Source organism: Streptomyces sp. NPDC107517 (assembly GCF_055582645.1).
Genome location: NZ_JBVJPM010000004.1, coordinates 277328 through 334998 on the forward strand (window position 1 = coordinate 277328; position 57671 = coordinate 334998).

46 protein-coding genes, 1 tRNA gene and 2 pseudogenes (2 of these 49 running past the window's edge) are annotated in these 57671 nt (G+C 69.8%); 21 read left to right on the top strand and 28 right to left on the bottom strand.

The features are described from left to right. From ACZ67T_RS12165 to ACZ67T_RS12185, 5 genes are all read left to right on the top strand, one after another. Positions 1 to 439, top strand: partial view of an SDR family NAD(P)-dependent oxidoreductase gene (locus ACZ67T_RS12165; RefSeq protein WP_469983461.1) — the 3' portion only. 341 nt of this gene lie to the left of the window's left edge; the window shows 439 of its 780 coding nt (coding positions 342-780); the start codon falls outside the window, past its left edge; its stop codon occupies positions 437 to 439. Between the two features lie 144 nt (positions 440 to 583). After that, positions 584 to 1702 carry an LLM class flavin-dependent oxidoreductase gene (locus ACZ67T_RS12170; RefSeq protein WP_356288150.1) on the top strand — a complete coding sequence of 373 codons (1119 nt, stop codon included), beginning with the start codon at positions 584 to 586 and terminating at the stop codon, positions 1700 to 1702. A gap of 262 nt (positions 1703 to 1964) precedes the next feature. Further along, complete coding sequence (locus ACZ67T_RS12175; protein ID WP_469983462.1) at positions 1965 to 3704, top strand: N-acyl-D-amino-acid deacylase family protein; 1740 nt, start codon at positions 1965 to 1967, stop codon at positions 3702 to 3704. Continuing rightward, positions 3701 to 5167, top strand: a complete 1467-nt coding sequence (locus tag ACZ67T_RS12180) for an aldehyde dehydrogenase family protein (protein ID WP_469983464.1) — start codon at positions 3701 to 3703, stop codon at positions 5165 to 5167. The genes ACZ67T_RS12175 and ACZ67T_RS12180 overlap by 4 nt, the downstream gene beginning before the upstream one ends. Before the next feature lie 222 nt (positions 5168 to 5389). Next, positions 5390 to 6955, top strand: a complete 1566-nt coding sequence (locus tag ACZ67T_RS12185) for an APC family permease (protein WP_469983465.1) — start codon at positions 5390 to 5392, stop codon at positions 6953 to 6955. Between the two features lie 17 nt (positions 6956 to 6972). Here the strand turns inward: ACZ67T_RS12185 and ACZ67T_RS12190 are convergent, their stop codons facing one another. Continuing rightward, positions 6973 to 8502 (bottom strand): CehA/McbA family metallohydrolase, encoded by a 1530-nt coding sequence (locus tag ACZ67T_RS12190; RefSeq protein WP_469983467.1) that lies wholly within the window; start codon positions 8500 to 8502, stop codon positions 6973 to 6975. A 168-nt stretch (positions 8503 to 8670) separates the two neighbouring features. Here ACZ67T_RS12190 and ACZ67T_RS12195 point away from each other — a divergent pair, with 168 nt between their 5' ends. Then, the gene (locus tag ACZ67T_RS12195) at positions 8671 to 9501 is read left to right on the top strand and encodes an LLM class F420-dependent oxidoreductase (RefSeq protein WP_469983469.1); all 831 of its coding nucleotides are present in this window, start codon (positions 8671 to 8673) and stop codon (positions 9499 to 9501) included. A 98-nt stretch (positions 9502 to 9599) separates the two neighbouring features. Further along, positions 9600 to 12182, top strand: a complete 2583-nt coding sequence (locus tag ACZ67T_RS12200) for a bifunctional FO biosynthesis protein CofGH (protein ID WP_469983470.1) — start codon at positions 9600 to 9602, stop codon at positions 12180 to 12182. Positions 12183 to 12255: 73 nt separating this feature from the next. On the opposite strand, the gene ACZ67T_RS12205 is transcribed toward ACZ67T_RS12200, so the two are convergent. Both ACZ67T_RS12205 and ACZ67T_RS12210 read right to left on the bottom strand, forming a co-directional pair. Further along, the gene (locus tag ACZ67T_RS12205; protein WP_469983472.1) at positions 12256 to 13695 is read right to left on the bottom strand and encodes an FG-GAP-like repeat-containing protein; all 1440 of its coding nucleotides are present in this window, start codon (positions 13693 to 13695) and stop codon (positions 12256 to 12258) included. A gap of 181 nt (positions 13696 to 13876) precedes the next feature. Further along, positions 13877 to 14959, bottom strand: a complete 1083-nt coding sequence (locus tag ACZ67T_RS12210; RefSeq protein WP_469983474.1) for a tyrosine-protein phosphatase — start codon at positions 14957 to 14959, stop codon at positions 13877 to 13879. Positions 14960 to 15220: 261 nt separating this feature from the next. On the opposite strand from ACZ67T_RS12210, the gene ACZ67T_RS12215 reads away from it, so the two are divergent. Beyond that, positions 15221 to 16360, top strand: coding sequence for an ADP-ribosylglycohydrolase family protein (locus ACZ67T_RS12215; protein WP_469983476.1), 1140 nt, complete (start codon positions 15221 to 15223; stop codon positions 16358 to 16360). 59 nt (positions 16361 to 16419) lie between these two features. Here ACZ67T_RS12215 and ACZ67T_RS12220 read toward each other — a convergent pair whose 3' ends face one another. Both ACZ67T_RS12220 and ACZ67T_RS12225 read right to left on the bottom strand, forming a co-directional pair. Then, complete coding sequence (locus tag ACZ67T_RS12220) at positions 16420 to 18006, bottom strand: sodium:solute symporter family protein (protein WP_469983477.1); 1587 nt, start codon at positions 18004 to 18006, stop codon at positions 16420 to 16422. A 234-nt stretch (positions 18007 to 18240) separates the two neighbouring features. Continuing rightward, on the bottom strand, positions 18241 to 19023 hold the full coding sequence (locus ACZ67T_RS12225) for an SDR family oxidoreductase (protein ID WP_469983478.1): 783 nt from the start codon (positions 19021 to 19023) through the stop codon (positions 18241 to 18243). Between the two features lie 81 nt (positions 19024 to 19104). Between ACZ67T_RS12225 and ACZ67T_RS12230 the strand changes: the two genes are divergently transcribed. Next, positions 19105 to 19947: a hypothetical protein gene (locus tag ACZ67T_RS12230; RefSeq protein ID WP_469983479.1), complete on the top strand. Its 843-nt coding sequence runs from the start codon at positions 19105 to 19107 to the stop codon at positions 19945 to 19947. Positions 19948 to 20113: 166 nt separating this feature from the next. Here ACZ67T_RS12230 and ACZ67T_RS12235 read toward each other — a convergent pair whose 3' ends face one another. The 3 genes from ACZ67T_RS12235 to ACZ67T_RS12245 all read right to left on the bottom strand — a co-directional run bounded on the left by ACZ67T_RS12235 (position 20114) and on the right by ACZ67T_RS12245 (position 22525). After that, entirely contained in the window at positions 20114 to 20323 is a 210-nt protein-coding gene (locus ACZ67T_RS12235) for a DUF397 domain-containing protein (protein WP_356288190.1), read from the bottom strand. A 245-nt stretch (positions 20324 to 20568) separates the two neighbouring features. Next, positions 20569 to 21438 carry a helix-turn-helix domain-containing protein gene (locus ACZ67T_RS12240; protein WP_469983480.1) on the bottom strand — a complete coding sequence of 290 codons (870 nt, stop codon included), beginning with the start codon at positions 21436 to 21438 and terminating at the stop codon, positions 20569 to 20571. 355 nt (positions 21439 to 21793) lie between these two features. After that, positions 21794 to 22525 carry a GOLPH3/VPS74 family protein gene (locus tag ACZ67T_RS12245; RefSeq protein WP_116512478.1) on the bottom strand — a complete coding sequence of 244 codons (732 nt, stop codon included), beginning with the start codon at positions 22523 to 22525 and terminating at the stop codon, positions 21794 to 21796. A 195-nt stretch (positions 22526 to 22720) separates the two neighbouring features. Between ACZ67T_RS12245 and ACZ67T_RS12250 the strand changes: the two genes are divergently transcribed. Beyond that, positions 22721 to 25324, top strand: a complete 2604-nt coding sequence (locus ACZ67T_RS12250; RefSeq protein WP_469983481.1) for a D-alanyl-D-alanine carboxypeptidase — start codon at positions 22721 to 22723, stop codon at positions 25322 to 25324. A gap of 105 nt (positions 25325 to 25429) precedes the next feature. Here the strand turns inward: ACZ67T_RS12250 and ACZ67T_RS12255 are convergent, their stop codons facing one another. Together ACZ67T_RS12255 and ACZ67T_RS12260 are read right to left on the bottom strand one after the other, a co-directional pair. Then, positions 25430 to 27136 carry a hypothetical protein gene (locus ACZ67T_RS12255; RefSeq protein ID WP_469983482.1) on the bottom strand — a complete coding sequence of 569 codons (1707 nt, stop codon included), beginning with the start codon at positions 27134 to 27136 and terminating at the stop codon, positions 25430 to 25432. 127 nt (positions 27137 to 27263) lie between these two features. Beyond that, positions 27264 to 28877, bottom strand: coding sequence for a protein kinase domain-containing protein (locus ACZ67T_RS12260; RefSeq protein WP_469983483.1), 1614 nt, complete (start codon positions 28875 to 28877; stop codon positions 27264 to 27266). Between the two features lie 127 nt (positions 28878 to 29004). Here ACZ67T_RS12260 and ACZ67T_RS12265 point away from each other — a divergent pair, with 127 nt between their 5' ends. After that, the gene (locus tag ACZ67T_RS12265; RefSeq protein ID WP_469983484.1) at positions 29005 to 30258 is read left to right on the top strand and encodes a globin domain-containing protein; all 1254 of its coding nucleotides are present in this window, start codon (positions 29005 to 29007) and stop codon (positions 30256 to 30258) included. A gap of 2 nt (positions 30259 to 30260) precedes the next feature. On the opposite strand, the gene ACZ67T_RS12270 is transcribed toward ACZ67T_RS12265, so the two are convergent. Continuing rightward, positions 30261 to 30449, bottom strand: a complete 189-nt coding sequence (locus tag ACZ67T_RS12270) for a DUF397 domain-containing protein (RefSeq protein ID WP_469983485.1) — start codon at positions 30447 to 30449, stop codon at positions 30261 to 30263. Beyond that, positions 30446 to 31273 (bottom strand): helix-turn-helix domain-containing protein, encoded by an 828-nt coding sequence (locus tag ACZ67T_RS12275; RefSeq protein ID WP_469983486.1) that lies wholly within the window; start codon positions 31271 to 31273, stop codon positions 30446 to 30448. The genes ACZ67T_RS12270 and ACZ67T_RS12275 overlap by 4 nt, the downstream gene beginning before the upstream one ends. Positions 31274 to 31385: 112 nt before the next feature. Between ACZ67T_RS12275 and ACZ67T_RS12280 the strand changes: the two genes are divergently transcribed. Continuing rightward, positions 31386 to 31787: an ATP-binding protein gene (locus ACZ67T_RS12280; protein WP_469983487.1), complete on the top strand. Its 402-nt coding sequence runs from the start codon at positions 31386 to 31388 to the stop codon at positions 31785 to 31787. 11 nt (positions 31788 to 31798) lie between these two features. On the opposite strand, the gene ACZ67T_RS12285 is transcribed toward ACZ67T_RS12280, so the two are convergent. After that, complete coding sequence (locus ACZ67T_RS12285; protein ID WP_469983488.1) at positions 31799 to 32932, bottom strand: sulfite oxidase; 1134 nt, start codon at positions 32930 to 32932, stop codon at positions 31799 to 31801. A gap of 303 nt (positions 32933 to 33235) precedes the next feature. Between ACZ67T_RS12285 and ACZ67T_RS12290 the strand changes: the two genes are divergently transcribed. Next, positions 33236 to 34603, top strand: a complete 1368-nt coding sequence (locus tag ACZ67T_RS12290; RefSeq protein WP_469983783.1) for an FAD-binding oxidoreductase — start codon at positions 33236 to 33238, stop codon at positions 34601 to 34603. Positions 34604 to 34637: 34 nt separating this feature from the next. Here the strand turns inward: ACZ67T_RS12290 and ACZ67T_RS12295 are convergent, their stop codons facing one another. Then, positions 34638 to 37556, bottom strand: a complete 2919-nt coding sequence (locus ACZ67T_RS12295) for an AfsR/SARP family transcriptional regulator (RefSeq protein ID WP_469983489.1) — start codon at positions 37554 to 37556, stop codon at positions 34638 to 34640. A 241-nt stretch (positions 37557 to 37797) separates the two neighbouring features. On the opposite strand from ACZ67T_RS12295, the gene ACZ67T_RS12300 reads away from it, so the two are divergent. After that, a complete protein-coding gene (locus ACZ67T_RS12300; RefSeq protein ID WP_469983490.1) occupies positions 37798 to 38103 on the top strand; it encodes a hypothetical protein in 306 nt (101 codons plus the stop codon). A 309-nt stretch (positions 38104 to 38412) separates the two neighbouring features. Here ACZ67T_RS12300 and ACZ67T_RS12305 read toward each other — a convergent pair whose 3' ends face one another. After that, positions 38413 to 39282, bottom strand: coding sequence for an alpha/beta fold hydrolase (locus ACZ67T_RS12305; protein WP_469983491.1), 870 nt, complete (start codon positions 39280 to 39282; stop codon positions 38413 to 38415). Between the two features lie 265 nt (positions 39283 to 39547). Between ACZ67T_RS12305 and ACZ67T_RS12310 the strand changes: the two genes are divergently transcribed. Continuing rightward, complete coding sequence (locus tag ACZ67T_RS12310) at positions 39548 to 39682, top strand: hypothetical protein (protein ID WP_469983492.1); 135 nt, start codon at positions 39548 to 39550, stop codon at positions 39680 to 39682. A 389-nt stretch (positions 39683 to 40071) separates the two neighbouring features. Continuing rightward, positions 40072 to 41055 (top strand): DUF1259 domain-containing protein, encoded by a 984-nt coding sequence (locus ACZ67T_RS12315; RefSeq protein ID WP_469983493.1) that lies wholly within the window; start codon positions 40072 to 40074, stop codon positions 41053 to 41055. A 119-nt stretch (positions 41056 to 41174) separates the two neighbouring features. Here the strand turns inward: ACZ67T_RS12315 and ACZ67T_RS12320 are convergent, their stop codons facing one another. After that, the gene (locus tag ACZ67T_RS12320; protein ID WP_469983494.1) at positions 41175 to 41747 is read right to left on the bottom strand and encodes a TetR/AcrR family transcriptional regulator; all 573 of its coding nucleotides are present in this window, start codon (positions 41745 to 41747) and stop codon (positions 41175 to 41177) included. 125 nt (positions 41748 to 41872) lie between these two features. Here ACZ67T_RS12320 and ACZ67T_RS12325 point away from each other — a divergent pair, with 125 nt between their 5' ends. After that, a complete protein-coding gene (locus ACZ67T_RS12325; RefSeq protein WP_469983495.1) occupies positions 41873 to 42937 on the top strand; it encodes a hypothetical protein in 1065 nt (354 codons plus the stop codon). 98 nt (positions 42938 to 43035) lie between these two features. On the opposite strand, the gene ACZ67T_RS12330 is transcribed toward ACZ67T_RS12325, so the two are convergent. Together ACZ67T_RS12330 and ACZ67T_RS12335 are read right to left on the bottom strand one after the other, a co-directional pair. Further along, on the bottom strand, positions 43036 to 43716 hold the full coding sequence (locus ACZ67T_RS12330; RefSeq protein ID WP_469983496.1) for a hypothetical protein: 681 nt from the start codon (positions 43714 to 43716) through the stop codon (positions 43036 to 43038). A 261-nt stretch (positions 43717 to 43977) separates the two neighbouring features. Then, complete coding sequence (locus tag ACZ67T_RS12335; protein WP_469983497.1) at positions 43978 to 44415, bottom strand: cupin domain-containing protein; 438 nt, start codon at positions 44413 to 44415, stop codon at positions 43978 to 43980. 946 nt (positions 44416 to 45361) lie between these two features. On the opposite strand from ACZ67T_RS12335, the gene ACZ67T_RS12340 reads away from it, so the two are divergent. Together ACZ67T_RS12340 and ACZ67T_RS12345 are read left to right on the top strand one after the other, a co-directional pair. Further along, complete coding sequence (locus ACZ67T_RS12340; RefSeq protein WP_469983498.1) at positions 45362 to 46126, top strand: hypothetical protein; 765 nt, start codon at positions 45362 to 45364, stop codon at positions 46124 to 46126. Between the two features lie 409 nt (positions 46127 to 46535). Beyond that, positions 46536 to 46616, top strand: a pseudogene (locus ACZ67T_RS12345) (phosphoribosyltransferase); the annotation flags it as partial. 121 nt (positions 46617 to 46737) lie between these two features. On the opposite strand, the gene ACZ67T_RS12350 reads toward ACZ67T_RS12345, so the two are convergent. The 4 genes from ACZ67T_RS12350 to ACZ67T_RS12365 form a co-directional block, all read right to left on the bottom strand. After that, positions 46738 to 47349: an SMI1/KNR4 family protein gene (locus tag ACZ67T_RS12350; RefSeq protein ID WP_469983499.1), complete on the bottom strand. Its 612-nt coding sequence runs from the start codon at positions 47347 to 47349 to the stop codon at positions 46738 to 46740. Between the two features lie 30 nt (positions 47350 to 47379). Beyond that, positions 47380 to 47805, bottom strand: a complete 426-nt coding sequence (locus ACZ67T_RS12355; RefSeq protein WP_469983500.1) for a DUF6221 family protein — start codon at positions 47803 to 47805, stop codon at positions 47380 to 47382. Between the two features lie 213 nt (positions 47806 to 48018). Beyond that, the gene (locus ACZ67T_RS12360; RefSeq protein ID WP_469983501.1) at positions 48019 to 48255 is read right to left on the bottom strand and encodes a hypothetical protein; all 237 of its coding nucleotides are present in this window, start codon (positions 48253 to 48255) and stop codon (positions 48019 to 48021) included. Positions 48256 to 48859: 604 nt separating this feature from the next. Continuing rightward, positions 48860 to 49048 (bottom strand): hypothetical protein, encoded by a 189-nt coding sequence (locus ACZ67T_RS12365; protein ID WP_469983502.1) that lies wholly within the window; start codon positions 49046 to 49048, stop codon positions 48860 to 48862. 570 nt (positions 49049 to 49618) lie between these two features. Here ACZ67T_RS12365 and ACZ67T_RS12370 point away from each other — a divergent pair. Beyond that, a pseudogene (locus tag ACZ67T_RS12370) lies at positions 49619 to 50323 on the top strand (tyrosine-type recombinase/integrase); the annotation flags it as partial. Between the two features lie 71 nt (positions 50324 to 50394). Here the strand turns inward: ACZ67T_RS12370 and ACZ67T_RS12375 are convergent. From ACZ67T_RS12375 to ACZ67T_RS12390, 4 genes are all read right to left on the bottom strand, one after another. Then, positions 50395 to 50467: transfer RNA gene (locus ACZ67T_RS12375), tRNA-Arg, on the bottom strand. A 160-nt stretch (positions 50468 to 50627) separates the two neighbouring features. Beyond that, a complete protein-coding gene (locus ACZ67T_RS12380; protein ID WP_469983503.1) occupies positions 50628 to 52115 on the bottom strand; it encodes a hypothetical protein in 1488 nt (495 codons plus the stop codon). Further along, on the bottom strand, positions 52112 to 53026 hold the full coding sequence (locus ACZ67T_RS12385; protein ID WP_469983504.1) for a hypothetical protein: 915 nt from the start codon (positions 53024 to 53026) through the stop codon (positions 52112 to 52114). The genes ACZ67T_RS12380 and ACZ67T_RS12385 overlap by 4 nt, the downstream gene beginning before the upstream one ends. A 212-nt stretch (positions 53027 to 53238) precedes the next feature. After that, positions 53239 to 54183, bottom strand: a complete 945-nt coding sequence (locus tag ACZ67T_RS12390) for a hypothetical protein (RefSeq protein WP_469983505.1) — start codon at positions 54181 to 54183, stop codon at positions 53239 to 53241. 148 nt (positions 54184 to 54331) lie between these two features. Here ACZ67T_RS12390 and ACZ67T_RS12395 point away from each other — a divergent pair, with 148 nt between their 5' ends. Further along, positions 54332 to 54679 carry a helix-turn-helix domain-containing protein gene (locus ACZ67T_RS12395; RefSeq protein WP_404225970.1) on the top strand — a complete coding sequence of 116 codons (348 nt, stop codon included), beginning with the start codon at positions 54332 to 54334 and terminating at the stop codon, positions 54677 to 54679. Positions 54680 to 54916: 237 nt separating this feature from the next. Here the strand turns inward: ACZ67T_RS12395 and ACZ67T_RS12400 are convergent, their stop codons facing one another. Next, the gene (locus ACZ67T_RS12400; protein WP_469983506.1) at positions 54917 to 55498 is read right to left on the bottom strand and encodes a hypothetical protein; all 582 of its coding nucleotides are present in this window, start codon (positions 55496 to 55498) and stop codon (positions 54917 to 54919) included. Between the two features lie 518 nt (positions 55499 to 56016). Further along, positions 56017 to 57671, bottom strand: partial view of a DUF4011 domain-containing protein gene (locus tag ACZ67T_RS12405; protein ID WP_469983507.1) — the final stretch only. 3841 nt of this gene lie beyond the right edge of the window; 1655 of the gene's 5496 nt are visible here — the last part of the coding sequence; the start codon falls outside the window, past its right edge; the stop codon is at positions 56017 to 56019.

The window sequence follows — 57671 nt, forward strand, 5'->3', positions numbered from 1 at the left end:
CCTCGGGATCAAGACCGTCGCGCCCGAGATCGAGGCCGCCGGCGGCGGTTCGATCGTGAACACGGCCTCCTACACGGGGGTGACGGGCATGGCGTACGTCGGCGCGTACACCGCCACCAAGCACGCCATCGTGGGGCTGACGAAGGTGGCCGCGCTGGAGCTGGCCGCGAAGAAGATCCGCGTGAACGCCGTCTGTCCTGGCGCGATCGACACCGCCATGAGCAATCCGTCCCAGCTGGACCCGGGTGCGGACACCGAGGAGGCCTCGCAGGCGCTCGACGAGCTGTACCGCAAGCTCGTGCCGCTGGGGCGGGTAGGGCAGCCCGAGGAGGTGGCGCGGCTCGCGCTGTTCCTCACCTCGCAGGAGGACTCCGCGTACATCACGGGCCAGCCGTTCGTGATCGACGGCGGGTGGCTGGCGGGCGTCAGCGTGCTGTGATCTTCCGGATGTGACGCTGCATCAGGTATTGACGCTGTACGGGCACGGTGGAACAGTCGGCACATCGAATCTGACGGTACGTCAGAAAGAGCGCAGGAGCTTCTGACGCAGCCGCCGGTCACAGACAGGGGACGGTGAACCTCCTTGGAATTCGGGCTCTTTGTACAGGGATATGTGGGCAAGCGGGCCGAGACCGACCCGCTCGCCGAGCACAAGGCGCTGATGGAGGAGACCGAGTACGTCATCCAGGCGGACAAGTCGGGCTTCAAGTACGCCTGGGCGTCCGAGCACCACTTCCTGGAGGAGTACTCGCACCTCTCCGCCAACGACGTCTTCCTCGGCTACCTCGCCCACGCCACCGAGCGCATCCACCTCGGCTCCGGCATCTTCAACCCGCTCGCCCAGGTCAACCACCCGGTGAAGGTCGCCGAGAAGGTGGCCATGCTCGACCACCTCAGCGAGGGGCGGCACGAGTTCGGCAGCGGGCGCGGCGCCGGCAGCCACGAGATCCTCGGCTTCATCCCCGGCGTCACCGACATGAACTACACGAAGGAGATCTGGGAAGAGACCATCGCCGAGTTCCCGAAGATGTGGCTCCAGGAGGAGTACGTCGGGTTCAAGGGCAAGCACTGGCAGCTGCCGCCGCGCAAGATCTTCCCCAAGCCGTACGGGAAGGCGCACCCCGCCATGTGGTACGCGGCCGGCTCCCCGCCCTCGTACGCGATGGCCGCCAGGAAGGGCCTCGGTGTCCTGGGCTTCAGCGTCCAGAAGGTCTCCGACATGGAGTGGGTGCTGGAGCAGTACAAGTCGAACATCGGCAAGGCGGAGCCCGTCGGGGCGTTCGTCAACGACAACGTCATGGTCACGTCGACCGCGATCTGCGCGCCGACCCACGCGGAGGCCGTACGGATCGCCGCGACCGGCGGCCTGCACTACCTCCAGTCGCTCGTCTTCCGCTACCACGACACGTTCCCGCGGCCCGAGGGCTTCCCCGTGTGGCCCGAGACGCTGCCCGAGTTCAACGAGGAGATCATCGAACTCCTCATCGCCGAGGAGCTGCTGATCTGCGGTGACCCGGACGAGGTGCTCACGCAGTGCAAGCGGTGGGAGCAGGCGGGCGCCGACCAGCTGTCGTTCGGCATGCCGATCGGCATCTCCAAGGAGGACACGCTCCAGTCGATCAGGCTCATCGGCGAGCATGTCATTCCGAAGATCGACACGGATCCGGTGCACCGGACCACGCGCTTCCGTGAGGCCGTCTGATCCGGCCGGTCACCCATGGACCGCCCCGGCCCCTCCCTTCCCGGACGGGGGCCGGGGCCCCTGGGGTCACGGGTGCATGGGGGGGCCTACGCGGGGCTGTGCCCCGGACCCCCTGTCGCCCTTCGGGCTCGTCCTCACACGCCGGACGGGCTGGAGGGGCGCCCGAATCCTCGGACGTGCGGACCGGGCTCAGACGTGTGGACCGGCCGGACCGGTGCCCGCGAATCCGCCACCACTCACCCTTCAGGAGGGGGACGACCTCGTGCTCGATCATCTGATCAAGGGAGCGACCGTAGTCGACGGGACGGGAGCCCCCGCCTACGTCGCCGACGTGGGGATACGCGACGGGCGTATCGCCGTCATCGCCGAGCCGGGGGCCGTGACCGAGCCCGCGGGCAGCAGTGAGGACGCGCGGGGACGGATGCTCGCGCCCGGCTTCGTCGACCCGCACACCCACTACGACGCCCAGCTGTTCTGGGACCCGTACGCGACGCCCTCCCTGAACCACGGCGTGACGACCGTCGCCGGAGGCAACTGCGGCTTCACGCTCGCGCCGCTGCACCCGGAGCGGCCCGAGGACGCCGACTACACACGGCGGATGATGTCCAAGGTCGAGGGCATGTCGCTGGTCGCGCTCGAGGAGGGCGCGCCCTGGAGCTGGAACTCGTTCGGTGAGTATCTCGACGCCCTCGAAGGGCGGATCGCCGTCAACGCCGGTTTCATGGTGGGGCACTGCGCGTTGCGCCGGTACGTGATGGGCGCGGACGCGGTCGGCGGACAGCCGACGCCCGAGCAGCTGGAGCAGATGCTCGCCCTGTTCCACGAGGCGATGGACGCGGGCGCGTGGGGCTTCTCGACCACCCAGTCCTCGACGCACTCGGACGGTGACGGGCAGCCGGTCGCTTCGCGGCACGCGCGGCCCGAGGAGCTGCTCGCGCTGAGCCGGGCCGTCGCCGAGCACGAGGGCACGCAGATCGAGGCGATCGTGGCCGGGTGCCTCGACCAGTTCAGCGACGACGAGATCGACCTGTTCGTGGAGATGAGCGCCGCCGCCGGGCGGCCCCTGAACTGGAACGTCCTCACCATCGACGCGGCCGTCCCCGAGCGGGTGCCGCGCCAGCTGATCCCCAGCGAGCGGGCCCGCAAGGCCGGTGGCCGGATCGTCGCGCTGACCATGCCGATCCTGACGCCCATGAACATGTCGCTCGGCACGTTCTGCGCCCTGAACCTCATCCCCGGCTGGGGCGAGGTCCTCTCCCTGCCCGTCGACGAGCGGATCGCGAAGCTGCGCGACCCGGACGTGCGGTCCGAGATGCTGCGGCGCGCGGACAGCAAGGAGGCCGGTGTCTTCCGGCGGCTCGCCCACTTCGGGCGGTACGTCATCGGGGACACGTACTCGGAGGCGAACGAGGGCCTGACCGGGCGCGTGGTGAACGACATCGCGGCCGAGCGCGGCCAGGAACCCTTCGAGTGCCTCGTCGAGATCTGCGCCAACGACCGGCTGCGGACGGTCCTTTGGCCCATGCCCAGCGACAACGACCCGGATTCGTGGGCGCTGCGCGCCGAGACCTGGAGCCACGAGGACGTGCTCCTCGGCGGGTCCGACGCGGGGGCGCACCTGGACCGGATGTGCGGGGCGCCGTACACGACGCGCTTCCTCGGGGACTGTCTGCGCGGGCGGAAGCTGGCCGGGATCGAGGAGGCGGTGAAGATGCTCACGGACGATCCGGCGCGGCTCTTCGGGCTGCGCGAGCGCGGCCGGATCGAGGAGGGCTGGCACGCGGACCTCGTCCTGTTCGACCCGGAGCGGATCGACGCGGGCAAGGCCACCCTCGTCCACGACCTGCCCGGCGACAGCCCGCGCCTCGACTCCAAGGCGATCGGTGTCAACGCCGTGTGGGTCAACGGCGTCGAGGTCATGCGCGAGGACGTCGTGACCGGGGCCGTGCCCGGGACGGTTCTGCGGTCCGGACGCGACACCAGGACGGTGAGCACCACATGACGGATGCGCAGCGGCTGTTCATCGGCGGCGAGTGGACCGAGCCGGACGGCGGGCACTACGAGGTCGTCGACCCGGCGTCGGAGGAGGTCGTGGGGCTCGCCCCCGAGGCGTCCCGCGCGCAGGTCCACGACGCGGCGTCGGCGGCCCGCGAGGCCTTCGACTCGTGGTCGCGCACGAAGCCGGAGGAGCGCGCCGCGATCCTGGACCGGGCCGCCGACGTGATGCAGCGCGACTTCGCGGCGAACGCGGAGCTCGCGCAGGCGGAGAGCGGGGCGACGAGCGGGACCGCGCGCGGCATGCAGGTCGCGGTGGGCGTGGCGCGGTTCCGCCGCTATGCGAAGGGCGCGCTCGAACCGGTCGAGCAGGGGCTGCCGCCGCAGATCAGCGAGGCCGGACCGATGGGGAAGGCGGGCGTCCTCGGGGCGCTCGCCGTACGGCAGCCCGTCGGTGTCGTCACCTGCATCACCTCGTACAACAACCCGTGGGCGAATCCGGCGGGCAAGGTCGCCCCGGCACTCGCCATGGGAAACACGGTCGTCGTGAAGCCGGCCCCCCAGGACCCGCTGTCGGTGTACCGGATGGCGGCCGCTCTGGAGGAGGCGGGGGTGCCGCCCGGTGTGGTGAACGTGGTCAGCGGGGCGGCTGTGGACGTGGGTGAGGCGGCCGTCGACTCGCCGGACGTCGACATGGTCAGCTTCACCGGCTCCACCGCGGTCGGCCGGCGCATCGGCGAGGTGTGCGGGCGCGGCATGAAGCGGCAGCTGATGGAGCTGGGCGGAAAGGGCGCGGCGCTCGTCTTCGACGACCTGGACGAGGCGGGCCTCGCCTCGGCGGTCGCGGGCATCGGCACGACGTACGCCTTCTACAGCGGGCAGATCTGCACGGCGCCGACGCGGGTGATCGCGCAGCGCGGGGTGTACGAGGCGCTCGTCTCGAAGCTCACCGAGTACATCGGCTTCATGAAGGTCGGGGATCCGAGGGCGCGGGGGACGGTCGTCGGGCCGGTGATCTCCGCGGCGCACCGCGACCGCGTCGAGTCGTACGTCGAGCTGGGCCGCAAGGAGGGGGCACGGGTCGTCGCGGGCGGCGAGCGGCCGGCTCTCGACACCGGCTTCTACGTCGCGCCGACGCTCCTCGCGGACTGCACGAACGACATGCGGGTCGTGCGGGAGGAGATCTTCGGCCCGGTCGTGGTGGTGGTGCCCTTCGACGACGAGGAGGAGGGGGTGGCCCTCGCCAACGACAGCGAGTACGGGCTCATCGACTACGTGTGGTCGGGGGGCGTGGCGCGGGCGTTCCGGGTGGCGCGGCGGCTGCGGGCCGGCGGGGTCGGTGTGAACACGGTCGGCCGGAACATGGAGGCCCCGTTCGGCGGGTTCAAGCAGAGCGGGGTGGGCCGGGACGTGGGCTCGTACGCGCTGCACGCCTACAGCGAGCTCCAGTCGATCGTCTGGCAGGGGTAACCGGTGGAAACATCACACGGAAAATTTTGAACCCGGCAAAACGGGCAGCGCTGCGATTACCGAATATCGGACACCGACGGTAATTCCTTCCGATGAATGGGGTTAACCTGAAGATGCCTTGAGGGCGTGGGATGGTTGCGTGAATCGGCCATCGATTCAAAGGTGGCCGGTTTCGGTTCTTGTCCCCCTTATGCGGAAACCGCAGCATTTAACGTCCTGTTCATGACTGAGCTGGACGCGCGGCCGACACGGGCTGCCCACGACACGGCAGGCGGCGCCCCCGACGGGGGCGTCCGCAGCAAGGGCCTCGGCGGGAACTCCGTCGGGCTGGTCGGCAGCGCGGTCATCGGCATCTCGACCGTGGCGCCCGTCTACTGCCTGACCTCGACGCTCGGTTCCACGGCCGGTGAGGTCGGCCTCCAGATGCCCGCCGTCTTCCTGGCCGGGTTCCTGCCGATGCTGCTCGTAGCCTTCGCGTACCGGGAGCTGAACAAGGCCGTGCCGGACTGCGGCACGTCCTTCACCTGGACCGTGAAGGCCTTCGGCCCGCGCGTGGGGTGGATGTGCGGCTGGGGCCTGGTCATCGCGACGATCATCGTCCTGTCCAACCTGGCGGGCGTCGCCACGTCGTACTTCTGGCTCCTCGCGGGCGAGATCAGCGGCAATGCGTCCATCAGCTCCCTGGACGACAACAAGGCCGTCCACATCGTCACCTGCCTCGCCCTCATCGCCGCCGCGACAGCGATCAGCTACCGCGGCATGACCGCGACGAAGGGCGTCCAGTTCACGCTGGTCGGCCTCCAGCTCGTCGTGCTCGCCGTGTTCGTCGTGATGGCCGTCGTGAAGGCGGGATCGGCGGACTTCCCCACGTCCGTGCCGTTCTCCTGGACGTGGCTCGACCCGTTCTCGGTGAAGTCGTTCGGCGCGTTCACCGCGGGCCTGTCCCTGTCGATCTTCATGTACTGGGGCTGGGACACCTGCCTCACCGCGAACGAGGAGACCATCGGCAGCGAGAAGACGCCCGGCCGCGCCGCCCTCATCGCGATGGTCGTCCTCGTCGGCTCCTACCTCGCCACCGGCGTCGCCGCCCAGATGGTCGTCGGTTCCGGCGGCAAGGGCCTCGGCCTCGCCAACCCCGCGACGTCCGACAACGTCTTCGCCGCCCTCGCGGGCCCCGTCATGGGCCCCACCCTCGGCATCCTGCTCTTCGTCGCCGTCCTCGCCTCGGCCGCGGCCAGCCTGCAGACCACGTTCATCCCGGTCGCCCGCACCGTCCTCGCCATGGCGACGTACGAGGCGCTGCCCGCCTCCTACGCCCGCGTCCACCCGCGCTTCAAGACCCCGGGCCGCGCCACGGTCACCGCGGGCGTCGCCACCGGCGTGTTCTACACCGTCATGACGCTGGTCTCCGAGCACGTACTCGTCGACACGATCTACGCGCTCGGCCTCATGATCTGCTTCTACTACGCGCTCACGGCCTTCGCCTGCGCCTGGTACTTCCGCTCCGAGCTGCTGCGCTCGCCCCGGGACTTCTTCTTCAAGGCCCTCTTCCCGGTCCTCGGCGGCGTCCTGCTGTCCGCCGTGTTCGTGAAGACCCTCGTCGACATGTGGAACCCGGCCTACGGCAGCGGCTCCTCCGTCCTCGGCGTCGGCTCCGTCTTCGTGATCGGCGTGGGCCTGCTGCTCGTCGGCTTCGTGATCATGCTGGTGATGGGACGGCGCAGCCCGGCGTTCTTCCGCGGCGAGGTGCTGACGCGGGAGACGCCGGTGCTGGTCGTCGAGGACTGACGGCCGCCCCTGCTCGCCTACGTGCCGAGGAACACCGGGTTCGTGAACGCGCTGAGCGCCCCGGGCAGGCCCGGGACCGTCGCCGGGTGCCGGACCTCGGCCCTTACGTAGGCCGCGTACGACGCCGTCGTGCGCCACTCGGCCGTGCCCGACCCGGACTCGGGGAGCGCCGGTGCGGTGAACAGGGTTCCCTGGTCCGTGACCAGGTGGAGCGTGCAGCCCGGGGCGCCCTTGACCGCCAGGCGGACGGTGACCGGGGAGTCCGGGTCCACGTCGAGGCGCTCGCCGATGCCCGCGTGCTCGCCGCGCGAGCCGGACGCCGTGAACGACAACTCCACGGACTTCGACTCGGCGACGTACGAGCGGCCCGCCTTGATGCCCGCCTGGATGGCCTCGCGGGTCAGGTCGTCGGCGAGGACCACCGTCTGCGGGCCGCCGATGCGGTCCGGGTCGCGGTGGGCGTCGCTGTTTCCCATCGCCGGGATCCACTGACGCGCACCCCGGACGGACGCCACCAGCGTGTTGTCCCAGTCGGCCAGGGAGATCTCGTCGTCCGCGGTGTACGGGCCGTTCCACACCTCGACGGCGTCCGCCTCACCGAAGCCGAACTTCCAGTTGCAGCCGATGCAGGTGGCGTGCGGATGCGCCGGCACGACCAGGCCGCCGGCCCGGCGGACCTCGCGCGCGTACGCGCCGAAGCGGTTGTCGCGGGCACGGTAGCGCCAGTCGACGAAGGTGCCCGGCTCGGTGCCGAGCGCCACCACGTGCCCGTTACGGGTCGTGATCTCCTCGCCGACCATGATGAGCAGGTCGTCGCCCGCCTGGTCGGCCCAGTGGGCGTGCGACGAGTGCGTGTTGTGGTCGGACGAGTTGATGAAGTCCAGGCCCGCCTCGCGCGCCAGCGCCGCGATCTCGGCGGGGGTGCGCCGTCCGTCCGAGAACCACGAGTGGATGTGGCAGTCCCCGCGGTACCAGGCGCGGCCCCGGCCCTTGGCGCGCGTGGGCGGGTACACCGGTCGCGGGGTCTCGCCCTGCTCGCCGTACGTGAGGGTGACGGTCAGCTCGTAGGGGAGGCCCTCGGGCGCCACCGTGTACGGGCCGAGCGCGATGTGCCAGGTGCCCGCGCGGACCGGCCCCGGGATGTAGCCCGGCGTCGCGTCGTCGGCCCGTACGAAGAACTCGGTGCGCGCGCCGCCCGACCAGCCGCGGAAGCCCTTCCCACCGAGCGCGGTGCCCCGCTCGTCGAACACCCCGATGTCCAGGGCGTTGTTCTGCGTGCCGGCCGGGACGGTCGCCTTCGTGTAGGTGTACGCGACGTGGATCTCGCGGACCCCGCGCGGCACCTCGACCGGCACGTACACGAAGTCGGGCGCGCCGGGCGGCAGCGTCCCCTTCAGGGTCTGTGTCGTTTTCGTACCGTCCGCCGGTGGGCGGCCGTCGGCCGCGCTCGCGAAGCTCACACTGCTCAACGTAAGCGCGGTGGCCGCTCCCGTCACGAACAGCGCGCGTCTGCCCATGCCGGTCGTGGTGTGGTCGTCCTCGCACATGCTGCGGCTCCCAGGGTCTCGTGACGTTCCGTCTGTGACGTGGGTGGTGCAGGCAACTCTGGTATTGAGCCGTGAACTCCCCTGTAAGGGAAGGGGATCGGAGTCTTACGACTGTCCCAGCCGGGGAGTCCATGGACTCCTGGGGGAGGGCCGGGTAGTAATGCCCCCATGCGGATCTCGACCACGATTTTCCTGACCGACGAGACCATCACGCCTGTGCGGCTCGCGCGTGAGCTGGAGCAACGCGGCTTCGCCGGGCTGTATCTGCCCGAGCACACCCATATCCCGGTGGAGCGGGCGACGCCGTATCCGGCCGGGGGCGACCTGCCCGCCGAGTACGGCCGCACCCTCGACCCGTTCGTGGCGCTCGGGCAGGCCGCGGCCGTCACCGAGCGGCTCGGGCTCGGCACCGGCATCACGCTGATCGCCCAGCACGACCCCATCGACCTGGCGAAGCAGATCGCCACCCTCGACCACCTCTCCGGCGGACGTTTCACGCTGGGCCTCGGCTTCGGCTGGAACGTCGAGGAGGCCGCCGACCACGGCGTCGCCTGGCGCACACGGCGCGAGCTCGGCCGGGAGCGCATGGGCCTCATGCGGGCCCTGTGGGCACAGGAACCGACCGCGTACGAGGGCGAGTTCGGGGTGTCGGTGCGGGCCAGCCACGCCTACCCGAAGCCGGCGGGCGGCGCGCCCCGCACCCTGATCGGGGGAGCGGCGGGCCCGAAGCTGTTCGCGCACATCACCGAGTACGCGGACGGCTGGCTGCCGATCGGCGGGCGCGGACTGACCGAGTCGATGCCCGTGCTGCGGGCCGGCTGGGAGGAGGCGGGCCGCGACCCCGCGGACCTGCACGTCGTGCCGTACGCGGTGCTGCCGAGCCCGGGCAAGCTCGCGCACTACGAGGAGCTCGGCATCGACGAGGTCGTCCTCCAACTCCCCCCGGCGGACGAGACTTCGGTCCTCAAGATCCTCGACGAGTACGAGCAGTACCTGTAGGGGCGGCGCGGTGCGCGGGTGAAACGTGTACGTCGCGTGATCCCGCGCACGTCAGCGCGGCGCAGACGTTGTCGGCGGGCGCTCGTATCCTCGGGAGCATGAGTGATCCGGAGGCTGTACGACCCACTGCCAACGCGATGCGCCGCGCGTTGAAGCGGTCCCGCGACGGCGTTGCCCTCGACATGGCCGAGGCGGCGGTCCTGCTCCAGGCCCGCGGCGACGACCTGCGGGACCTGACGGCGTCCGCCGCGCGCGTGCGCGACGCGGGCCTGAAGGCCGCGGGCCGTCCGGGCGTCATCACGTATTCGAAGAAGGTCTTCATCCCGCTGACCCGGCTGTGCCGGGACAAGTGCCACTACTGCACGTTCGTGACCGTCCCCGGGAAGCTGCGCCGGGACGGCCACGGGATGTACCTGTCGCCGGACGAGGTCCTCGACATCGCCCGCCGCGGCGCCGAGACGGGCTGCAAGGAAGCCCTGTTCACGCTCGGCGACCGGCCCGAGGACCGCTGGCCCGAGGCCCGCGAGTGGCTGGACGCGCACGGGTACGACGACACGCTCGCCTATGTGCGCGCCATGGCGATCCGCGTCCTTGAGGAGACGGGCCTGCTCCCGCACCTCAACCCCGGCGTGATGACGTGGACCGACCTCCAGCGCCTCAAGCCGGTCGCGCCGTCCATGGGAATGATGCTGGAGACGACGGCGACGCGCCTGTGGTCCGAGCCCGGCGGCCCGCACCACGGCTCGCCCGACAAGGAACCCGCCGTCCGGCTGCGGGTCCTGGAGGACGCGGGCCGGTCGAACGTCCCGTTCACCACCGGCGTCCTCATCGGCATCGGCGAGTCGTACGAGGAGCGGGCCGACTCTCTCTTCCAGCTGCGCCGTATCCAGCGCAGTTACCACGGCATCCAGGAAGTCATCGTCCAGAACTTCCGCGCCAAGCCGGACACGGCGATGCGCGGCATGCCGGACGCGGAGCTGGAGGAGCTGGCCGCGTGCATCGCGGTCGCCCGCCACATCCTCGGCCCCTCCGCCCGCATCCAGGCCCCGCCGAACCTGGTCGACGAGGAGTACGCGCTCCTGATCGGCGCCGGAATCGACGACTGGGGCGGGGTGTCCCCGCTGACCCCGGACCATGTGAACCCCGAGCGCCCCTGGCCGCACATCGACGAACTCGCCGCGAAGACCGGCGAGGCGGGCTTCGAGCTGCGCGAGCGTCTCACGATCTACCCGGAGTTCATCGAGCGCGGCGAACCGTGGCTCGACCCGCGCCTTCTTCCGCACGTGCGGGCCCTCGCCCTGGCCGACACGGGCCTCGCCGACGAGAGTGCGCGCCCCGAGGGCCTGCCCTGGCAGGAGCCCGACGAGGGCTTCACCGCCACCGGCCGCACGGACCTGCACCGCACCATCGACACGACGGGCCGCACGTCCGACCGGCGCGACGACTTCGACGACGTGTACGGCGACTGGGAGGCGCTGCGCGAGCAGGCCGCGCCCGGCATGGTCCCGCAGCGCATCGACAGCGATGTGCGCGCCGCGCTCGCGACGGCGGCCGACGACCCGACGAAGCTCACCGACGACGAGGCGCTCGCCCTGCTGCACGCGGACGGCCCCGCGCTCGACGCCCTCTGCGGCATCGCGGACGACATCCGCAAGACGGTGAACGGCGACGACGTCACGTACATCGTCACGAGGAACATCAACTTCACGAACGTCTGCTACACCGGCTGCCGTTTCTGCGCCTTCGCGCAGCGCCGCACCGACGCGGACGCGTACACGCTCTCCCTCTCCCAGGTCGCCGACCGGGCCGAGCAGGCGTGGGACGTGGGCGCGGTCGAGGTGTGCATGCAGGGCGGCATCCACCCCGACCTGCCGGGCACGGCCTACTTCGACATCGCCAAGGCGGTGAAGGAGCGGGTCCCCGGCATGCATGTGCACGCGTTCTCCCCGATGGAGGTGGTGAACGGCGCGACGCGCACGGGCATGTCGATCCGGGACTGGCTGACCGCGGCGAAGGAGGCCGGCCTCGACTCGATCCCCGGCACGGCCGCCGAGATCCTCGACGACGAGGTCCGCTGGGTCCTCACCAAGGGCAAGCTCCCCACGGCGACCTGGGTCGAGGTCATCAGGACGGCCCACGAGCTGGGCATCCGCTCGTCGTCGACGATGATGTACGGGCATGTGGACCAGCCCCGCCACTGGCTCGGACACTTCCGCACGCTCGCCGGTATCCAGCAGGAGACGGGCGGCTTCACGGAGTTCGTGACCCTGCCGTTCATCCACACCAACGCGCCGGTCTATCTGGCGGGCATCGCGCGCCCGGGCCCGACGACCCGGGACAACAGGGCCGTCACCGCCATGGCCCGTGTCCTCCTGCACCCCCACATCCCGAACATCCAGACGAGCTGGGTGAAGCTGGGCACGGAGGGCGCCGCGGAGATGCTGCGCTCGGGGGCGAACGACCTGGGCGGCACGCTGATGGAGGAGACCATCTCCCGGATGGCGGGCTCCAGTTACGGCTCGTACCGCTCCATCAAGGACCTCGTCACGATCGCGGAGGCAGCGGGCCGCCCGGCGAAGCCGCGCACGACGCTGTACGGGGAGGTCCCGCAGGAGCGGCAGCGCGCGGCGACGGCCTCGGACGGCCACCTGCCGGAACTGCTGCCGGTGCTGGGGGACTGAGCGGCGCTTCTTGTGCGGGTGGGGGTGGGGAACCCGCGGACCACCGGGTTCCCCACCCCCGCCTCGTCGTCGCTCACCGCCCGCCGAGGTCCTGCCCCAACTGGGCGTTCTTCTCCGGGACATGGACGGCGGCGGCGCCGAACGAGGTGATGCCGCTCGTGGTGAGCCCGCCGGTGGCCCCGCGCAGCACCCACGCGGCGCCGGAGTCCGTGTACGTGCCGTCCTCCAGGGGAGCGGCGGCGGTCAGGTCCGCCTTGCCGTCGCCGTTCAGGTCGGACAGGACGACCTGCTGGCCGAAGCCGTCGCCGGTCTCCGAGGCGCCGGGTACGGCGGTCGTGGACTGGTTGAAGGCCTGCGCGCCCGTGCCGGACAGGCCGGCGCGGCCGCCCTTGAGCAGGACGACGCTGCCGGCGTCCTTGATGGTGCCGATGGCCTCGCCGGGCACGCCGACGGCGATGTCCGCGAAGCCGTCGCCGTTCACGTCACCGGCGGAGATGTCGGAGCCGAACATGTCGCCGCTCTCGCCGACGCCGGGCACACCGGCCGTGTCCTGCGTGATGGTCTTGGTGCGGGTCGTCGAGGGTCCGTCCGCGGTCCCGTACATGACGAGGACGGTGCCCTTCTCGTACGGGATGTCCTCGTAGTTGTCGCCGATGTCGTGGACGACGAGGTCGCCGTACCCGTCGCCGTCGACGTCACCGACGGCGCCGCGGAACGACGACGTCAGCGACTTCGCGGTGTGGCTGACGCCGGACTTGCCGCCCTTCCAGAACTTGCTGGCGTACGCGGACTCCTCGAAGCCGTGGCTCGTCACGATGTCGTCGGCCCCGTCCCCGGTCATGTCGCCGACGACGATGTCGGCGGGGCCGAAGGTCTGGCTGGTGGCGAAGGTGTCCCGGCCGGCCGGCTTGCCGCTCGCGCGGTCGAAGGGTCCGTAGGAGACGGTCATCCCGGCGGCGTCGTCGTCCGGGTCGTCGCTGCGCGGGTAGTCGTCGGTGACGAGGTCGCGGTGCCCGTCGCCGTTGAAGTCGCCGACGGCGAACATCCCGGTCGACGTGGGCAGCGCGACACTGCCCTGCCCGCTGAGCCCGGCGGCCGAACCCCAGAGCACGACGCTCGGCGCGCCGCCGAGCCCGGCGACGACGAGGTCGGTGTACGAGTCCCCGTCGAGGTCGCCGCTGGTGACGCGCTCCCCGAAGTAGCCGCCCTCCTCGGCGGTCCCGGGTATCCCGGTGGTGGAGCGGGTGAAGACCTTGGCGTGCGCGGTGTCGGGCCCGTTCTTCCCGCCGTAGACCACGGAGACGGCCCCGGCGGTCTCCTTCCCGGACACGGTCGCGCCCGGCGCCCCGAGCACGAGGTCCCCGTACCCGTCGTGGTTGAAGTCCGTGGCGGGGACGCGAGGCGGAACGGGTGTGGCAGCGGCGGCGGTACCGGCGGCGGACGCGAGTCCGAACGGCACGGCGAGCGCGGTGACGGCAAGGGCTGTGACGAGAGTGCGGCGCACTGTTCCCATCCTTCTTGGTGTCCTGTGGGGGTGTTCCTGGTTACGTGAAGGAAGACGGGCCACCCACGGGAAACGTTGTACGCGCCCCGGAGCGCGTACGTCCCAAGCCTGTAACAGGGCTCAACAGGGCATGCGGAGGCCCTCGTTCGGCACGTGTGTCCCGAACGAGGGCCTGAACAGCGGGAGTCGGTCAGCCGACCAGCAGGTCCTTACGCAGGTCGCGTACGTCGTTGCGGCTGAGGCCGAGGGCCTTGTCCAGGTAGCTGTCGAACGTGCCGTAGCGGCTCGTCACCTCCTGGAAGCCCGAGTTCAGGTACTCGGGGCGGACGTCCAGGAGCGGCTTGTACACGGCGGCCTGTGCGGGCGGCATCGCGGCGAGCGTCGCCGCGTTCTCCTTCGCGCGGTACGTGTTGCTGGCCAGGTAGTCGTCCATCACCGTGTCGCGCGGCACGCCGAGCGCGGTCAGGAGCGTGGCGTTCGCCCAGCCCGTGCGGTCCTTGCCGGCGGTGCAGTGGAACAGCGCGTTCGCGCCGTCGGCGTCGGCGATGCCGTCGAAGACGGTGGAGTAGGCCTTCTGCGCGGCCGGGGTGGAGACCATGCTCTTCTCCGCGTCCACCATCAGCTGGGCGGCTGCCTCCGGCGTCGCGGGCAGGCCGGACAGGCCACCGAGGTCGCCGAGCACGTCCGCGACGACGTAGCGGGTGCCGGCGGGGACGCGGTCGGGCGCCGTGGTGCGCTCCTGCTGCGTACGCAGGTCGTAGTCCACGGAGATGCCGAGGCGCTTCAGCTTCGCCAGGTCCCGGTCGCTGAGCTTGTCCAGGGAAGCGGTGCGGTAGATCTCACCCATTCGCACCCAGTGCCCGTCGGTGGTGCGGTAGCCGCCCGCGTCACGGAAGTTGACACCGCCGTCGAGGCGTATCTCGCGGTCGGCGAGGTGCAGGCCCTGGCCACGGTCGGGCACCAGGTCGAACCACTGGCGGTCGGCGGCGGGCAGACCGCGCACGGTGACCTTGCCGGCCGAGCCGCCGGAGGCGACGGTGCGGCCGCCCGCGCGGACCGCGACGTGCCGGACACCGGGCGCCTTCCACTCGACGGTGAAGGAGGAGCCGTCCTCGGACGCCGTCACCGTCGCCGAAGTGAACGGGATGCGGTGGTTCGAGGTGTGCCCGTCGTGGGAGGCGGGGTGCGCGGCGGCGACGGGTGCGGAGAGGCCCACGAGGAGGGCGGCAGCCAGGGCGTACGAGGAGGCCCTGACACGAGTCATCTGCGTCATGCTGCGGATGTTCCGGGTGCCCGGCGATCGACACGCCAACGCACGGTGAACACCGCACGTCGGATGGCGGTCGAGCGGCGCCGTGCCGCGGGTGGCCCGGCCGCTCCCAGGGGCTTCGTCCGCTTTGCGGAAGAAAAGCAGGTGAATTGGGCTCAAGGGCGACTTCGCCTGTGCCGCTTCGGCTCTCAACCGGGTACGCCCCGTCGATTACAGTGCTGCGCAGTCGTCGCACGCGTAACGAGACCCGGAGGGGAGCTCCCCGTGGCAGCCCCACTGACCCCCAAGCAGGGGGGACCCTCATCGGCCGTATGGGGCCGCGCCGAGCAGCAGGATTTCCGCAGCCGGGTCCGCGGCACGCTCATCGGGGCCGCGCTCGGCGATGCGCTCGGGGCGCCGCTGGCCGGGCTCTCCCTCGAGGAGATCAGGGCCGCGCACGGTCCGCAGGGACTGACCGACCTGGCTCCCGCTCACGGGCGCCGCGGCGCCGTCACCGCCGCCACCCAGCAGACGCTCTTCACCGTGGACGGCTTGATAAGGGCGCAGGTGCGGCGCGACACGGGCGCCTGGCATCCGCCGACCGACGTGCACCGCGCCTACCTCCGCTGGGCCGCGACCCAGCGCGACTGGGGCCCGGACGAGCGCCGCAAGGAGGACGGCTGGCTGGCCCGCGAGGAGTGGCTGTACTCGCGCCGCGGCCCCTCCCGCGACTGTCTCCTCGGACTCGGCAACGACGTCATGGGGACCCTGGAGAAGCCGAAGAACGTCTCCGCCGCCGGATCCGCGCCGGCCGCCCGCTCGGCCCCGTTCGGCCTGCTCGTCGGCTGGGAGCCGCAGCTCGTCCTCCAGCTCGCCGCCGAGTGCGCGGTCCAGACGCACGGCGCGCCCGCCGCCTACCTCTCCGCGGGCGTGTACGCGGTCCTGGTGCACGGACTCGCGCGCGGCGAGAGCCTGGACGGCGCCGTGCAGCGCGCCCTCGTCCTGCTGGCCGCGCGGCCGGGGCACCAGCCGGTCACGGACGCGCTCAAGCACGCGCTCGGCGCGGTCCGCCAGGGCATGCCGTCGGCCGCCCGCGTCGACGAACTCGTGGGGGACGGGCTCGCGGAGGGCGTGCTCGCCGTGGCGGTGTACTGCACCCTGGTCGGCGAGGACATACGGCACGGCCTGTGTCTCGCGGTGAACCACGGCGGCCCGTCCGAGGCGACGGGCGCGCTGTGCGGGGGCCTGCTCGGCGCCCTGCACGGCGAGACCGCGCTGCCGCCGGGCTGGGTGACCGAGCTGGAGGGCCGCCCCACCGTCCTGGAGATCGCCGACGACTTCGCGATGGAGATGACGCAGGGGCCCGCCCTGCACAGCCCCGCGGCTTCCTCGCCGGGGTGGCTGGCCCGCTACCCGAGGGCGTGAACGCCGAAGCGCCGGACCGGCTGTGATCAGCCCGCCCGGCGCCCGGTGAGGAACAGCCGTTACGAGAGCCGGCCGGGCGGCTGCGAGCCCACCGCCCCGTCCTGCGGCTCCGCCGGCGCCGGTACGGCCGCCGCTGAGGCGGACCCGTCGTCGTCCGTGTTGACGCGCTCGATGAGCGCGTCCCGCTCCGGGGTGTCCTCCGGCTTCACGTAGCCGATGAGGATGTACAGCACGAGCGAGACGGCCAGTGGGATCGACACCTGGTACTCGAGCGGCACACCGCCCTCGACGTTCCAGCTGATCGGGTAGTTGACCAGCCAGAAGGCGAGCAGGCCCATGGCCCAGCTGGTGATCGCCGCCGTGGGACCGGACTTGCGGAAGGTGCGCAGCAGACCCAGCATCATCGGGATCGCGATCGGGCCCATCAGGCCCGCGACCCACTTGATGACGACGGTGATGATGTCCTTGAACGTGGGCGAGTTGACCTGTGTGGCCACCGCCATGGACAGGCCGAGGAAGACCACCGTGGTGAGGCGGGCGGCGAGCAGTCCCTTGTTCCCGACCCACTGCTCCTTCGCCTTCTTCGAGACCGCGGGCGCCACGTCACGGGTGAAGACGGCGGCGATGGCGTTCGCGTCGGAGGAGCACATGGCCATCGTGTGCGAGAAGAAGCCGACGATGACCAGGCCCAGCAGGCCGTGCGGCAGGAGCTGTTCGGTCATCAGGCCGTAGGAGTCCGAACCGTCCGGCTTCTGCGCGTGCACCAGGAGCGGCGACACCCACATGGGGAAGAAGAGGACGACGGGCCAGACCAGCCACAGGACCGCCGAGAGGCGGGCCGAGCGCGTGGCCTCGCGGGCGGAGCCGGTGGCCATGTAGCGCTGGGCCTGGTTGAGCATGCCGCCGTTGTACTCGAAGAGCTTGATGAAGAGGAACGCCAGCAGGAACACCGTGCCGTACGGGCCGACGAGCGGCTTGCCGTGGCCCGCGAGCTCCGGCTCGTCCCAGACGCCGAAGATGCCGCCGAACGGGCCGAGCTTGGAGACGACGGCGACGAACATGGCGACACCGGCGATGAGCTGGATGATGAACTGCCCCAGCTCGGTGAGCGCGTCGGCCCACAGTCCACCGATGGTGCAGTAGATCGCCGTGATGGCGCCGGTGATCAGGATGCCCTGGTTGATGGAGATGCCGGTGAAGACGGACAACAGGGTGGCGATGGCGGCCCACTTGGCGGCCACGTCCACGATCTTCAGGAGCATGCCGGACCAGGCCAGCGCCTGCTGGGTGCCCAGGTTGTAGCGGTTCTTGAGGTATTCGAGCGGCGACGCCACATGCAGGCGTGAGCGCAGCCGGTTGATGCGCGGCGCGAACAGCTTCGAACCGATCGCGATGCCGAGCGCGATGGGGAACGACCAGGTGACGAAGGACGTCACGCCGTAGGTGTACGCGATGCCGGCGTACCCGGTGAACATGACGGCGCTGTAGCCGGACATGTGGTGCGAGATGCCGGACAGCCACCAGGGCATCTTGCCGCCGGCGGTGAAGAAGTCGGAGACGTTGTCCACGCGTTTGTGGGACCAGACGCCGATCGCGATCATCACGCCGAAATAGCCGATGAGCACGGCCCAGTCGAGACTGTTCATTGAGCCCCCTCCAGGGGTCTGGTCCTACTTATGAACGCCGTTCATGGTGTGGGGAGCCGAAGGGCCAGGACAACGCACCGGAGGGTCAAGGGACGGTAAAATCGTTCTACTTATTGACCTGCGTTCATGTCCGTGAATAGAGATGGGGGCAAAAAGGACCGCACGGCAGTGGGTGCCGTGCGGTCGGGTCCTGGCTGCTCGTGCGGGGCGGCCTGTCGGGGTCGCCGAGCGGAACTACCGCATCAGCTCGCCCGCGTTGACCAGAAGCGACTGCCCGGTGATGGCCCGCGCCCGGTCGGACGCGAGGAACACGGCGGCGTCCGCCACGTCCCCGTCCGTGGCCAGTTCGGGCAGCGCCATCCGCTCGGTGAGCCGCGCGAGGACCTCGTCCTGCGGCACGCCCTCGGTGTGCGCGGTGAACTGGACGTACGCCTCGACCGGCGGCCCCCACATCCAGCCGGGCAGCACGGTGTTGACCCGGATGCGGTGCGGGCCGAGCTCGCGGGCCATGGAGTACATGGCCGAGGTCAGCGCGCCCTTCGAGGCCGCGTACGCCGCCTGCCACACCTGGGAGGGCGCGGCCACGGCCGACTGGGTGCCGATGACGACGACGGAGCCGCCCCGCTCTTTCAGTGCGGGCAGGCAGGCCCGCGTCATGCGCAGCGTGCCGAGCAGGTTCACGTCGATGACCTGCTGCCACGTCGAGAAGTCCGCGTCCTCGAGACCTCCGAAGTAGCTGTCCCAGGCGGCGACATGGACCACGGCGTCGACCGAGCCGAACCGCTCGCGCGCGAGCCCCGCCAGCGCCTCGCACTGGCCCTCGTCGGTGATGTCCGTCGCCGCGTACACGGTGTGCGTACCGCCCGGGTCGATCTCCGCGGCCGACTTGGCGAGGTTCGCCTCCGTGCGCGCGCCGAGCACGGCGTTGCCGCCGTCGCGCACCACGGCCGCGGCGACCTGGTGGCCGAGCCCGGCCCCGACCCCCGACACGACCACTGTCTTTCCGTTCAGGAGCATCCGGTCGCCTCCCGGCTATGGCAGTTCTTCTGACGGGGCGTCAGAGTAGGCCCGTCCGGTGGAGGAAGGAAGGGGAGCGTCGTGAGCGAGGACACGAGGAGTGAGGTGTACGCGGAGCTGGCATCGGTCGGCCCGTACGGGGTTCGCCCCGGGCACGCCCTGATCACCATGGTCGAGCCGCACCCGGGCCATGAGTACGCGTACAACCGCTGGTACGAGGACGACCACTACTACGCCGGCGCGATGGCCATGCCCTGGATGTACTCGGGGCGCCGCTGGGTGGCCCCGCGCGAACTCCAGCTGCTGCGCTACCCGGAGAAGTCGGCGGTCGCGCAGCCGGTCACCGCTGGCTGCTACATCTCCACGTACTGGATCACCGACGGCCGCTACGACGACCACATGAAGTGGACCGTGGGCATCAACAAGCGGCTCAACCGGGACGGGCGCGTCTACCAGGACCGCACGCACGTCTTCACGGCGTTCCAGGATCACGCGGCGACCGTGTACCGCGACGGGGCGGCCGGACCGCGCGACCATCACGCACTCGACCACCCTTACCGGGGTCTGGTCGTGGAGGTCATCGACGCCGAAGGGCCCGAGCAGCGCGACGAGTTGCTGGAGTGGCTGCGCTCGCGCCACCTGCCGAAGCGGATCGCGGGCTCACCGGCGGCGATGGTCACGGTCTTCCGCCCGACGCCGCTGCCGGGGGACCGGATGTCGTACGTGAAGCAGGTCGAGGGCGTCGACACCCGGCTGACGCTCCTGTGGTTCCTGGAAGCGGATCCGGCGGACTGCTGGGAGGACCACTTCACGGGGCTGGACGCGGCGGTTCACGAGTCGGGCCTCGGTCGCGTCGAACTGGTGGCTCCGTTCATCCCGACGATCCCCGGCACCGACACGTACGTGGACCGGCTGCGCGGGTGACCGGCTGAAAAAAGCCGAGCCCCCTCGGCCAGGACGGCGGGCCAGTCGAGAGGGCTCTTTCAGTACCGCAGTGGTGTTCTGTTGGTGCCGAAATGGTGCTGTGGTGCTGAGTTGATGTGGTGGTGCCGATTTGGCGCTGTGCTGCGATGGGGTGCTCTCCGATGCCTCAGGCGGCGTCGAAGGCGCCCCGGCCGACCTCGGTCACGAAGGAGTTCCATGAATCGGGGGCGAAGCCGATCGAGGGCCCCTCGGGGGCCTTCGAGTCCCGCACCGCGATCGCGTGCAGGAGGGGGGACTTGACCTCGACGCATGCGCCGTTCCCCGTCGAATAGGACGACTTGGTCCAGGAATTCGTGCCACCCTGCTGAATTGCCATTTTTTGCTCCGGTTTAGCCAGTGTCGAATTTGCTGTCACCGCTTCTGTGAAGCGGATTGCGCCAACGTGGTGCTTGATGGCGTGATCGACGCTACTCGCCAACATCGGTGCGCGAAGAGGCCATTCACTCGACCGGATGGCATATTCCATGGGGGTCTTCCGCCCCGCCGCGGCGAAGGTGTACCGTGCGGCACTTCTCTCGCGCGGGGCGGATTCTGTCCCTCTGGACCACCTTTGGATCTTCTCTAGACCGCTTCCTGGAGTGCGTAATCCTGGGCGATCTTCGCGATGAACTGTCGGGATTGTTCCACATTCAGTGCTTGTGCCCGCAGATGCTCGTACATCACGCTGTACTTCTGCACGTCGTTGGCCTTTTCCAGATAGAGATCACTGGTGACGCCCTCGATGTAGACGACGCTCGAATCCGCGGCGTCCGGGAACTCCAGAATCGCGTACTGGCCGTTCAGGCCCGGATGCGCACCCATGTCGAACGGGATGACCTGCACGGTCACGTGGGGCAGCTGCGACTGCTCGACCAGGTGCTCCAGCTGCTCGCGCATGACGGCCCGGCTGCCGACGACGCGGCGCAGCGCCGACTCGTCGAGGACGGTCCACAACCGCAGCGGGTTGTCCGGGGCCACGATGCGCTCCTGGCGGCGGACGCGGACCTGGACGCGCTTGTCGATGTCGCTCGGCGTGGTCTCCGGGAGCGCGCCGGTGATCAGCGTCTCCGCGTACGCCCGGGTCTGCAGCAGGCCGGGCACGACCTGCGGATCGTAGACGCGCAGGCTCGCCGCGTCCGTCTCCAGACCGATGTAGACGCTGTACGGGATGTCGCCGAAGGAGTGCCACCAGCCCTGCTGGCGGGAGTCCTTGGCCATTTGCATGAGCGAGTCGACGATGCGGTGGTCCTCGACCTCGTAGACCCCGCACAGGTCGCGGACGTCGCGCTGGCTGATGCTGCGCCGCCCGTTCTCGAGCCTGCTGATCTTCGACTGTGAGACCAGGAGCCGCTCGGCCACCTCTTCGGCGGTCATGCCTTTGAGCTCGCGGAGCCGGCGCAGCTCCTGGCCCAACCGGCGCCGCCTGACGGTGGGATTGACGTTGGACGCCACGGGACGTGCACCTCCGGCTGCGTGCCTCTGTGATTCTCTGCGTATCTTGCGAATCTGCTGCTCAGCAGATTGCCACCCTGGGCTTCATACCGCTGGGAAACGGCGGATATGCGCAGCGGACACGACAGTTGGGCACGTGGCCGGACATGCGGCCGTGGCGGGATGTGTGGCAGTGACCGGACACGCGGCCGCGCGGGGTGCCGGCCCGTGTCGTCGTCCCGACGTCCGGATCCGGTACCCCGCGCGGCTCAGCGGCTCCCGGACCGGTCTTTGGGGACTGCGGTGCGGCGCTGTTGCGGTGCGGGCTGTTCAGTTGGTGCGGTGCTGATACTCGCGGTCCTGCCCGTGTTCCTGCTCAGTGCGCCACGGCGCGGGCCATCGACCCGTGATGCGGCTGCATCGGAACCCTGCCGGGCTCCGGCGCTCCCCTTCCCGGCGGGGCCGGGCTGCGGCGCGGCTGAGCGGCCACACCGTTCTGGACGTCCATCACGGCGTGCGCCACGAGGCCGCCCATGGGGTCGTGCCTGATCAGGTCCCGCAGCCGGGAGCGGGACGATCGTCCCTCGTTCCCCGGGTACAGGTGCTTGCCGAGTCCGACCGCGTGGGCCAGTGCGGCGAGCGCCGCGGTCCGTGGGTCCGGCGGTACGCCGGTACGGATCGCGCTGTCCAGCCGGGACCTGATCTCCCGGCTGATGGCCGTGTCCGTCGCCTGGTAGCGAGTCGTCGGCAGCACTCCGCACATCTGGCCGGCCACGGCATGGACCATGCCGCACCTTTCCAGATGCGAGAGATACGTCTGGCGCAGCCCCAGTCGGGGCCCGCCGATCCAGTGCACCGCGCGTACCGGGGTGCCGCGCCTTCGCAGCAACTCCAGTGCGCAGTCCAATGTCGGATCTCCGGTCGGCCGTGGTGCCACCACGGCGATACGATCCCCGTCTGGGGCTATCCGTCCGGCCAGCGCCAGCTCTACTAGCTGTGCTCCGGCCAGACCTAGGTCGAGCGACTGCGGCTGCGCTGTGGTACCCGTGGCCGGGTCCAGAGCGAGCAGCAGAAGCTCCTCCGGAATTGTTCTGCGGCTCCTGCCCATCCATGCCTCCCCGCGTGGATGAATGACAGGGTGACCCCTCTCACATTGGTCTGTCGAGGGTGCGTGGGGGCTTTGTGCGGGAACCAGTAGGTATGTCGTTCTCGTCTATCACGTGGGTGAAGCCCCCACACAGGACACTGGTACATGGTTCGGACAGCAGCGGCGTAGCGCGTGGCGCGTAGCGAGGAGGCATCGGTGGCGGGGACCCCCGACAGGTCGAAGCAGCAGGAGTCGTCGGGAGGACCGACCCCGGAGGAACGGGACCCGAGGCTCGCGATGGCGCGGCAGTCGCCGGAGCGGGTCGATCAGGCGACGGCGGTGTTCTCCGTACGGGATGTTCCGGCGGCGGGGCCGGGATCCGGTTCGGCGGAGGACTCCGCGCCGGATGCGGACTCGGACTCGGACTCCGACTCGGGCTCGGGCTCGGGCTCGGGCTCGGACGCCTCCGGCGGGGAGGGCTCGGACGTATCGGATTCCGGGGACGGTACGGAGCGGGAGCCCGAGGCGGCTTCCGAAGACGGTACGGGGCCGGGTTCCGGCGACGAGCCGGGCGACGCACGCCTGCGTGCCGCCGTGGCGGCCTGGGTGGCGGGTCCGCGGGACGGCTCCGCCGATGAGCCCGAGGCGGCCGGTGCGGGTGCCGCTGACGCGGCGGAGGACGGCGGGGACACGGACGCCGCCGAGGCGGCGGACGTCGCCGCTGAGGCCGCTGAGGCCGATGGTGCCCATTCCGGTGCCAACTCCGGTGACGACGGGGCGGACGCCGCTGAGGACTCGGCCGACGCCGGGGCCACGGACGCGCCCGAGGAGTCCGGTGAGGACGCGGACGCCGAGCCGGCAGACGCTCCCGAGGCAACCGTCGACGACGCCGGGCCGATCGATGCTCCTGAGGCACCGGAAGCCGAGCCGTCCGACGCCGACGCGGAGCCGTCCGGCGCGGCGAAGGCTGATGCGGAGCCGTCCGACGACGCCGAGCTGTCCGATGAGGCGCAGGCTGACGCCGAGCCTGCCGATGCGCCCGACGGCGCCGAGCCGTCAGGTGACGCCGAGCCGTCCGATGGAGCGAAGCCGTCCCGCGAGGCGAAGGCTGACGCCGAGTCGGCCGACAAGGTGGCGCCCGCTGACGCCGAGCCCGCCGACAAGGCGAAGCCGTCCGACGCCGAGCCCGCTGACGCCGAGCCCGCCGACAAGGTGAAGCCCGCCGACAAGGTGAAGCCCGCCGTCGACGCCGAAGCCGAGCCCTCGGCCGTCGACCAGGCCACCGCCGTCTTCAAGGCCGTCAAGCCGCCCGTCGATCAGCCGACCCAGATGCTCAAGTCGCTCGGGTCCAAGCCCGCCGGTGCGGGCAAGGCCGAGTCCGATTCCGAGCGCACCAGCAAATTCGTACCGCTCAAGGGGTACGACTCCGGGGCCCCGGCCAAGCCCAAGGCACAGCCCGAGGCGGAGCCCACCGCGCCGCCGGCGAAGCCCTACGTGGGCCCCGAGCGCACCACCCAGCAGCCGCTCCCGCCGCTGCCCCCGCTCGACCTCCTGGCCGAGCTCACGAACACGCCGCCGCCCGCGGAGACCCGAGTCCGCACAACCGTGCGCAGGGTCAAGATCTGGACGCCGATCGTCCTGCTGCTCGCCGTCCTGTTTGCGGTCGTACAGACCGTACGGCCGCTGCCCGCGCCCACGCTGGCGCTGACCGCCAAGTCGACGTTCGCGTTCGACGGGGACAAGGTGTCGCTGCCGTGGCCCGCCGAGGGCCAGGGCTCGATGGATGTCAGCGGCATCGGCTCGATGGATCAGTTCGGCGAGCAGAAGCCCGTACCGATCGGGTCCGTGGCCAAGGCCATGACGGCGTACGTCGTGCTCAAGGACCACCCGCTGCAGCCGGGCAAGGACGGACCGTCCATCGACGTGGACGCGAGGGCGGAGAAGGAGGGCGGCTACGACTCCGAGGGCGAGTCGACGCTGAACACCGTCAAGGAGGGCGACAAGCTCAGCCAGAAGGACGCCCTGTCGGCCATCATGATTCCGTCCGCGAACAACATCGCGCGGCTCCTGGCCCGTTGGGACGCCGGTTCCGAGGAGGCGTTCGTCAAGAAGATGAACGCCGCCGCGAAGGACCTCGGCATGACCGGCACGACCTACACGGACCCGTCCGGGCTCAAGGAGACGACCGTCTCCACCGCTCGGGACCAGGTCAGGCTCGGCAACGAGCTGGTGAAGATCCAGGCCCTGATGGACATCACCAAGCTGCCGACGTGGAAGGACCCGTCGGGCAAGACGTGGCAGAACTACAACCGCCTCGTCCCGTACAACAACGCGGTCGGCGTGAAGACCGGTTCGACCACGAAGGCCGGCGGCAACCTGCTCTTCGCCGCGACGAAGGACGCCGGCGGCGAGACCGTGACGGTCGTCGGCGCGATCCTCGGCCAGCACCGGGCGCCGATCATCGACACCGTCAACGCGGTCAGCAAGACGGCGATGCTCGCGGCGCAGGACGCGGTGAAGGCGTCGACGATCCTGAAGAAGGGCGACGTCGTCGGGTACGTGGACGACGGGCTCGGCGGGCAGACCCCGGTCGTGGTGACGAAGGACGTCTCGGCGGTCGGCTGGGCGGGCCTGACGGTGAAGCTGGAGCTGGCGGACGGCGCCAAGGGCGCCGTCATCCCGCACACCGCGAAGGCCGGTACGCAGGTCGGCGAGCTGAAGGTCGGCGACGGTTCGGGTGGCGCGGTCACCGTCCCGGTCGCCCTCCAGAAGGACCTGACCGAACCCGGCTTCGGCGCGAAGCTCACCCGCGTCGGCTGACGACTCGGCAGGCCTCTCACGCAGAAGCGCCCCCACGGCACACAGCCGTGGGGGCGCTTCTCATTGCGGGCCCGCTCACCAGGCGCCCGCTCAAAAGGGACCCGCTCACTTCTCCTTCGGCGGCACGCACTTGGGTGCCGTCTTGCCGGACGGCCCCCCGTACTGGGAGCTGATCCGGACGTCGCCCGGCTCCTTCACCGTCAGGCGCGTGAACTCGCCCTCCTCGCGCAGGCACCCGTCGTCCGCCCACAGCCACGGCGAGTACGCGATCCGCACGATGACCGAGCCGGCCTTCGGCATCCGTACGACGAGGTTGGCGCCGTCGGAGCGGACCACCGAGGCGGGGTCGTCCACCAGCGGAACCGCGTTCTTCACGCGGTAGATGTGCCAGTTGGCGTCCTTCCACACCGACTCGAGGTAGTCGGGCTCGCTGGACACCAGCTTGTGCTCCAGCTCCGCGGGGCCGTCCGGCTCGCCGTTGTAGACGACGACGAAGCCGACCGCCCACTCGGAGAGCCAGGCGTGGTACGACGCGGAGGAGAAGGCGCCCTCGGGCACGTCGGTGCCGCCGTGCCCCTCGTAGAAGAGCCGTCCGCGCTCGACGTCGGCCTGCCGGTTCCAGCCGCGCGCCATGTTGATGTACGGCGCGAGGACGGCCGCCTCGCGGTGGTCGCGGGCGGGGACGACCTCGACGCGGGTGCGTTCGGCGCCGAGTTTCTTCAGCGTGGAGACGACGCCGTCCGTCTTGACGGCCCACTCGGGGATCTCGGTGTTGGCGACGACGTCGGCGATGGTCTTGCCGGACAGCCAGCCCAGGGACAGGACGATCGCGACGACGCACATGACGCGCTGGCGGTGGGGCGGGAAGTACCGCCCGCGCCGCCCGTCGTAGCGGGGCCCGCGGTCGCGGTTCATCACGGTGGCGAGGATCAGCGCGGGCGCCACGATCTCCGTGAGCCGCTCCACGTTCGTGCCGATCGGGGTGGCGATCACATAGGTGAGCACCACGCCGAGCGCGTACACGGCGGTGCCGAGGCGCACCACGCGCCAGGCGCGCGGCGCGCACACCAGGACGACCGCGCACAGGATGACGGGCGGGAAGATCCGCCCGAACGGCATGGGCTGTTCCCCCTTGAAGGGGAACAGCCAGGTCGTCACGCCGACGATGAGGACCGGCGGCAGGATCAGCGACAGGGCCTTGCCCCACTGCCGGTCCAGGAGCCACGCGGCGCCGGCCACGACGAGGAAGAGCCCGGCGACGGGGCTCGCCATCGTGGACAGAGCGGCGCACACCGTCGCGACGACGACGCGCCGGCCGTTCATGTGCGCGAGGACGGCGCCGAGCCCGAAGGCCACGCCCAGCATGAACGTCGAGCGCCCCGACACGACCTGGCACCACAGCGAGAACCCCACGACGAGGGCCGGCCACAGTGGTCTTCGGATGCCGGTGCGCTCGACGATCGACGCGGCCAGCCAGGTCGACGAGACGCCGGACAGGAGCGTGACGGGGATGACGCCGAACAACGCCATCAGGTAGGGCGAGATGAGGCTGTAGTTGGCGATGTGGAGGCCGCCGTACCAGAACAGGTTGTACGCGGAGCCGGGGTACATCTTGGCGAACTCGGCCCAGGCCACCTGCGCCGCCAGGTCGCCGCCGCCGGTGGCCAGGAACGCCAGCCACAGGACGTGCAGCGGCAGTATGCAGGCGGTGACGAGCAGGGCCGTCCGGTAGCGGCCGTGCCAGGGCTCGGGGATCTCCGGGGACCGGCGCGCGCGGGTGGCAGAGGGTGGAGACAGTTCGGCAGAGGCCACTGCGGCGTTCCGTTCCGGTCGGACGGGCAATTGTGTTCGGATAGACGCTAGCCGTGGCCCGAGAGTTGGTTGACGCGCCCCTGATATTCACGGCAAATCTACGCAGGGCCGTCGGCCCGCGGGGCGGCTACGCGCAGATGTCGTCCGGCGCGTACGCCTGTCCCGACGGGCCCGACAGCGGTCCGGCGATCCGGCTGCGGACGGTCTCCAGCTGCTTGAGGAGCGTGTCGAGCGACTTCGTACGCGGGTCCTGGAAGTACGTCAGGACGGCGCGGTAGAACGCGTCGCGCAGCACGGGCGGCATCACGTCCGACGCGTCGAAGCACAGGGTGTCCGCGTCATCGGTCAGATGCGAGGCGACGGTCGTGCCGGTCGGGTCGTCCGGCTGGGGGTCGCTCGCGTCCGGGAAGAAGGGCCGCAGGTGCGGCCGCGTGGCCTGCGACCAGGTCTTGCGGCCGCCCTCACTGGTCAGGAGCGTGACGAGGTCCTGCGCCGCCCGGTTGTCGGTGAGTACGGCGGCCATGTCGCCCGACACCTCGTACGCGTCGTCGTAGGCGGGCCGCCCGTGCAGGAACCGGGCGGCCCGCTCCACGCGCAGGGTGTGGTCCTCCATGGCGCCGGGGTAGAGGGAGCGGATGAAGGAGCCCTGGTGTTCGTGGGTGCAGCCCGGGAGCGAGCCGCCGAGGAGTCCGCGCTTGCCGGCCTTCGGGTCCTTCGGGTCGGGTGTGCCCTCGAACGACATGGTGAGGGAGGTCTCGACGGACTCCGGCTTCCGTGGGCCGAGGATCTCGGACCGGCGCAGGGCGCGGGCCAGCGAGACGAGACCGAGCCCTTCCGGCGCGGGGGTGGTGGTCAGCGCGACGGCCTGCGCCGTCACCGGGTCGCCGTCGTTCAGCCGGTCCAGGGCGCCGAGTTCGGCCAGCGAGTGGGTCCCCGTGCCGAGACCGCTCAGGGCGCGCAGAGTCTCGCCCAGGCTGAACAGGTCGTCGCGCGGCGCGGACGAGCCGTTCAGGGCGGGCGGGGCGAGCAGCACGTTCGGTGCGCGGAAGCCGTCGGTGGTCAGCCCGGGCGCGCCCTCCTCGCGGATGGACCCCACGTCGATGACCTTGGTGGTGGCGCCGTCGTGCATCACGTTCTGCGGCTTCAGGTCGCCGTACACCTTGCGGGGTGCGGGCCGCGCGTGCAGATGGTCGAGCGCGGACAGGAAACGCAGCCCGTACGCGAGCACGAACTCGTGGAAGCGGGCGCCGCCGAACCGGTCCGGGTCGTGCCGGGCGAGCGCCCGGATCTCGTCGAGGTTGAGCCCGTCGACGTACGGCAGGACGAGGAACGGGCCGACGCGGGCGTGGCGGTCGTAGTTGAAGACGGGGATGATCCCGTCGTGGTGGAGGTCGGCGAACGCCTGCCGTTCGTCCTCCAACGAGCCCAGCCGTGGCGCGAGTTGTCCCGGCCGCAGGGTCTTCACGGCGACCTCGCGGTCGTCGATCTTCTTGTCGAGCGCGAGATACACGTCACCCATGCCGCCGCGCCCGAGACGCCGTACGACCTCGTACTGGCCGGCCGGTAACTCGCCCGGTTTCAGGGCGGATTCGCCGGGACCCTCGGCCCGGCCCCGGTCGTCGCGCGGTCTGACCTCGGGGAGCGCCGTCGGATCGGGCCCCTCGTCGGGCAGCGTGACCCGGGCGTCCCGCGGCCCGTCGGGCGGCGGCAGCACGAACATCGGACCGGAGGACGCCGTCATCGGCGGCCCCTGAATTCTCCGGTTGCTCCCGCGTCCCCCTGCATGCTGCCTCAGGATAGGGGCGCGGCGTCCGTATGGCGCCCGCGCGTAGGCCGTCGGCCTGATCGTGGAATGGAGGCCCCGGCCAGTGACGACGAGTACCGGCACCAGACCGTACGCCGCCCTGAACCCGGCCCTGATCCGCTCCAGTCTCGCGGTGGTGGAACGCCGGGCCGACGCGCTGACCAAGTACTTCTACGCCCATCTGTTCAAGCACAACCCCGGACTGCGGGCCATGTTCCCGGAGCGGATGGAGGAGCAGCGCGACCGCCTCCTGGCCGCCCTGACCACGGCGATCCTCAGCCTTGAGGACACCGGCGCGCTCGTCGGCCACCTGCGCACGCTCGGCTTCGACCACCGCAAGTTCGGGGCCCGCCCCGAGCACTACCCGGCCGTCGGCGACAGCCTGATAGCGGCCCTGAAGTTCTTCTCGGGCAGCTCCTGGACGCCGAAGACGGAGGCCGCCTGGCGCGCGGCCTACGAACTCATCTCCAGAATCATGATCGCCGGTTCCGAGTCCGTGCCCGAGTCGGAACCCTCCTGGTGGGACGCGGAGGTGCTCCGCCACGAGCGCCGCACGGACGACATCGCCGTCCTCACCGTCCGCCCGGACCGGCCCTACCCGTACCTGCCGGGCCAGTACGCGACGCTGACGGCCCCCGAGGCGCCGCAGGTCTGGCGCCCGTACTCCGTCGCCAACGCGCCGCGCCCGGACGGCACCCTCGACTTCCACATACGCCGCGTCGACGGCGGCCTCCTGAGCGGCGCCCTGGTCGACGAGGTCACCCCGGGAGGCACCGTCCGCCTGGGCCCGCCGCTCGGCACGACGACCCTCCCGCAGTCCCTGCGCGGCGAACTGCTCTTCGTCGCCGGCGGGACCGGCTGGGCGCAGATCAAGGCCCTGATCGAGGAGTTCGCCGTGAGCCGCGGCGACGCGACCGCCACCCTGCTGATCGGCGCCCGCACGCAGGACGACGTGTACGACCTCGGCGTCCTGGAACTCCTCGCCGACGCCCACCCGTGGCTCCGCCTCATCGGCGCGCTGCCCCGGCGCGACCGCCCCGCTCACGACGCGGACGCGACGCTCCTACGGGCACTGACCCGCTACGCCACCGCTCAGAGCCTGCGGCACGCGCCGGGAGACTGGCCGCACGTGTACGTGAGCGGCCCTTCGGCCATGGTCGAGACCGTCGAGACCCAACTGGCCATGCTGCACCGCGTCCCGGCCGACCGCGTCCACCACGACCCGCTCGTCCACCACGGCACGGGCGAGCGCCCCGAGACGACGGCGGAGTGGTTCCTGATGAAGCGCGAGGTCCCCTGGATCCGGCCGCGCCCGTGACGTCAGCGGCGCGCCAGTCCGAGAAACGCGGACCAGGCCTCCGGCGTGACGGTGACGGTGTCCGCGGCGTCGGCGGAGGTGTTCTTGGAGTCGCGGATGTGGATGGCGGCGGGGGAGGGGGAGATTTCGAGGCAGTTGCCGCCGTCGCTTCCGCTGTAGCTCGATTTGAACCACTGAAGTGCGGTGCTCATGGCTCTCCTAGCAGTCGGTCCAACAGGCCCTTTGTGTCCTCTGGGTTGAGGGCCTGCGTCCGCAGCATCGCATACCGCTGGGCGAGGATGGACACCTCGTCGGGGTTCGAGATCAACTGACTGCCGCGCTGCGTCTCCGTGTAGGCGAGGTGCTGATGTTCGGGGGTCTCCAGCAGGACGAAGGGCCCGTCGAGCGCAGGGTGACTGGTGCGTCCGAACGGGAGGACCTGCAAGGTGACCCCCGGGAGATCGGCCCAGTCGCGAAGTCGGCGCAGCTGCTCGGCGTAGACCCTTCTGCCGCCGAGCCGGTCGTGCAGTACCGCCTCCCAGAGTACGAAGCTCATGGTCGGCGGCACCCTGCGCTGCACGATCTCCTGCCGCTCGATGCGCGCGGCGACGTAGCGCTCGATCTCGTCCGGGTCGAGAGCCGGGACGCGGCTCCGGAAGACGGCCCGGGCGTACGCCTCGGTCTGTAACTGCCCGGGCAGCACCTGGTTCTCGTACGAGGAGATGGCGACCGCCTCTCGCTCGCGATCCAGGAACTCCTCCGCCCACCGCGGAACGAGATCCACCTCCGGCATGTTCTGCACCGCGGCCGCCAACGCCCCTTTCGTATCCAGCAGTTCGTCCAGCACCACCGCCAGGTCCCCCTTCAGTGGCCGCCGCCCCTGCTCGATGGACGCGATCGTCTCCTCGTCGACCACGACCCGTTCCGCGAGGGCCCGTTGGGTAAACCCGGCGGCCGACCGGAACACGGCCAGCAGCGCTCCCACCATCTTCATCGCCGACGCGTTCTTCCTGCGCGGCCGCTTCCTGGGGTTCATGAAGGCCAACTCCCCGCCGAGGGACGTACATTCACGGCGGTGAACCCGTACAAAGAATCTGTACGGGCCCACGCACTGCCTCATGATGGCCACGCAGCGTGACCCTCGTCCCGTGAACACCGAAACCACCACCACTGCGCGTGAACGCTTCTACCGGCGCGAGCGCCGGTCCGTGCCCGCCGCCCGCGCGTTCGCGCGTGACGCCCTGACGGACTGGCGGGTGCGGCAGGGGGCGTGCGAGGACATCCTGCTGTGCGTCAGCGAACTCGCCACGAACGCGCTCCTGCACGGAGTCCCGCCCGGCCGCGGCTTCCTGCTCCGCCTTCTGCCGTACGAGGACGAGGTGCGCGTAGAGGTGCACGACAGCGGCGACGGGACGCCCCAAGTGGCAGACGTGCGGGGCGAGTCGGGGCGTGGGCTGTTCCTCGTGGAGGTGCTGGCCGACAAGTGGGGTGTCGAGCGGAGGGACCCGGGCAAGACGGTGTGGTGCACGTTCTCGCTGGGCGGCGCATAGGGGCGGCGCGGTCAGAGGCAGTGGACGGGGATGCGCTGGACGAGGTTGTTGGCGAAGCCGCCGCGGTTCCACGGCTGGGTGAGCGGCTGGGTGCGGCCGGTGGCGTCGGTGGCGCGGGCGCCGAGGACGTGGGTGCCGGGCACGGCGGTCCACGGGACCTGCCAGCGCAGCCAGGCCGCCGCCTGCCTGTCCGACGGGTCCCCGTCCAGCGTGGCCTCGCTCCACGTGGCGCCGTCGTCCGTGGTCACGTCGACCCTGGTCACGGGGCCGTGCCCGGACCAGGCGCGGCCTTCGAGGAGTACGGGCCCGGGGCGGACGACGCGGGCCCGCGACATGAAGTCGGGGAACCCGGGCGGGATCATCAGGGCGCGCGGCAGGATCCTGGTGACGGGCTCGCCGGGATCGTCGGCGTTCCACCGCAGGCGGTACGCGACCGCCTGCTGGAACCCGTCGAACGGGGCGTCGACCAGCGTGATCCCGCGCAGCCACTTCACCTGCGCCATGCCGTACCAGCCGGGGACGACGAGCCGCAGCGGGTAGCCGTGCTGCGGCGGCAGGGGCGCGCCGTTCATGTCGTACGCGACGAGTACGTCACCGGAGGCCACCGCGAGGGGCAGGCTCCGCCGGTAGTCCTGCTCGACACCGCGCTCGACTCCGTGGTCGGCGCCGGTGAAGACGGCCTCGACGGCGCCTCGGTCCACCCCGGCCTCGTCGAGGAGGACGCGCAGCGGCACGCCGGTCCAGTCCGCCGTGCCGACCGCCTCGACCAGCCAGGGCTGGCTGATCGGCCGGGGCGTGAGCAGGGCGCGGCCGTTGCCCGCGCACTCCAGCGTGACGCGGCGCGTGACGGCGGGCAGGGACCGCAGGGCCGCCAGGCCGAGGGTCAGCGGCGTCCTGACCAGGCCGTCGACCGTGAGCCGCCAGTCGTCGGCGCTCGCGGCCGGGATGTCGTAGTGGACGAGGACGTAGTGCAGACCGGGCGGGGTGACGTCGTAGCGGAGGGCTTCCAGGGGGAGGCCGTGATTACGCGCGGCGAGCGCGAGTTCATCGGAGGTGATGCCTTCGTCCAGGGCGGCGAGCCGGCCGGGACGGCTGACGCCGCCGAGATCGCCCGGTCCGTCCGTGACGTGGTCCGGTGCGTCCATGACTCAGTCCGATCCATCCATGTCTTCATGGTGCTCCGCGATTGCGGGGCCTGCCGGGCGGGCGGATCCTGGAAGTGTCAGCCGGCGCTCGATGAGGTGTGTCGGTGGCTGACGGGGGCCCGCACGCCGGCGCACGAACCGCTCACCGACGCCGCCGAGAGGCGGAAGGACGGGACGGGGGGACAGCGGTCCGCGTAGCGATGCGTCCCGTCGAGGAGTGCCATGAACGACACCGACACGGATACCGACACCGGCACTGCCGCCACCGCCCCGAATCCCCTCGCCACGGACGTCGTCGGTCTGATGCGAACCGAGCTGCGTGGCCCGGTGATTGCGCGGGGCGACCCCGACTACGACGAGGCGCGCAAGATCTACAACGGGATGATCGACCGGCGGCCGGCCGCGATGGTGCGCTGCTCGGACGCGGCGGACGTCATGGCGGCGGTCGATTTCATCCGCGACCACGGGCTGGAACTCGCCGTCCGCGGCGGTGGCCACAGCGGCGGCGGCCAGTGCCTCGTCGACGACGCGGTCACGATCGACCTGTCACCGATGCGCTGGGTGCGCGTCGACCCCGCGCGGAAGACGGCGTGGGTGGGCGGCGGCAGCCAACTCGGCGACCTGGACCACGCGGCGCACACGTTCGGCCTGGCGATACCCGCCGGAATCATGTCGACGACCGGCATCGCGGGCCTGACCCTCGGCGGCGGTCACGGTTACCTGACGCGCAGGTACGGCCTGACGATCGACAGCCTCCTCCGCGTGGACATGGTCCTCGCGGACGGCAGCTTCGTCACGGCGAGCGAGAGCGAACACTCCGATCTGTTCTGGGCGTTGCGGGGCGGTGGCGGAAACTTCGGCATCGCCACCGCGTTCGAGTTCGAGCTGCATCCGGTGCACACGGTGGGCGTCGCGCTGACGCTGTGGCCGGTCGAGAAGACCCGCGAAGTCCTTGAGTGGTACCGGGAGTTCCTGCCGGAGGCGCCCGAGGACCTGAGCGGCTTCTTCGCCGCGCTGACCGTGCCGCCGGGACCGCCGTTCCCCGAGGAGATCCACGGCCGGAAGATGTGCGGGGTGGTGTGGTGCTGGACGGGCGACCTGGCCCGTACGGACGAGGCGATCGCGGCGGCGGCGGAAGCGGGCCCGCCCGCCTTCCGGTTCACGGCACCGATGCCGTACCCGGCGCTCCAGACGATGTTCGACGAGCTGCTCCCCAAGGGCCTGCAGTGGTACTGGCGCGGCGACTTCTTCGACCGCATCACGGACGAGGCGATCGATGTGCACGCCAAGTTCGCCGAGAACCTCCCCACACCGCTGTCGACGATGCACCTCTACCCGGTGAACGCGGCCGCGTCCCGGGTCTCCGAGGACGCGACGGCCTGGGGCTACCGGGAAGCGGTCTGGTCGGGCGTCATCGCGGGCATCGACCCGGACCCGGCGAACGCGGAGACGGTCAAGCAGTGGGCGAGGGCGTACTGGCACGACCTGCACCCGTACTCCATGGGCGGTTCGTACGTGAACTTCATCGGCGAGGACGAGCACCAGGACCGGGTCCGGGCGACGTACCGCCACAACTACGACCGTCTGGCGGAGGTCAAGCGCAAGTACGACCCGGGGAACCTGTTCCACGCCAACCAGAACATCGAACCGGCGGCGGGGGAGGCGGCGTAGGAACTCAGGACCACTCCCTCGGTGGCGGACCGCGTCACCGCCGGCCGGGGCCGCCGTCGCGCCGCGCACGGCCGCCGGGCAGGTCGAGTACGGCCTGGAACTCCCGGCTCGCCTCGCGCGGGCGGCCCGCCGCCGCGTAGGCGCTCCCGAGCCGGTTGCGGATGTCCATCTCCAGCCAGTCGTAGTTGGGTTCGGTGAGCGGGGACATCAGCCGGCGCTGGAGGAGAAGGGCCTGGTGATGGAGGCCGATGGCCTTCTGCGGGTTGCCCTCGGCCTCCTCGGCCGTGCCGAGCCGGGTCAGGCTGCGGGTGCAGAGGAAGGCGTCCTCGGTGTGCTGCACCTGGTCGATCGCCCGGCGCAGCAGCCGCTTGGCCTCACCGTAGTGGCCGAAGTGGATGTGGGCGTCGGCGGCGCAGCTCAGGGCCCTGCTGAGCATGTGCGGCCTGGCGGCCTTCTCGGCGTGGGCGCAGGCGCCGTCGAAGCAGGTCAGTGCCTGCGCGTCCCGTCCCTCCAACTGGTGCGCGAGGCCCAGGAAAAGGAGCGTGATCCAGGTGAGCCAGTCGTCGCGCAGCCGCCGGGACAGGTCCACCGCCGCCATGAGATGGGGCATCGCGCCGTCGCCGTCGCCGCGCTTCAGGTGGACCGTCCCGAGACCGGCGAGGGCCCGGGCCTCCTCGCCCGGCAGGGAGAGCCGCCGGCTGAGATCCAGTGCCTCGGTCCCGCGGGTGAGGACCACTTCGTACCTGCGCTGGTGTCCGGCGGTGTACATCACGCAGTTCCGCAGCGCGGCGGCCATCCGCCGGTCGGTGGCCTCGCCCTCGTGCGCGAGCGCGATCTCCAGAGCCGTCCGGGACTCGTGGTAGCGGGCCCGGCGCATGAAGTAGTCGCACAGCGCCTCGGCGATCCAGCAGGCGTGGTCGGCCTCACCGGCGGCCGCGGCGTGTCCGACGACGTCGACGAGCTCTCCGCCGGCCGCGTCCAGCCAGGCCTCGGCGTCCTGCCAGTGGGCGAAGCGCGACACGGTGAGCGGGGGGCCGGTGGGGAATCCGGCCGGGCCCCAGTCGCTCGCGGTCCGGGCCGCGTCCAGAAAGAGACCGAGTGCGGCCCTGCGCGCGGCGCCCGCCTCATCGGGCCGGGCGTCGGCGAGGCGCCGGGCGTGCACACGGACCAGGTCGTGCAGCCGGTAGCGGCCCGGACGCGGCTGCTGCACCAGGCTGGTGTCGACCAGGCTCTCCAGGATCCGCTCGGTGTCGGCCGCCGGCCGGTCGAGCAGCGCCGCCGACGTGAGCACGTCGAACTCGACCGTCGGAGCGAGGCCGAGGGCGCGGAACCCGCGCTGCTGCTCGGCATCGAGCTGGTCGTACGACAGGCGGAAGGCCGCCTCGACGCTGCGGTCTCCGACGCTCAGCTCGCCGAGCCGGTTGTCGTCGCCCGCCATGCGGCCCACCAGGTACTCCACCGTCCACGTGTCCCGGTTCTGCAGCCGCGACCCGGCGATGCGCAGGGCGAGCGGCAGCCCGTCGCACAGCCCGGCGAGACGCTGTGCCGCATCCGGCTCCCGGGCCGCGCGCTCCTCCCCGATGATGTGCGTGAGCAGCGACACCGAAGCGTCGCTCGGCAGGGGCTTCAGGGTGACGCGCCGGTCGGCGTCGAGTCCGGCGAGGCGCCGCCGGCCCGCCACCAGGACCCGGCTCCCGGCCCCCGCGGGCAGCAGCGGCCGTGTCTGTCCGGCGTCCAGGGCGTCGTCGAGGACGAGGAGCAGCCGCAGCGCGCTGGTCGCCGCGCGCCAGACGGAGGTGAGTTCGTCGAGGTCGTCCGGCAGTTCACCGGTGGCCGCGCCGAGGGAACGCAGCAGCCGCTGGAGCGCCTGCTCCGGAGACTGGCGCCTGCGCGTGCTGTGCGCGCGCAGGTCCACGTACAGGCAGCCGTCGGGGTAGCGGTCGCTGAGCTCGCGGGCGGCGCGGACGACGAGCGCGGTCTTGCCGACGCCGGCCGTGCCGTCCACCGTCACGATCGACACGGATCCGGGCGCGGAGGGCGCGGTCAGCTGCGCCAGCTCCGCCTCCCGCCCGACGAGACGGCCTGCGTCGCCGGGCAGCTCGTTGACGGCGCGGCGCGTCCTCGGCGGTGCAGCGGACGCTGAGCGTGCGGGGCGCCCGGTGGCCGCTCCGAGGAGGCGCGCGCCGTCCCGGCGCAGCACCGCCTCCTGCACGCGGCGGAGTTCCTCACCGGGCTCGACCCCGAGTTCTTCGCGCAGGCGCGTGCACATGTCCCGGTAGACGCCGAGCGCGTCCACCTGCCGTTCGCTGCCGTACAGGGCGCGCATGCGCAGGGCCGCGAGGGCCTCGTCGTACGGGCCGGACACGGACAGGGAGGCGAGATCGTCGAGGGCCTCGGCGAACCTGCCCAGCAGGACGAGGCATTCGAGCCGTTCCACCCGCACGGTGCGCAGCCGCTCCAGGAGCCGCTGCCGCTCCACGTCGGCGAACGGTCCGGGCAGCCCGGCCAGCGGTTCGCCGTCGAAGAGGGCGAGCGCGGCCGAGAGCCGTTCCACGGCGGCGGCCTGATCGCCGGACGCCTTCGCGCGCCGGGCGGCGTCCACGTGTTCGGCGAGGTCCGCCGCGTCGAGCTGCACCTCGCCCATGACGAGGCGGTAACCGCCCGGCTCCCCGCGGATCAGGGACCGCGCGGGGCCGGTGCCCTCGGCGTCGAGGGCCTGCCGTAGCGCGTAGACGTAGGTGGGCAGTACCTTGCGACCGGAGTTCGGGGGGCCGGCGCCCCAGATGTCGTCGAGCAACTGCTCCCGGGTGACGAGGAATCCGGGCCGCAGGGCCAGCGCCGCGAGGACTGCCTGCCGGCGGACGGGGCCGAGCGGCAGCGGCGTGCTGCCGCGCCAGGCACGCACCGGCCCGAGCACGGCGAGCCGGACCGCCCGACGAGACCCCTGCCCCACCCGCAGCCTCCGCTCCACGCTCACCGGGCGCCCACTGTCCGCATCACGGTGCGCGTCATCGTCCGCACCGTCGTGCGCGTCATCGTCCGCATCATCAGAATTTCATTGGCATTGCAGCGTGTGCCGCGATGGTTTGCAAGTGCCCTTGGAGCACCGGGAGTTCACCGGCGGCCGGGGCGCGCTGGACCGGCGGCGGCCGTGGCCGGGGGAGCGGCCGCCGCCCATGCGGAAGGAGTGGAACATGCAAGCAGCGAGCAGCCCTCTGGGCCCTTTGGAGCGGACGCTGAAGGGACACGGGCTCTTCCTGAGCGTGGAGCGGAGCGACGCCGTCGAGGTGGTGTACGTCTGCGTGGACGACGGGATCCCCGGCGGCTATCCGGTCGGCTACGTCATCTCGTCCCGCACGGGAACCTGGACCGCGTACGCGCGGGTCCGCCCCGGCCGGATCTTCACCACGGACGAGATCTCCTCGGGCCTTTCGAGCGTCGAGGAAGCGATCCGCGCGGTGGTGGCCCACGCCCGCTACGAGGACGTCCTCACGGCGTGAGGCACTGGTGAAGCACTGGGACTCGCCCGGTCACGGGTGAGTCCGGCCGAACTCCCGCGCCAGTACTTGATCGCGCAGCGTCCGTCGTGGATGCCCGGGGGATGCCCGGGGGATGCCCGCACTGTCAGTGGCCGACTTCTGCCGATCGCCCCGCAGATGGGCGACCGCTCGCTCGTCCAGAGGCCGATTCACGGGCCGACAGCGCGCGGTGCCTCAGTGGCTGCGTGCAGATTGGCAGAATCCCGCCACATCCAGGCCGGCGGAGGTCGGCCAGGCATGCCCCCGTTTCCTGGCAGTTTCCCCGGGCCGTTACGGGTGACCGGCGAGGAAGCCGCCCACGGCGGCGCGGAAGTCTGACGGGGCCTCGACCCACGGAAGATGTCCGGCGCCGCGCAACACCTTCCGCGACACCTGAGGCAGGGCCTGTTCCAGCGAATCGACCGCCCAGCGCGGCCGGATGTCCACCGCCCCGTCCACGATCAGCGTCGGGACATCCAGCCGCTCGCAGGCCGCGCGCAGGGCCGACGTTCCGCATGTGCGCTTGGTCTCGGCGTTGATGGCCGCGTTGGATTCGAAGTTGACGCCGAGCCAGGGTGTGGCCATGCGCTCGGCGTGCTCAAGCGCGCGTTCCCGTTCGCTGAAGTCCGCCGACCACTGCAGCACCGAGTACTCACGGTCTTCCGCATCGTCACGCTCCCGGCTCCGCAGCGCTTCCCAGCGGCTGAGGTGAGTCCCGAGCCCGGCCCGCAGGTGCTGCTTGTACGCCGCGTGCCAGGTGGCGTTCTGATCGATTCCGGTGCCGGATACGTAGACCAACCTGCTGACGCGGCCGGGATGTTCCAGCGCGAAATGCAATGCCAACTGGGCGCCCCACGAGTGGCCGAGCAGCGCCATCCGGGCCAGCCCGAAATGCCGGCGGACGGCGTCCAGGTCGGCCACGGAGCGAGCCACCGAATACGGTCCGCAGCGCTGTGACCGGCCGCATCCCCGTTGATCCCAGCGATGGACCGTGGCTGTGTCCGACAGCAGGTCGGCCACGTCCCCGAAGGTGTCCCACAATCCGGGGCCGCCATGGCAGAACACCACCGGGGCACCCGTACCGACCCGGGTCGCCCAGAGCCGGACCCCGTCGTCGGCCACCACCGTCTCGTCCATGTCCATGCCGCTGTCCATTTCCATGTCCATGCCCCTGCCCATGTCCGTGCCCAGGAATCTGGCGGAGCCACCGGCATCGAGGAGCCTGAAGGGGTTCGGGGGCCAGGGGCCAGAGTCCGGGGGCCTGTTCAGCCATAGGGTGCGCCATAGAGGGCCATAAGACGCAAATCTGGATGTAATTCGAGATACCGCGGGCGGCGCGGGTATTTCTGGCCCGATATCGCAGCCTGCGGCGCCGCCCGCCCTCCTCGTGGCCGAGCGCTCGCGGCGCGCATCCCAAAGGAGTGTCATGCTCACGCGTAAGTCTCTCGTCCGGACCTCCCAGGTGCTCTGCCTGGGCACGGCCGCCACGCTCGCCCCCATGGCCCTGGCTTCTCCTGCCTCGGCCGCGACGCTGCCCGTGGCGTGCACGAGACGGCCCTGAAGACCGCCATCGGCATGGCCAACAGCACCCCCGCCGTCGACACCCTCAACCTGAGGGCCGGCCGCGGCTCACGCCTTGATCGCGTGTGCCTGTGGCATCCGTGAGGCATCGGACCTGACGGGCCTCCCGTTTGAACACCTGACCAAGCGGGTGGCCCGTCACGGCTCGACACGTGCACGGCAAGCGGAGGAGGCGGCCTTCATGGCTGCGCGGCCGGGCTCGTGGGGCTCCGGCTGTGCTGCGCGCGTGCCGCCGCCCCACCCAGCTGAACCCCCTGCACGGTCGGCCTGGGCCCCCGACCAAGAAGTGCCCGCCCCGTACCGCCGGAAGCTGCGTCGATCAGCGGTCGACGCGCTTCCTCGCTTCCATTGCGCCAGGAGGCCTGCCAAATGAATGACGAGCGACAGCAGGACACCCGCTCCCGACTCACCGCGTCGCGGCGCGGTGTGCTGGCCGCGGTAGCCCTTGCGCCGGCATGTGCCGCTGTGCCGGCCCGGGCCCACCCCCTGCGACGCGATCTGGCCGAGCCGGTGATGACCAAGCTGGCGGACTGGGCGGACGTGGGCAAGGCTCTCGGCCGTACCGGTGACATGAGGCGGTTCATGTACCACACGGCCTTTCCGCGCCGGGACCTCAAGGTCACGTCCCGAGGCATCCTGATCAAGCCTGCCCTCGCTCTGGGCACGCACGTGTCCTTCGTCCGGTACACGGACCACGGCACGCTCATGATGGGGGACACCGTCGTCACCGAGCGTGAACTGCAGCGTTTCTGTGACGCCCTGCAGGAGCGGGGAATCATGCTGACCGCCATCCACAAGCATCTGCTGGCGCATGATCCGGATCTCTGGTGGGTTCATCTCCATGCTCACGGCCACGATCCGGTCGCCGTTGCCCGCGGTGTCCGCGCGGCGCTGGACCGCACCGGTACCCCGCCTGCCGAACCCGTCACCGTCTCGCCGTCCATCGACCTCGACACTGCCTCGATCGATGCCGCCATGGGCTCCAAGGGGGCTGTCAGCGGCGAGATCTACACGTGCACCTTTATCCGCCGGGAGACCATTGCCGACGGCAATGTGGCCTTGCCTCCGGGACTGGGCTCCACCACCTCCGTCAACTTTCAGCCGCTCGGCGGCGGAAAGGCCGCGATCAGCGGCGATCTGGTCATGATCGCCAAAGAGGTCCAGCCCGTCCTCGTGGCCCTGCGGCGCGGCGGGGTCGAACTCGTCGAGGTGCACCACCACCACCTCAACGACGCCCCTCACCTGTTCTTCGTCCACTACTGGGCTGTCGGCGACGCCGTCAGGCTCGCCAAGGCCATTCGCCGGGCCGTGAAGGTCACCAACGTCGTACCGATGCCTGGAATCGCCGGGTAGGTCCTGGCGGCCTTCGCGGGACTGCGCTTCGGGCGCGCCGGCAACTCTCCGTAGGTGAGACGTCGGCACAGGTGCAGCCGCGCTCGGGGCGGACTCGTGGACGTAGTGGCCGGCGGATGTCAGGCGCGTGGTTGCGGGGCGGGTGACAGCGCGGTGCGGGCCGCGGAGAGGACCTGCTCGGACAGCGGGGAGTCCTTGGTGGCGCGGGCCAGGAGAAGGGCGCCGAGCATGGTGCACAGCCGGGCGATGCCGTCCTCGTCGTCGGTGGCGAGCCACTGGGTGAAGTCCTGCACCCCTACGGCGTAGGTGCCGTGCGCCTTGTGGCCGCCACTGTGCCGGGCCATGTCGGTGGCGAGCGCGGCGACGGGGCAGCCCGAGGCGGGGTTGTCCCGGTGCCGGACGGACAAGTATCCGTCGATCAGGGCCTGCTGGGCCTCGACGCGGTGCCCCTCGTGCTCCTCGAGCGTGGTGGCGTGGTGCTCGGCCAGTTCGCCGAGCGCATGGATGACCGCCTCGTCGATCAAAGCCTCCTTGGAGGCGAACTGCTTGTAGAAGCCGCCGTGCGTCAGGCCGGCCGCCTTCATCAGATCCGCGACGCTCACGCCCGTGCCCTGCTCGCGGAACAGCTGCGAGGCCCGCTCCACGACCCGCCGACGGTTCGCCTGTGCCTGCGCATGTGAGACGCGCCCCATAGGGCACCTCCTTTTGGATGTCGAGCGTCATCTATCGTACGCTGGTATTTAGATCACCCACATCATCTATTTGGGGCGCTCCCCACCCCCACCCAAGGACGCGCCCCCTTCACGGGAGACATCTCATGGCGACTCGCCCCGGCCCGGCCGCCGAAGCCGACCGGACCACTGCCGCCGAAGCGGACGGGACCACTGCCGCCGAAGCCGACCGGACGACCGGCTCCTCCTCGGCCGCGCCGCCGGTCCGGCTCTGGCTCCAGCCGGTCGTGATCGCCCTGGTCGTCGTGGCGGCCTTCGTCGGCTGCTACGTCGGTCTGCAGCGCGACCCCCAGCCGCACCGGGTGCCGGTGGCTGTCGCCGGGCAGGAGCTTTCGGGCGAGATACGCCAGGCCCTTGGTGACAGCGTCGATGTCCGTCCTGTCGCCGACGCCGCCACGGGGCGCGCTGAGCTGGAGCGCCGCGATGTCGTGGCCGCGCTCAGCGGCGGCGCGGACTCCGACCGGTTGCGCCTGGAGGTCGGCGGGGCCAACGGGCAGTCGACGACGACGGCCGTCGAGAGCCTGATCGGTGCCTATGCCCACGGGGCGAGCCGGCGCCTGACCACGGTGGACGTCGTCCCGTTCGCCCGTTTCGACTCCCGTGGACTGGCCGGGTTCTACATGGCCTTCGGCGTCACGCTGGCCGGCTTCGTCCTCGCCCAGAACGCCCTCGGGCTCGCGAACCATCTGCGCCTGCGCCACCGGTTCTGGCTGCTGTCCGGCGCCTCCGTGGCCATCGGCATCGTCGCCACCGTCATCGCCGGACCCGTCCTCGGGGCGGTGCCCGCGCCGGTGATACCGCTGGCCTTCGGCCTGACCCTGCTTGCCGCGGCAGCCGCGTTCACCACCAAGCTGCTGGGCACCTACCTCGGCCCCGTCGGTGTGCCGGTCGCCACCCTTCTGCTGCTCACGGTGGGCAACTCCACCAGCGGAGCCACCATCGGCCCGGACCTCCTGCCCTCCGCCGCGCGCGCCGTCTCCGCCCTGCTTCCGCCGGGCGCGGCCGTCCGCGCCGTGACCGACCTGAGCTACTTCCACGGCGCGCAGGCGGTGCAGCCACTGGCCACCCTCGCGCTGTGGGCGGTGATCGCCGCGGCCCTGGTGAGCCTGCGTCCCCACCTGAGGCGGCGCCGCACTCGGGTGACCATCTGACCCACGGTCGGGGGCGAAGGCCGTGTCGCGGACGTGCCGCTCCGGGCCCGCGGGGTCCTTCTCGACACCACCTGCCGAGTCACCTGCCGCGAGGGCATTCAGCGCAGATGGAAAGGCGGCCCTGGGGCGCATCCGGGCGGATTGTTATTGCCGCTCACGTTGAAGTCTCCGCAGGTAAGAAAAAGATGGTTGAACTGACCGAGAAGGAAAGCGATGATCCCGATGGTCACCGTGATTGCGACAGCCCCGAAACGCTCCGCCGTAGGAAGTTCATCGTAGTCGGACATCAGAATTTTCGACAGCAGCCAGGTGAGGTAAGGGGCGCTCAAAATGGTAATCGCGACCTCGAAATAATGGAGGTAGTGGAAACCTCTGCTTCGCGGCGCGGTCATGCCCAGAACGATCCAGGCGGACGGAAGGAGCAGCGCGATCCAGCTGTGCCACGGCACGGCAACTTTCCTGCGCAAAATCAGGCCTGAGAGCAGCACGGCCGTGGCTACCGCCCACACGGCCAGCACATCGTCGAAGAAGATGGCGTTGTACGCACCGAAGGTGAATGCGGGCCACCAGATGACCAGAGTTCCACCCGCTGCGGCGGTTGCCGTGGCCCGCAGAGTCGAATGGATTTCTGGTAGACGGCCCTTATTTCCCGGGCTCGGGTCGCGACGCGCTCCGCGTGTCATTGCATTCCACCAATTCAATGTAAAGTCATTGGGGCGACGCCTTCTGTTTACTTCTGTTTGCCGCTTTTTTGGGGATGTATTCAGCTTGAATGACACTATATGGGTGTGACTGCCTGGGTTATGGCAACACGCCGTTGTGAGAGTCCCGGCGCTGCTTCGCTCTGGCCACAAGGTCGGTGGAACGACTTTGTCCGGGAGCTGTTCTGGAGCGAGTGATCACGGCCCCTCATGATTCGGCACGTCGGTCATGCCGTAGAGGCCGCGATCGCCCGGCGTTACCGGCTGCTCGGAGGTTGCTGCGAAGCCCGGCACCGGGATCGGTGTTCCGGACGTGCGCACCCTTGTCGATCTCGCGGGTCAGCCTTCGGAGGGGCGCGGGGCACGCAGGTGCGCACGTTCCTTCAGTTCCTCCTCGTCGACCAGCCTGAGCATCGGCTGGCCCGGCGCGCACAGCATGGTCACCAGGAACTTGGTCGGTGCGTCCGACAGGGCGTTGCCGTCCTGGTAGTGGATCACGTCACCGCCCGGCTCCCAGAACGTCCCACCGGCCTCGACCACACGCTCCGGCTCACCCTCGAGCTCGAACCGGAGCGCGCCCTCCATCACGTAGCCGAACGAGGGGCCCGAATGGCGATGCGGAGGGAGCCCGGGGTGACCGGGAGGCCAATCGACGAGGATGGTCATTCCCGAACCGCCTTCGGGAAAGAAGGGCGGAGTGACTTCCTGCAGCAACTTGACTTCGGGCGGCAGGGAGACCTCGTGGGCGCTCCCCTGCTCCGGGTTCTTGTCTGACATGTACCGCACCTCCGTAGGCCTGCCCGAAATGGACGATCTTGCGTCGGCCACGGCATTCCGGACCGGTGTACCGACCCACTCGTTCCGCGTGACCAAGTTCGCCGGTTTCCGGCTCACACAACTCGCTTCGAGATGAGGACAAGCCACAGCCCGTATCCGTGACAGGCCGTGTGCCTTCCGCCTCGCCCAAACGGTCTCCAGACAACCCTGCCTCCCGTCGGAGGCCGCCACAATCCGGGAGCCGGCGGCATCGGGTGCGCATCGCACCATGTCATCGGCGGGCATCTGGTGCCGCATCAAGCCGGATGCCGCAAGTCGGCTCGGCGTGAAAATCAAGCACGCACTCTAATTCGGGTACGGCGAATCGCAGGGCCTGCTACCTCGTCGGCACTCAGGAGCGGACCCTCCGCTGCATCCGAGAGCCGATGATCCAGCAGACGCGCCGGACTCGCACCGGGCTACCGGAGGGATGCAGAAGGCCACCTACCAAGATCGGTAGGTGGCCTTTCCGCTTGTGCCCCCGGCAGGATTCGAACCTGCGACACCCGCTTCAGGAGTTCGATCCGACGATGGTTGCGGCACTGGATTGCTACAGCTGCAGGACCGGATCACTCCGTCTAGAACCTTTGTGGTCCGCTGGTGTCCGCTGTCGTTGATGTCAGGTGATGTCAGGTGATGTCAGGTTTGGATGTCAGCCTGCCCTCCGATGGGCACTCCGGCGGAGCGGTGGGCGGGGTATCTGAGGCTGAACCTCGGACCTGCCGAGATCCCTTCGCAAGTCAGCGTGCCTACTGTGCAAAGCGGTGTCGACCGCCTCGCGCGAGGCGGAGATCGCCTGATGCCCGATCGTGATCCAAGGGTGTACAACTCCGTGCGGATCCCAACTGTCTGAAGGGCGCCGGAGGATGAGCCTCCGGCGCTCTTCCGTACGGAGATCGGGGATCAGGTGGGGAAGAAGGTCTGGAGAGCTGTCGTGGCCGGTGGCGCGGCGGTGGTGTTCACGGCCATGGCCGCGGGACCGGCCGGGGCGGCCGAGGGCGGGGTCTCGTTCACCCGTGTCCAGGTGAACGGCGGCAAGGCGATCGTGATTGGGGTGTCGAACGAGGTCGCGGTGCCCGCATCCTTCCGGATGGCGACCACACACCAGTGGAAGTGGCCGGCGGTGTTCCTGTACCGCGGCAAGACGAGTGAGCGGCTGTGGCACGCGATCGAGACGAGCGACTGCATCAAGGTGAGCTCGGGCGTCTGTGACTTCAACGAGACGATGTACTTCGACCCGAGCGAGTGGGAGATGCGCAACAGCGAGGCCGGAGCGTGGAAGGTCGCGGCCGAGGTCTACTTCCAGGGCGGCGGCGGTGACACCGATGACGAGGGCCTCACGGCCTACGTCAAGCGCAACTCCCGCCTGACCGTGAACGCCTCGCCCGAACCGGTGGCCAAGGGCAAGACCATCACCGTGACCGGCAAGGTCACGCGGGCCAACTGGGAGACCAGGAAGTACGTCTCCTATGAAGGCCGCCTGGTGACCCTGCAGTTCAAGCCCACCGGAACCACCTCCTACACCACGGTGAAGAAGGTATACGCGAACGGCTCGGGTGATCTCAGGACGACCGTGAAGGCATCCCAGACCGGTACCTGGCGCTGGGCGTACTACGGCAACACCACCACCGGGCCGTCGACTTCGGCCGGCGACAACGTCGTAGTGAAGTGAGTTCCCTGGACTGCCGCGCGATCTACTCGGCACAGCTACAGGACGACCTTTAGCGTCGACGTCGCGCGGTCGGCGGCGAGGTATCCAGCTCTGAAGTGCAGCTGCATCCCTTGGTTCTGTCCGGGGATGGTCCGGTATCCAATCCGTGGCCCAACCGACGTCCAGGCCTAGTTGATGGCTAAGAGGGGGACCTGTCAGCGCCGACCGCGCACAAGCCCTGAACGGTCTTGAAAACCGTCGTGGCGCGAGTCACCGTGGGTTCAAATCCCACACCCACCGGGCAGGTTGAAGTCCCCTACCCAGGAACATCGGTCAGGGGCCTTCGTCTTGGCCAGTGCCCGTGAGTTTCCGCTGTTCCCCGGTGTTCCCCGCCCGATCGGGCACGGCTGGGGAACGGCAGCGTGCTGCATGGAGCAACTCCCCCTGGAGTGTCTTGCCTCCAGTACATAAGTCTGGCGAGGCGCCCAAGGAGAACAAAGAAGCGCTCTGACGTGTGATGCTTCGCACCCTAGGTGCAGCGAACGTACGGCCCCTCATGTGATCACCGAGGGGGCCTTAGCGTTGTTCGGGGTGATTGAGACCTTCTGGCCAGAAGCTCGGAGCGCGTTCGCTTATCTGGCCGGGCAGTCCTTGGCAGCCAGTTCGCGGTGTGGATAAGACCCATCAGGTATGACGCCGTGCAACCAGTCGGCAAGCCACTGGGCCAGCGACTGCCCGAGTGGGGCCAGGGCGTGCTCCTTGCAGCAGAGATTGGGATCGCAGTCCCACATCTGCCCGTCGGCCGTCGTGAAGTCGATGAGTGCCCACATGGCGCAACCCCGATCCATGAGGGGCACGAGCCCGGGCGGCAGGCCGCGCTCAGGATCGGCGAACTCGCGGTAGGCCATCGCGATGTCCTCGCAGTCACTGAACCAGTCGCCCGTATCGGTCAGGGAGACGGCCTCCCAGGGTCCGAAGCCGCCATTGGAGGCTTCGAGGTAGATCCTTTTCAGCAGGTGGGGCATCGTGTGCCCAGCGATGTGCTCGAACGCAGCAATATCCGCCGGCAGAGCCGGGCCGGGAAGATCTTCGTCAGCTGCGTACTCGCGGGCAGCCGCTATGAGCTCGTCATCAGTCACACGCAGATCCTCGGCGACCGGGTGTCCGGTGTCGACAGTGAAGATCGCGCTCTCAGCTTGGGAATCATCGGCACATACCCAGAGATCTTGCGGCTGACCTGCCAAAATGCTCCTTGATGGCACTGGCCCCCGGGTTCAAGACACTGCCTTTGGCCGTGACCGACCGGTGCGTCTGGTGCGGATCTGGTGCGACAGCCACTGCCCGCGGAAATCCGGGTGGTCCGAGTAGGGCGTCGCCAAGTCGAGGAGGTCTGGGCAGGGCCAGCATTGGCAGTCGTCCTGGTTGTCCCAGGGAAGCTCGGGATCGCCAACGGCAGAGCTGAGCACATGCCGGGCCAGGGCGTGGCGCTTGGCTGCGAGCTCTCGGAGGACGCGGGCAGGATCGTGCAACGCCACGTGCTCCGCGATCGTCGGATGGAAACCGGAGAGGTCCACTTGGCGGAAGTCCACGGTATGGCCGTGGGCGGTCCATTGTCCGCAGCCGTCACCATCGCATCGGCCGGCCAGCTCGGCGTCCTCATCGAGTCCTCTCCGCAGGAACTCGGTCAAGTCGTCGCTCATGAGCGCATCATCGACCATGACCCCAACGCTCGACACCCGCTTTAGGGGCGAGGTGGGGCGGTCACGGGACCGAGCTGCGGGTTCCCTGGTTCGGCGCAGTGCGGCCGTACTGCCCGCTGCGTGCCGCGATTCCCCGTGAGTCCCCGCCCGTTCTGGCCCGAGAGCGGCACGGTCCGAGATGAGGTGGGTGGAGTGGCTTGGGCTGGACGTCTATTAGCTGCCACTGTTGTTCATGGTGGGCTGGTTGTCAGGGCGGGGCTGTCGTTGGTTGGCCGACCGGAAGCCCATCACGTGCCCAAAGGCGTACGCCGCGAAGATCAATACTCCAGCCAGCCCGAGCCGTGCCCATCGGTCGTCGTTGATCGCTTTCCACGCCAGCATGATCAACGAGTAGCATCCCAAAGCCACTTGGAACCACCACACGATGCCCCGTCGGTCCCGCTCGGCCATTGAACCCACTCCTTGTTCGGCACATTGGTGCACGATGATTTGCCCCCTTGGCCGGCTGTCTACTGAGGTCCAGCGTCGACCGCCGCCGCTAGCGCCTGCGGGTGTCAGCTGCTGACGTCAGGAACCGGGGTGTTCGACGAGTTCGGGCTACTTGCACGCCGGATCATCTCCACAACGTGCACCGCTTGCTCCGGGTAGGCCCATAGCCGTACAGGCACCGCAGACGATTCACACTCGATCACCAGCGCTCTGGTCGGGACCCACAACACTTCGCGGAAGGACGGATGGCGTGCGCGGATGTAGCGCAGATCTTTCGGGAGTTCACGCAGCCGCGTCCTCGACCAGCGAGGCTTCCATTGGAACCTGCCTCCGGCGCGTACCTGGCCAAGGCTGTATCGGGGCCCCTCGTCCGGCAGGTTGGCCCCGACTTGGAAGAAGACTATTTGCCCTGCTTCGGTTTGAGTGGCTGTTCGCCGCGCTCGCCGCGCCAGGAGAAGCCTCCCGATCACGCCGCCGATGAGGGCACCGCAGAATGCCTGAATCATGCATGAAGATAACAAGCGGCCAACTCATCGCCAAGGGGTTCGGCGCACCTCGGACCTGGTCAGCGCTTCTGCTTGTAGCGGTCGATGAGTTCTCCGGCGACGATGACGATCCCTGCGAGGAGTGCACTCGTGTACCAGCTGTTCGGGCTGCCGAGCACCTGGGCAAGCGACCAGAACATCACGGTGACAACGATCCAGGCTATGGCCCAGCGCAAGGGGTCCGGCACGGCCGGGCGTGGGATCTTCACGGGGTGAGGCTACGTGCCGACGGCCCCGCACCCGACCTCTTTCCCCAACCCACTACTTCCCCAGCTCCCATCCCGTCCGCCGTCGACCCACACGTCTGTGGAGCGGGCGTGGTTCATGGCGTCCAGGTGGAGCGCGCCACTGTACGAACGACATGGACGCCATCGGCCGCGTCTGCTCGGCTCTGCCTGGGTCGATGGCGGACGGGATGGGAGCCCACCACACTCGCCACGAACCGGCCGGCACTCGCCTACGGCGCCCCCTCCATCCCAGAGTCTGAGCGCCCCCGCCGGAGGCACGTCTATGACCCGCTGACGTTCTCGCTTCCGCCCGCATGCACGCAGCGCGCCGCCTCTGCGGCGCGCGCCCGCGCCATGCGCGGGCCTTGATGAAGTAGAGAAAGTTCCACCGCGCTGCCCGGCTCAGAGCACAAACGGCTCATATGGAATAGCTCGGTCTACGACCTTCTCGGCGCTCGACTCGGGGTCGAAGTCCCAGTAGATGTAGTCGCTGATGTGGGGACAGCTCAGTCCCGCGTTCAGGGTCTCCAGGGCTGCGGCAACTTCGGACTCACGGCGTGCAGTGAGGAGCTGATCACGCGCAACGTGGCCAAGCTTGTCGAACTGCCCCGCGCCGACTCACGCGAGCTGCACCCCTGGACGCTGGACGAGACGCTCGACTTCCTCGCCGCGTCTCGGAAAGATCCGCTAGACACAGCCTTCGTCCTTGCGATCGGGATGGGCCTCCGCCGGGGAGAGATCGTCGGCCTCCGCTGGTCTGACCTCGACCTGGAAAACCGCGTCCTCTACGTGCGCCAGCAGACGCAGCGCCGTCGTGGCGTCCTGTACGACGACGATCCCAAGAGCCGCCGCCGTCGCGTTGTCCCGCTGCCGGGCCTCTGCATCGCGCCGCTGCGCTGGCATCGGATGCGGCAAGCAGCTGCTCGCGCCAAGGCGGGGGAGACCTGGGCGACCGGGTCGGACTACGTCTTCACGACTCGCACCGGCCGCCCGGTCGAGCCGCGCAACGTGTACCGCTCGTTCACGCGCGTCGCCGAGTCGGCCGGCATCCGCGTCATCCGTCTCCACGACGCCCGCCACGGCACCGCCACCCTTCTCACGGCGGCCGGAGTCGCGCCCCGCGTCGTGATGGAGATCCTCGGGCACTCTCAGATCAGCATCACCATGGACGTCTATACGCACGTCGTCCAGGACACCCAGCGCGAGGCCATGAGCCACATGGACCGGCTGCTGAGGAGACGCCCCGGTCGCCAGTGACCGCCCCCGTTGATGTCAGCTGTAGATGTCAAAGGCCACCTACCAAGATCGGTAGGTGGCCTTTCCGCTTGTGCCCCCGGCAGGATTCGAACCTGCGACACCCGCTTTAGGAGAGCGGTGCTCTATCCCCTGAGCTACGAAGGCGGGGATCTGTCGGAAAACGTGTCTGAAAGTCTGCCGAGATTGGCGGACCGCTCAGGCTTGCTTGGCGACAGGTCGTGGTGGCAGCCCGTGAGGGCATAGCCACCGCGGTCAGTGTAGCGGGTGGTACCTGATCCAAGGGCGGAGAGATGTGCGCACTGGCTCAGGCGGCGAGCGCGTGGGTGATCTTGGCTCGGGCGACGGAGTTGCTCAGCCAGGCGTAGCCGACGTAGATCAGCAGGGCCGCGTCGGCCCCGTAGGCAGGAACTCTCTTGTGGGGGTAGCTCTGGTCGAAGCGGGAGTGCTGGGACTCGCTGTCCTGGCGGAAGCCCTTGAGGCGGCGGCCGGCATGGGTGTCCGGCGGTACCTGCCTCAGGTGCTCGGTGCGGTTGAAGCGCTGCCGTTTGGTCGAGGGGTCGATCTCCCGGTCCTCCGGGGTTTCGTCGACTCGGATGCGCAGGGTGTGGTTCTTCACCTGACAGGGGATGGTCAGCCGGTGGTAGAAGCGGGTTCGCTTCGACTCGCGGCGCTCAAGTTCTTCCACGGGAAGCGGCGTGTAGTGAGTGGTGCCGTCGTCGGTGATCAGACGCTTGCAGACGCGGCCCTCGGCGACGTAGAGGTCGTGGCGGCAGGGACCGTCCTCGAAGCGTTGGAGCGACTCGGGTGCGAGCCCTCCGTGCTGGGTGGTGAAGACGACGAGGCCGTCCGCGATGAGGGGTGCACGGTGGGACCCGCGGAGGGCGGTGTCGTAGGTGATGGCGCGCAGGCCAGGGGCTCGACCGAGCACGTATCGGGCGAGCTTGACGAAGGCGGTGCCTTCGTCGTCGCGGTGGGGGTCGCGCGTGGCCGACTTGTGACGGATGGACTCGATGCCCAGGATGACTCGGCTGTGGGGAATGTTGCCGAGGCGGACGGCCGCGGAGAGGAATTTGTTGCCGTACACGCGGGTCCCACCGCCTTCGACTGTGTTGCTGGCGTCAGGGTCGACGCGGTGCGAGCGGATCTCTCCGGTCACCTCGTTGACGGTCTCGCGGTGCCTCTGTGAGGAGGGCGGGCAGGCGACGGTGGCATCGGCGTGAATGACCTGGTGGCGTTCGGGGTAGCTCCGGCTGACCCGAGTGCCCGTCTCGCTCAGCATCCCGTGGTCGAGAGCCTGCTGGATCCAAAGGTCCCGGCTGATGTTGCGTACCTCGGCGAAGGCAGGCTTCAGTTTTGCGTGGAAGTAGTAGTTCCACTGGCCTCGGGTCGGGCCGACCGGCAAAAGGGCGTCGGCGACCGCATCGCCCATGTGAGTACGGATGCTCATACGGACGAGGTCCCACCACAGGGGACGCTGGAGGTGGCAGGCGGTAGCTCGCGCTGAGCCGAACAAGGAGATCGCGCAGAGGAAGATCAGATAGACGACGGGTGGGTGGTGGGCAGGGCGTCCGATGCGGCTGGGACCAGGGAGGGAGCATGCGGCTGCGTAGAGGTCGGGGTTGTTCAGGAGGTACTCGAACCGCTCATCTGTGGTCAGGGGTGGGGCCTCCGGGCTCTTGGGCGGGAGGGGATCGGTGGCCGCGCCGAACGTGTCGTCGGGGACTTCGGCCATGACGTAGGCCGGCTGCTTCTTCACCGGCTTGCGCCGGGCTCGCTTCCTGGGAGCGGTCATGCGGCATCACCGCCTGTGTGCCACTGCAGATCGGCCAGGCTGGCGGCGACGTCGAGAGAGGACAGGCCCAGGTGGCGGGCTACCTCGGAGAGCTGGCCGGTCTCGTTGAGGATCTTGCGGGCGACGTAGCGGGTGATGTCGCGGGGCTCGACCTTGCGGGCACGCGTGGACAATCCGCTGCGTCGCGCGATGTCCCCGAAGCCCGCCCCGACGCTGGACTGCACCACGTTCGGGGCGGAGGTGGCACTGGCCACGAGCCGGTACGGGGCCGCTCCTCGCCTGCCGAGATGCGTGGCGCGCAACCCCAGGACATAGACACCCCACTCGTCCAGCGGGCAGGTCCGGGCGAGTGTCCGAGTCGAGCCCTTGGTGTGTACGGCGCCCGCAGTGAGATCCAGATCGGCGCTGGACGCGGCGCCGACCTCGGCGCTCCAGAATCCTGCGAGAAGGAGGGCAAGCAGGGCCGCGTGGCGGGTGGCCGGCATGCCCCGCTCGGAGTGGAACTGCAGTCGGGCGATTTCATGAGGCTGGAGGTCCGCCCCCGGCCGACGGGGACTACGGGCAATGGGCGCGAAGTCGACCATCGGTGCGGTCTTCGTCAGACCGAGCGCACGCGCATGCACGAACAGGGACGTCACGGCGGAGCGTCGCTGACGGCGGGTGCTCCCTGCAGGAGTGGGAATGATGCCCCGGTGCCGGTCGTGCCCCGGGGCGTTGACGAACGCTTCGGCCAGCGCTGGGGTGATGTCATCCAGCCGAGTGATCTGGTGAGCTCGCGCGAAGTCGATGAGCCGTTCGGTGACTTCGATGTACTCGTCGACGGTCTCGATGCTCATCACCCCGTCCCACGCGAGTTGCTTCCAGACGCGGGACACCTGCAACAGCGCTTCCTTGATCGCCGGCCTAGCCATGCTGGCCCCCCGTCGGGACCGTGTTCCGTGCGGGTGAATCCCACCCGCTGCATCGCGAGGTCGCGCTACCGTGGGCAGCGCTCCTCTCCTTGTGTGAGGGCACGCCGAAGCCCCTTCCGTGCGGTCTTGCCGCGGGGTCGATGGGTGGAGGAGGGGTCCGGCAGCGCCAACCCGGCCAAGGGATGAAGGCGCTGCCGGACCGTACGTGAGTGTCAGAGGGCGGGCTGCCCCCTGAGCTTGGCTGTCAGGGCGGCCAGACCGCGAAGGTGTCCGTGCAGCTGCATCAGCTCCTCCGGGCTCAGGCGGACCAGGTCGGCGAGTAGGACAGGGGGGCACAGCAGGGCGAGGAGATCCACCTCGGCGTATACCGTCGGGCCGGAGTCCATGGCAGGCCCCTTCGCCTCTTGTCGGGGCGGCGGAATGGAAGCGGCCCCCGGACTCGGAGAGCAGCCTTCCGCGTGGGCGCTGTGGCGGGAGTCGCCTGCTGTCGGCTCTGCTGGGAAGCGGCGATCTCCCGGTGATGCTTCAGCGTGGATTTCGGTCGGGCCGACGTCCTCGGGGGGGTACGAAGGCGGCGGGGGCTGCTGTGCCGCCGCATCCCGGGCGGTCTCCTTCAGCTGGTCGACGGGGGCGCTTTCATGCCAGCACATGAAACCGTCGCCATCAGGGACGATCATGCCGATGGCGACCAGCAGGTCGAGCAGCGCCTCGGCTTGGCGCATGCGATGACCATCCGCGCCTGCGGCGGTGAGGAGCCGCGCGAGGAGCCCGTCGCGGGCTGCCGGTCCGGATTCGAGGCGTTCCTTCATGCTGCGGGCAAACCACTGCTGCTTCCAAGCGTCTCGAAGGGCGAGCAGGCCTTCCCGTTCACCCTTCTGCCAAGCAGCCCCTACCTTCCGGCCCTTGCTCGTCGGCCGGTACCTCGAGAAGTGCCCACCCGCCTTTTCCAGGAGGCCGGTGGCGAACAGAAACGTCGGGACAAGACCGCAGTTCTTCTCGGTCAGTCCGGTATCGGTCGCCAGCCGGAACGCGTTGATGAACGGGCCGGCGCTTGAGCACGCGACGCGGATCACCTTGAGCTGGTCGTCTGCGCGCAGCCTGTAAGTCGGCAGCAGCCGTTCGTTCGGCGCCAGCAGTGAGCGCCCCTGCACCGTCACCACTCACCTCCAGTACGTGTCGTGATCAGGCCCGGACGGCGAACCGCCGAGAAGCGGGCGTGGGTATCGGCTACACACAGTCCTGCTACTTGAGTAGCATGTGGGATGTGATTGCGCATCCTGGCAGCACCTCCGTCACACTGGGCGCGTGGCTGGAGGAACGAGACGTAGCAAGAGGCCGTGCGAGTACGCGCTCGATGCCAACTGGCCGTACGCAGTGATGGACGGGCACCGGCCTGCGCAGATCGGCCAGGCGATCGCCCGGGCACTGTCGGAGGCGATGGAGCGGCAGGGACTGAGTGCCAATGCCCTCGCGTCCGCCGCCGACGTCAACCGGCAGGTGATCACATACGTGCTGCGGGGCGAGACGTGGCCAGACATCCTGACGGTGGCGAGCTTGGAAATAGCCCTTGGGGAGATGCTCTGGCCCCGCCATTTCGAATGGCCCGTCGACGAGAACGGCGTCGCACGAGAGCCGCTGCCGCCTCAAGGGTGACGCGGGATCGAGCAGTTCCACGGTGGCTGCGCCGCACTCCGAACGTAACAGCGAAAAGGGCATGTCTGACCGACCATCCAGTGTCGTGGAAATGGCCGAACATCCCGCGCATGCCCGAATGGGCAGCTAGCGTCGAATGTGGCGGCCAAGCCGTCTCAAGACCGCCGCCCCTTGCACGGTGTTGGCCTAGGAACCTGGCCGTGCCTGAGGCGGCGGTCGCCTTTTGCCGGCCCTCGTCTAAGCGGCCTCCCATGAGGCCGCGAGCCGGTAATACGCCCGCTTTCCGTCAGAACTATGGACTTTCTGCAGTACGAACAGACGCTGCAGATGCTCCAGAAGGCACCGGGTTCGCCGCACCGCGCTGGGGGTGTTGCCTTCGAGTAGTTGGGCCACATCCGATGCGCTCCACGCGCGCCGCGCGTCGCTGCTGATGACCCGCATGACTGCGATCGAACGGGAGCCCTCGACCCGGACGGGTGCCGCCTGCGCCGAAGGCTTGCCAGGGGGCTCCGGCGAGGGCTGTACGAGTCTCAGCTGGACGGATTCCTGAGGCCGCAGCGAAGCCCGCAGGGTGGCTCCTTCTCGGACCGTGGCCTGGAAGTCGTCAAGCCACTCCCGGGCCTTCTGTCGTTGCAGTGCTGCCTGTTCGCGTTCCTCGGCGGCTTTGGCCATCTCGCGCTGGAGGGCCTCAATGGACTCCTGCAGGCGACGCGTGAGCTCATCTTTGGACAGGATGAGTGCGTCGCACTCCCTGAACATCGCCTCCATGTCCTTGGCGACCCAGTCCGCGGACGGCGAGCGGCCGTCGATCAGGCTCATGGCGCAACACTAGGGAAGGCGTAAGGCATCCGTCTGCCCTTCTGAGCCCTAAGCGCACAGCTGACTAATCTTGATTGGCGCGGGTCATGTGCGATTGAATCTGTTCGCTGGCCTGCGCGAAAATCTGCTCCAACTAGACTGATTCAGAAGGCATTTCTGCCCTTCGAGCGCTCTGTGGGAGCGCTGGGTCATGACTCGTGAAACTTGCTCTCAGGTGCGCTCAGCAAAGAATGCCGGTACTGAGCCTTTTCCAACCTCCTGCGCTGGCTGGGCAGTTGGCCTGACAAACAGATGAAGCCCCTGGTAGATGGGTTCTCGACCAAGAGAACCGTCTTCACCAGAGCCTTTTCCATCCTTACCCTCCATCTGGCCAGATCAGGCCGAGGATGGAAGAGGCTCGGTGCACCCATGCCCTGGTAGCCGCGCCTGCGAGCACCTCCATGAAGGGGCTGCCGAGCAGGAGCTGGGCAGCACTGCCGTGCCGGGAGTGCTGCCCGCCCACGCGTGCAAAGGCGCCGTCAGCCCCTCACGGTCAGCAGGCGCACGGCCACTCGGCGCCCGTCGTGCTCGTACTCCACGCGGCTGCCGGCCGTCCGACCGAACAGGGCTTGCCCGAGCGGCGCGAAGGGGCTGAGCTTCTCCACGTCCGTCGAGTGTGGCTCCTGGGAGGTGATCTCGTACTCCTGCTGTTCCCCGCCGATCTCCACCCGAACCAGGCGACCAGGGCACACCGCGTCCACCGCGGCCCTGCGGTCGCCGGTCAGGTAGGCCTTGAGCAGTGCGGCGCGCTCCTCCAACTGCTCGATGCGTCCGCGCTGCTTTCGCTGCTGGTCGGTGCGGGCTCGCGGACGCGAACCGTTCCCTGCCTGGCCGGACTGCCGCTCCAACTCGGCCCGCAACTGGTCCAACTCGTGGCGGATCCGCTGTTCCGCGGACTCCGGCAAGGCAGCCGCGGACGATACCTTGCCGCTTTGCGCAGGCCGCCGGGGCGCGGGTACTTCCGCCAGGGCGAGCGGTGGTACCGACGCGGGAGTGATGTCCGGCGTGGCCCTCGGCTGCAGGGCGACGCTCACGCTCCGGGCGGCGGCCCGCTCGACTGCAGTTCTCAGCCGGGCCTCGGCCTCCACCCGGTTGCGGTACCAGTCGGTCCCCCAGATCCGGTGCAACGTCCAGCCGAGGCCTGTGAGCATGGACTCGCGCAGCCGGTCGCGATCACGGGCGGCCTTGGAGGAGTGGTACATGGCACCGTCGCATTCGATGCCCAGGGCGTAACGGCCAGGGCGCTGCGGGTCGCGTACCCCCAGGTCGATGCGGTAGCCGGCGACGCCCACCTGCGGCTGGACGGTGTAGCCCCAGCCGCGCAGCACCTCCAGCACCGACTCCTCGAAGGGACTCTCAGGTACGGCCTCGCCGTCCTCGGCATCCTGGGCGAGGACGACCGGCCCGTACTTGGCGTACTTGAGGTAGCGGGCGAAGTGTTCGAAGCTCTCGCTCGCAGACGGCCGCAGGGTCTCGGGCTCGAAGGACGCCACCACCTCGACCCGGTAGCGGGCGCGGGTGACGGCGACGTTGAGCCGCCGCCAGCCGTCCTTGCGGTTGATCGGTCCGAAGTTCTGGTTGAGTTTGCCGTTCTCGTCCGGGCCGTAGCCGACCGACATGATGATCACATCACGCTCGTCGCCCTGCACCGCTTCGAGGTTCTTGATGAAGAAGCCGTCCAGGCGGTCGTCGGAGAAGCACTCGTCGAGGTCTGGGTTCCGCCCGCGCTCACGCTCGACAGCCTCCCGGATCACCTCGGCCTGGGACTGGGAGAGCGCGACGACGCCCAGTGAGCGGTTGGGGCGGGTGCGGAAGTGGTGGATGACGAGCCGGGCGACCTCGACGGCCTCACCGGGGTTGTTGCGGGCCGCCGAACCAGAGTGGTAGACGCCGTGTTCGGCCTTGAAGAAGGCCACACCTACGTCGGGCCCCTCGGAGAACGCACCGGGGAAGGTGGTCATGGCGCCCCGGTAGAACTGCTTGTTGCTGAAGGCGATCAGGTGCTCGTGGCGGCTGCGGTAGTGCCAGCGCAGCGACAGCTCCTTGAGCATCCCGTTGCCCTTGGCCAGGGAGAGCAGGGACTCGTAGCGGGGCATCTCCTCCTCGGCGTACGGGTCGTCCTCCTCGTCCTCGC

Coding starts and splice junctions, on each gene's coding strand:
- ACZ67T_RS12310 (WP_469983492.1), top strand. CDS start 39,548: ATGCTCACGCGTAAGTCTCTCGTCCGGACCTCCCAGGTGCTCTGCCTG.
- ACZ67T_RS12385 (WP_469983504.1), bottom strand. CDS start 53,026: ATGGCTAGGCCGGCGATCAAGGAAGCGCTGTTGCAGGTGTCCCGCGTC.
- ACZ67T_RS12260 (WP_469983483.1), bottom strand. CDS start 28,877: ATGACGGCGTCCTCCGGTCCGATGTTCGTGCTGCCGCCGCCCGACGGG.
- ACZ67T_RS12210 (WP_469983474.1), bottom strand. CDS start 14,959: ATGACGCAGATGACTCGTGTCAGGGCCTCCTCGTACGCCCTGGCTGCC.
- ACZ67T_RS12400 (WP_469983506.1), bottom strand. CDS start 55,498: ATGAGCCTGATCGACGGCCGCTCGCCGTCCGCGGACTGGGTCGCCAAG.
- ACZ67T_RS12190 (WP_469983467.1), bottom strand. CDS start 8,502: ATGTGCGAGGACGACCACACCACGACCGGCATGGGCAGACGCGCGCTG.
- ACZ67T_RS12335 (WP_469983497.1), bottom strand. CDS start 44,415: ATGTCAGACAAGAACCCGGAGCAGGGGAGCGCCCACGAGGTCTCCCTG.
- ACZ67T_RS12355 (WP_469983500.1), bottom strand. CDS start 47,805: ATGAGCGACGACTTGACCGAGTTCCTGCGGAGAGGACTCGATGAGGAC.
- ACZ67T_RS12305 (WP_469983491.1), bottom strand. CDS start 39,282: ATGGAAATGGACAGCGGCATGGACATGGACGAGACGGTGGTGGCCGAC.
- ACZ67T_RS12275 (WP_469983486.1), bottom strand. CDS start 31,273: ATGAACCCCAGGAAGCGGCCGCGCAGGAAGAACGCGTCGGCGATGAAG.
- ACZ67T_RS12225 (WP_469983478.1), bottom strand. CDS start 19,023: ATGCTCCTGAACGGAAAGACAGTGGTCGTGTCGGGGGTCGGGGCCGGG.
- ACZ67T_RS12320 (WP_469983494.1), bottom strand. CDS start 41,747: ATGGGGCGCGTCTCACATGCGCAGGCACAGGCGAACCGTCGGCGGGTC.
- ACZ67T_RS12380 (WP_469983503.1), bottom strand. CDS start 52,115: ATGACCGCTCCCAGGAAGCGAGCCCGGCGCAAGCCGGTGAAGAAGCAG.
- ACZ67T_RS12235 (WP_356288190.1), bottom strand. CDS start 20,323: ATGGCAATTCAGCAGGGTGGCACGAATTCCTGGACCAAGTCGTCCTAT.
- ACZ67T_RS12180 (WP_469983464.1), top strand. CDS start 3,701: ATGACGGATGCGCAGCGGCTGTTCATCGGCGGCGAGTGGACCGAGCCG.
- ACZ67T_RS12200 (WP_469983470.1), top strand. CDS start 9,600: ATGAGTGATCCGGAGGCTGTACGACCCACTGCCAACGCGATGCGCCGC.
- ACZ67T_RS12315 (WP_469983493.1), top strand. CDS start 40,072: ATGAATGACGAGCGACAGCAGGACACCCGCTCCCGACTCACCGCGTCG.
- ACZ67T_RS12300 (WP_469983490.1), top strand. CDS start 37,798: ATGCAAGCAGCGAGCAGCCCTCTGGGCCCTTTGGAGCGGACGCTGAAG.
- ACZ67T_RS12220 (WP_469983477.1), bottom strand. CDS start 18,006: ATGAACAGTCTCGACTGGGCCGTGCTCATCGGCTATTTCGGCGTGATG.
- ACZ67T_RS12195 (WP_469983469.1), top strand. CDS start 8,671: ATGCGGATCTCGACCACGATTTTCCTGACCGACGAGACCATCACGCCT.
- ACZ67T_RS12245 (WP_116512478.1), bottom strand. CDS start 22,525: ATGGGCAGGAGCCGCAGAACAATTCCGGAGGAGCTTCTGCTGCTCGCT.
- ACZ67T_RS12360 (WP_469983501.1), bottom strand. CDS start 48,255: ATGGCCGAGCGGGACCGACGGGGCATCGTGTGGTGGTTCCAAGTGGCT.
- ACZ67T_RS12185 (WP_469983465.1), top strand. CDS start 5,390: ATGACTGAGCTGGACGCGCGGCCGACACGGGCTGCCCACGACACGGCA.
- ACZ67T_RS12325 (WP_469983495.1), top strand. CDS start 41,873: ATGGCGACTCGCCCCGGCCCGGCCGCCGAAGCCGACCGGACCACTGCC.
- ACZ67T_RS12270 (WP_469983485.1), bottom strand. CDS start 30,449: ATGAGCACCGCACTTCAGTGGTTCAAATCGAGCTACAGCGGAAGCGAC.
- ACZ67T_RS12205 (WP_469983472.1), bottom strand. CDS start 13,695: ATGGGAACAGTGCGCCGCACTCTCGTCACAGCCCTTGCCGTCACCGCG.
- ACZ67T_RS12290 (WP_469983783.1), top strand. CDS start 33,236: ATGCGAACCGAGCTGCGTGGCCCGGTGATTGCGCGGGGCGACCCCGAC.
- ACZ67T_RS12285 (WP_469983488.1), bottom strand. CDS start 32,932: ATGGACGCACCGGACCACGTCACGGACGGACCGGGCGATCTCGGCGGC.